At 56.2% G+C, this 57,671-nt stretch carries 48 protein-coding genes (2 of these 48 cut by a window edge); 16 read left to right on the top strand and 32 right to left on the bottom strand.

Translation table 11 applies throughout. The annotated features are described in order from the left end of the window. From hpaH to LCM21_RS06140, 6 genes are all read right to left on the bottom strand, one after another. Positions 1 to 279, bottom strand: partial view of a 2-oxo-hept-4-ene-1,7-dioate hydratase gene (gene hpaH / locus LCM21_RS06165; protein ID WP_224889808.1) — the 5' end (the start) only. The gene continues 522 nt to the left of window position 1, outside the view; only the first 279 of its 801 coding nucleotides appear in the window; its start codon is at positions 277 to 279; the stop codon falls past the left edge of the window. Then, positions 276 to 1,130, bottom strand: coding sequence for a fumarylacetoacetate hydrolase family protein (locus tag LCM21_RS06160; RefSeq protein WP_224889807.1), 855 nt, complete (start codon positions 1,128 to 1,130; stop codon positions 276 to 278). The genes hpaH and LCM21_RS06160 overlap by 4 nt, the downstream gene beginning before the upstream one ends. Further along, the gene (locus LCM21_RS06155; RefSeq protein ID WP_224889806.1) at positions 1,127 to 2,524 is read right to left on the bottom strand and encodes a pyridoxal phosphate-dependent decarboxylase family protein; all 1,398 of its coding nucleotides are present in this window, start codon (positions 2,522 to 2,524) and stop codon (positions 1,127 to 1,129) included. Before LCM21_RS06155 ends, LCM21_RS06160 begins: the two co-directional genes overlap by 4 nt. Before the next feature lie 77 nt (positions 2,525 to 2,601). Next, positions 2,602 to 3,444, bottom strand: coding sequence for a 3,4-dihydroxyphenylacetate 2,3-dioxygenase (gene hpaD / locus LCM21_RS06150; RefSeq protein ID WP_224889805.1), 843 nt, complete (start codon positions 3,442 to 3,444; stop codon positions 2,602 to 2,604). 161 nt (positions 3,445 to 3,605) lie between these two features. Next, positions 3,606 to 5,114: a 5-carboxymethyl-2-hydroxymuconate semialdehyde dehydrogenase gene (gene hpaE / locus LCM21_RS06145; protein WP_224889804.1), complete on the bottom strand. Its 1,509-nt coding sequence runs from the start codon at positions 5,112 to 5,114 to the stop codon at positions 3,606 to 3,608. Continuing rightward, positions 5,111 to 5,500, bottom strand: coding sequence for a 5-carboxymethyl-2-hydroxymuconate Delta-isomerase (locus LCM21_RS06140; RefSeq protein WP_224889803.1), 390 nt, complete (start codon positions 5,498 to 5,500; stop codon positions 5,111 to 5,113). The genes hpaE and LCM21_RS06140 overlap by 4 nt, the downstream gene beginning before the upstream one ends. A gap of 169 nt (positions 5,501 to 5,669) precedes the next feature. Between LCM21_RS06140 and LCM21_RS06135 the strand changes: the two genes are divergently transcribed. Beyond that, complete coding sequence (locus LCM21_RS06135) at positions 5,670 to 6,083, top strand: MarR family transcriptional regulator (protein ID WP_224889813.1); 414 nt, start codon at positions 5,670 to 5,672, stop codon at positions 6,081 to 6,083. A 4-nt stretch (positions 6,084 to 6,087) separates the two neighbouring features. Here LCM21_RS06135 and LCM21_RS06130 read toward each other — a convergent pair whose 3' ends face one another. Genes LCM21_RS06130 through LCM21_RS06095 form a run of 8 tightly spaced genes read right to left on the bottom strand, consistent with a single transcriptional unit; the run spans position 6,088 to position 13,449 of the window. After that, positions 6,088 to 7,440, bottom strand: a complete 1,353-nt coding sequence (locus tag LCM21_RS06130) for an aminotransferase class III-fold pyridoxal phosphate-dependent enzyme (RefSeq protein ID WP_224889802.1) — start codon at positions 7,438 to 7,440, stop codon at positions 6,088 to 6,090. Next, a complete protein-coding gene (locus LCM21_RS06125; protein ID WP_224889801.1) occupies positions 7,437 to 8,252 on the bottom strand; it encodes an IclR family transcriptional regulator in 816 nt (271 codons plus the stop codon). Before LCM21_RS06125 ends, LCM21_RS06130 begins: the two co-directional genes overlap by 4 nt. Further along, positions 8,253 to 8,804, bottom strand: a complete 552-nt coding sequence (locus tag LCM21_RS06120; protein WP_224889800.1) for a glutamine amidotransferase-related protein — start codon at positions 8,802 to 8,804, stop codon at positions 8,253 to 8,255. A gap of 1 nt (position 8,805) precedes the next feature. Next, positions 8,806 to 10,098 carry a type I glutamate--ammonia ligase gene (locus tag LCM21_RS06115; protein WP_224889799.1) on the bottom strand — a complete coding sequence of 431 codons (1,293 nt, stop codon included), beginning with the start codon at positions 10,096 to 10,098 and terminating at the stop codon, positions 8,806 to 8,808. Between the two features lie 7 nt (positions 10,099 to 10,105). Further along, entirely contained in the window at positions 10,106 to 10,333 is a 228-nt protein-coding gene (locus tag LCM21_RS20830) for a hypothetical protein (RefSeq protein ID WP_404818118.1), read from the bottom strand. Then, complete coding sequence (locus LCM21_RS06105) at positions 10,314 to 11,918, bottom strand: tripartite tricarboxylate transporter permease (protein WP_224889798.1); 1,605 nt, start codon at positions 11,916 to 11,918, stop codon at positions 10,314 to 10,316. Before LCM21_RS06105 ends, LCM21_RS20830 begins: the two co-directional genes overlap by 20 nt. After that, complete coding sequence (locus LCM21_RS06100; RefSeq protein WP_224889797.1) at positions 11,918 to 12,451, bottom strand: tripartite tricarboxylate transporter TctB family protein; 534 nt, start codon at positions 12,449 to 12,451, stop codon at positions 11,918 to 11,920. The genes LCM21_RS06105 and LCM21_RS06100 overlap by 1 nt, the downstream gene beginning before the upstream one ends. 59 nt (positions 12,452 to 12,510) lie before the next feature. Continuing rightward, positions 12,511 to 13,449, bottom strand: a complete 939-nt coding sequence (locus LCM21_RS06095; protein WP_224889796.1) for a tripartite tricarboxylate transporter substrate-binding protein — start codon at positions 13,447 to 13,449, stop codon at positions 12,511 to 12,513. 176 nt (positions 13,450 to 13,625) lie between these two features. On the opposite strand from LCM21_RS06095, the gene LCM21_RS06090 reads away from it, so the two are divergent. Both LCM21_RS06090 and LCM21_RS06085 read left to right on the top strand, forming a co-directional pair. After that, positions 13,626 to 15,110, top strand: a complete 1,485-nt coding sequence (locus LCM21_RS06090; protein ID WP_224889795.1) for an aldehyde dehydrogenase — start codon at positions 13,626 to 13,628, stop codon at positions 15,108 to 15,110. Positions 15,111 to 15,204: 94 nt separating this feature from the next. Then, the gene (locus tag LCM21_RS06085; RefSeq protein WP_224889794.1) at positions 15,205 to 16,437 is read left to right on the top strand and encodes a Tm-1-like ATP-binding domain-containing protein; all 1,233 of its coding nucleotides are present in this window, start codon (positions 15,205 to 15,207) and stop codon (positions 16,435 to 16,437) included. A gap of 60 nt (positions 16,438 to 16,497) precedes the next feature. On the opposite strand, the gene LCM21_RS06080 is transcribed toward LCM21_RS06085, so the two are convergent. The 7 genes from LCM21_RS06080 to LCM21_RS06050 all read right to left on the bottom strand — a co-directional run bounded on the left by LCM21_RS06080 (position 16,498) and on the right by LCM21_RS06050 (position 24,267). Next, positions 16,498 to 17,424, bottom strand: coding sequence for a DMT family transporter (locus LCM21_RS06080; RefSeq protein ID WP_224889793.1), 927 nt, complete (start codon positions 17,422 to 17,424; stop codon positions 16,498 to 16,500). Positions 17,425 to 17,972: 548 nt separating this feature from the next. Beyond that, entirely contained in the window at positions 17,973 to 18,833 is an 861-nt protein-coding gene (locus LCM21_RS06075) for a fumarylacetoacetate hydrolase family protein (RefSeq protein ID WP_224889792.1), read from the bottom strand. A gap of 43 nt (positions 18,834 to 18,876) precedes the next feature. Next, the gene (locus LCM21_RS06070) at positions 18,877 to 20,388 is read right to left on the bottom strand and encodes a sugar ABC transporter ATP-binding protein (RefSeq protein WP_224889791.1); all 1,512 of its coding nucleotides are present in this window, start codon (positions 20,386 to 20,388) and stop codon (positions 18,877 to 18,879) included. Then, complete coding sequence (locus LCM21_RS06065; RefSeq protein ID WP_224889790.1) at positions 20,385 to 21,386, bottom strand: ABC transporter permease; 1,002 nt, start codon at positions 21,384 to 21,386, stop codon at positions 20,385 to 20,387. Before LCM21_RS06065 ends, LCM21_RS06070 begins: the two co-directional genes overlap by 4 nt. A 13-nt stretch (positions 21,387 to 21,399) precedes the next feature. Next, a complete protein-coding gene (locus LCM21_RS06060; RefSeq protein WP_224889789.1) occupies positions 21,400 to 22,374 on the bottom strand; it encodes an ABC transporter permease in 975 nt (324 codons plus the stop codon). A 65-nt stretch (positions 22,375 to 22,439) separates the two neighbouring features. After that, positions 22,440 to 23,237, bottom strand: coding sequence for an SDR family NAD(P)-dependent oxidoreductase (locus tag LCM21_RS06055; RefSeq protein WP_224889788.1), 798 nt, complete (start codon positions 23,235 to 23,237; stop codon positions 22,440 to 22,442). 79 nt (positions 23,238 to 23,316) lie between these two features. Further along, positions 23,317 to 24,267 (bottom strand): sugar ABC transporter substrate-binding protein, encoded by a 951-nt coding sequence (locus tag LCM21_RS06050; protein ID WP_224889787.1) that lies wholly within the window; start codon positions 24,265 to 24,267, stop codon positions 23,317 to 23,319. A 305-nt stretch (positions 24,268 to 24,572) separates the two neighbouring features. Between LCM21_RS06050 and LCM21_RS06045 the strand changes: the two genes are divergently transcribed. From LCM21_RS06045 to LCM21_RS06020, 6 genes are all read left to right on the top strand, one after another. Next, on the top strand, positions 24,573 to 26,321 hold the full coding sequence (locus LCM21_RS06045; protein WP_224889786.1) for an ABC transporter substrate-binding protein: 1,749 nt from the start codon (positions 24,573 to 24,575) through the stop codon (positions 26,319 to 26,321). Positions 26,322 to 26,339: 18 nt separating this feature from the next. Then, complete coding sequence (locus LCM21_RS06040) at positions 26,340 to 27,149, top strand: SDR family NAD(P)-dependent oxidoreductase (RefSeq protein ID WP_224889785.1); 810 nt, start codon at positions 26,340 to 26,342, stop codon at positions 27,147 to 27,149. Between the two features lie 62 nt (positions 27,150 to 27,211). Then, positions 27,212 to 28,510, top strand: coding sequence for a M24 family metallopeptidase (locus LCM21_RS06035; RefSeq protein WP_224889784.1), 1,299 nt, complete (start codon positions 27,212 to 27,214; stop codon positions 28,508 to 28,510). 3 nt (positions 28,511 to 28,513) lie between these two features. Continuing rightward, a complete protein-coding gene (locus tag LCM21_RS06030) occupies positions 28,514 to 29,278 on the top strand; it encodes an SDR family oxidoreductase (protein ID WP_224889783.1) in 765 nt (254 codons plus the stop codon). 10 nt (positions 29,279 to 29,288) lie between these two features. Beyond that, a complete protein-coding gene (locus tag LCM21_RS06025; protein WP_224889782.1) occupies positions 29,289 to 30,026 on the top strand; it encodes an SDR family oxidoreductase in 738 nt (245 codons plus the stop codon). After that, positions 30,026 to 31,174: an alpha-hydroxy acid oxidase gene (locus LCM21_RS06020; protein ID WP_224889781.1), complete on the top strand. Its 1,149-nt coding sequence runs from the start codon at positions 30,026 to 30,028 to the stop codon at positions 31,172 to 31,174. The genes LCM21_RS06025 and LCM21_RS06020 overlap by 1 nt, the downstream gene beginning before the upstream one ends. Positions 31,175 to 31,321: 147 nt before the next feature. Here LCM21_RS06020 and LCM21_RS06015 read toward each other — a convergent pair whose 3' ends face one another. Beyond that, positions 31,322 to 34,156 (bottom strand): erythromycin esterase family protein, encoded by a 2,835-nt coding sequence (locus LCM21_RS06015; RefSeq protein ID WP_224889780.1) that lies wholly within the window; start codon positions 34,154 to 34,156, stop codon positions 31,322 to 31,324. A 649-nt stretch (positions 34,157 to 34,805) separates the two neighbouring features. On the opposite strand from LCM21_RS06015, the gene pdhA (LCM21_RS06010) reads away from it, so the two are divergent. The 4 genes from pdhA (LCM21_RS06010) to LCM21_RS05995 are packed head-to-tail and all read left to right on the top strand — an operon-like array spanning position 34,806 to position 39,042. Beyond that, positions 34,806 to 35,870, top strand: a complete 1,065-nt coding sequence (pdhA, locus tag LCM21_RS06010) for a pyruvate dehydrogenase (acetyl-transferring) E1 component subunit alpha (RefSeq protein ID WP_224889779.1) — start codon at positions 34,806 to 34,808, stop codon at positions 35,868 to 35,870. Further along, positions 35,863 to 36,843: an alpha-ketoacid dehydrogenase subunit beta gene (locus LCM21_RS06005; protein ID WP_224889778.1), complete on the top strand. Its 981-nt coding sequence runs from the start codon at positions 35,863 to 35,865 to the stop codon at positions 36,841 to 36,843. Before pdhA (LCM21_RS06010) ends, LCM21_RS06005 begins: the two co-directional genes overlap by 8 nt. After that, positions 36,840 to 37,925 (top strand): dihydrolipoamide acetyltransferase family protein, encoded by a 1,086-nt coding sequence (locus LCM21_RS06000; protein ID WP_224889777.1) that lies wholly within the window; start codon positions 36,840 to 36,842, stop codon positions 37,923 to 37,925. Before LCM21_RS06005 ends, LCM21_RS06000 begins: the two co-directional genes overlap by 4 nt. Before the next feature lie 4 nt (positions 37,926 to 37,929). After that, the gene (locus LCM21_RS05995; RefSeq protein WP_224889776.1) at positions 37,930 to 39,042 is read left to right on the top strand and encodes a Glu/Leu/Phe/Val family dehydrogenase; all 1,113 of its coding nucleotides are present in this window, start codon (positions 37,930 to 37,932) and stop codon (positions 39,040 to 39,042) included. Here the strand turns inward: LCM21_RS05995 and LCM21_RS05990 are convergent. After that, the gene (locus tag LCM21_RS05990; RefSeq protein ID WP_224889775.1) at positions 39,039 to 41,699 is read right to left on the bottom strand and encodes a cation-translocating P-type ATPase; all 2,661 of its coding nucleotides are present in this window, start codon (positions 41,697 to 41,699) and stop codon (positions 39,039 to 39,041) included. The two genes, LCM21_RS05995 and LCM21_RS05990, sit on opposite strands and share 4 nt — an antisense overlap. A gap of 462 nt (positions 41,700 to 42,161) precedes the next feature. Here LCM21_RS05990 and LCM21_RS05985 point away from each other — a divergent pair, with 462 nt between their 5' ends. Continuing rightward, entirely contained in the window at positions 42,162 to 43,355 is a 1,194-nt protein-coding gene (locus LCM21_RS05985) for a pyridoxal phosphate-dependent aminotransferase (protein WP_224889774.1), read from the top strand. 273 nt (positions 43,356 to 43,628) lie between these two features. Here the strand turns inward: LCM21_RS05985 and LCM21_RS05980 are convergent, their stop codons facing one another. Then, a complete protein-coding gene (locus LCM21_RS05980) occupies positions 43,629 to 44,087 on the bottom strand; it encodes a baeRF12 domain-containing protein (protein ID WP_224889773.1) in 459 nt (152 codons plus the stop codon). A 210-nt stretch (positions 44,088 to 44,297) separates the two neighbouring features. Between LCM21_RS05980 and ppsA the strand changes: the two genes are divergently transcribed. After that, the gene (gene ppsA / locus LCM21_RS05975) at positions 44,298 to 46,676 is read left to right on the top strand and encodes a phosphoenolpyruvate synthase (protein ID WP_224889772.1); all 2,379 of its coding nucleotides are present in this window, start codon (positions 44,298 to 44,300) and stop codon (positions 46,674 to 46,676) included. Between the two features lies 1 nt (position 46,677). On the opposite strand, the gene LCM21_RS05970 is transcribed toward ppsA, so the two are convergent. The 4 genes from LCM21_RS05970 to LCM21_RS05955 form a co-directional block, all read right to left on the bottom strand. Continuing rightward, on the bottom strand, positions 46,678 to 47,625 hold the full coding sequence (locus LCM21_RS05970; RefSeq protein ID WP_224889771.1) for a 1-phosphofructokinase family hexose kinase: 948 nt from the start codon (positions 47,623 to 47,625) through the stop codon (positions 46,678 to 46,680). Between the two features lie 88 nt (positions 47,626 to 47,713). Continuing rightward, positions 47,714 to 48,085, bottom strand: coding sequence for a hypothetical protein (locus LCM21_RS05965; RefSeq protein WP_068340364.1), 372 nt, complete (start codon positions 48,083 to 48,085; stop codon positions 47,714 to 47,716). Between the two features lie 396 nt (positions 48,086 to 48,481). Continuing rightward, positions 48,482 to 49,696 carry an acyl-CoA dehydrogenase family protein gene (locus LCM21_RS05960; protein WP_224889770.1) on the bottom strand — a complete coding sequence of 405 codons (1,215 nt, stop codon included), beginning with the start codon at positions 49,694 to 49,696 and terminating at the stop codon, positions 48,482 to 48,484. 184 nt (positions 49,697 to 49,880) lie between these two features. Beyond that, positions 49,881 to 50,909, bottom strand: a complete 1,029-nt coding sequence (locus LCM21_RS05955) for an AraC family transcriptional regulator (protein ID WP_224889769.1) — start codon at positions 50,907 to 50,909, stop codon at positions 49,881 to 49,883. A gap of 340 nt (positions 50,910 to 51,249) precedes the next feature. On the opposite strand from LCM21_RS05955, the gene LCM21_RS05950 reads away from it, so the two are divergent. Next, a complete protein-coding gene (locus LCM21_RS05950) occupies positions 51,250 to 52,458 on the top strand; it encodes a hypothetical protein (protein WP_224889768.1) in 1,209 nt (402 codons plus the stop codon). Between the two features lie 160 nt (positions 52,459 to 52,618). Here LCM21_RS05950 and LCM21_RS05945 read toward each other — a convergent pair whose 3' ends face one another. The 4 genes in view from LCM21_RS05945 to acsA are tightly spaced (each overlapping or abutting the next) and all read right to left on the bottom strand, a layout consistent with a single transcriptional unit that may run on beyond the window. Then, entirely contained in the window at positions 52,619 to 52,864 is a 246-nt protein-coding gene (locus LCM21_RS05945; protein ID WP_224889767.1) for an acyl carrier protein, read from the bottom strand. Continuing rightward, positions 52,861 to 54,027, bottom strand: a complete 1,167-nt coding sequence (locus LCM21_RS05940; RefSeq protein WP_224889766.1) for a dihydrolipoamide acetyltransferase family protein — start codon at positions 54,025 to 54,027, stop codon at positions 52,861 to 52,863. Before LCM21_RS05940 ends, LCM21_RS05945 begins: the two co-directional genes overlap by 4 nt. After that, positions 54,027 to 56,024 carry a pyruvate dehydrogenase (acetyl-transferring) E1 component subunit alpha gene (gene pdhA, locus LCM21_RS05935; RefSeq protein WP_224889765.1) on the bottom strand — a complete coding sequence of 666 codons (1,998 nt, stop codon included), beginning with the start codon at positions 56,022 to 56,024 and terminating at the stop codon, positions 54,027 to 54,029. The genes LCM21_RS05940 and pdhA (LCM21_RS05935) overlap by 1 nt, the downstream gene beginning before the upstream one ends. Next, on the bottom strand, positions 56,021 to 57,671 hold the 3' portion of the coding sequence (acsA, locus tag LCM21_RS05930) for an acetate--CoA ligase (protein ID WP_224889764.1). 77 nt of this gene lie beyond the right edge of the window; 1,651 of the gene's 1,728 nt are visible here — the last part of the coding sequence; its start codon lies beyond the right edge, outside the window; its stop codon occupies positions 56,021 to 56,023. Before acsA ends, pdhA (LCM21_RS05935) begins: the two co-directional genes overlap by 4 nt.

Genomic DNA, 57,671 nt, shown 5'->3' with positions numbered 1-57,671 from the left:
CCTGCCACCATTGTCGAATGCCATGTCATCAAACAGGATTCCGCTGTCGGGAATGTCGATGTTCAGCGCATGCTGCATGGCTTTTGAGGTCAGGCCGATCTTCCACCCGATTACTTTTCGCCCCTCCGCTAACTTCTGGCGATAGATGGCATTTTGTACCGCGTATGCATCATCCATCCCCATATCGGGATAGCGCAGGGTCAACAGCCCGATCTGCTTGCCTGTGCGTTCCGCCTGCAGCAAATCGGCCGCAGCGCGGGCGTGGTCATCCGGCGTCATGGCTGTTCATCCTCGACCGTGTTGCGCAAGGTGCCGATGCCTTCGACCGAAACCTCTACGACATCGCCCGGAACCAGATACTTCGGCGGATCGAACCGCGCGCCTGCCCCGGTTGGCGTACCGGTGACAATGATATCCCCCGGCTGCAACGTCATGAAGGTCGAGATATACTCGATTTCGCGGCGGATCGGGAACATCATACGGTTCAGAGTATCGTCCTGACGCAATTTACCATTCACATGGGTCTGGATGCGCGCATCATCCAGTTGCGAGGGATCGGTGAAAGGCACCAACCACGGACCCATGGCCCCCGAATTGTCCCAGTTCTTGCCCTGGGTGACGTTGAACTTGGCGTGCCGCACCCAATCGCGGATCGTACCTTCGTTACAAAGTGTCAGGGCTGCAATGTGGTCATAGGCGTCTTGCTGTGAAATCCTGCGACCGCCCTTTCCAATCACAACGGCCACCTCGCCTTCATAATCCAGCGTGTGGTTTTCCGGCGGGCGGATCAACGGGCGGTCATGCCCCGTGAACCCGCTGGCAAAGCGTGGGAACAGTGACATATATTTTGGCTGTTCGCTGCCGTCCTTGTATTCAGCATTCCGGTCCGGGAAATTCACGCCAACACAGAGGATACGTCGGGCATCCGGCATGACCATTTCATACTTAAAATCCGTATGCGTGACCGGTTTGCCTTCAACTGCACCGCTCAACTGATCAAACGCACCGGCGGCGATCACCTCGTAAAGGCTGGCGTAGTCGGGAAAGGCTTCGTTCAGCGCAATTGCACCACTATCGGTGATCACGCCAAAAAATGTGTCTCCATCCGCCGAGAAAGTTGCATACTTCATGAAAGAGACCCCCAAACATCGCGGATCACGTCAGCGGCCATTAGCACGTCTTCCCGCGTGGTATCGAATTGCCCAACCTGAAGGCGGATAATCTTTCGACCGTCGAACATACCTTGCGTAAGGTAAATCCTGCCATCATCGTTCAGCGCGTCCACCAGTCGCTGCTGCATGTCATCGTCACCCGGACAGCGAAAGGAAAACAGGCTGAGGATCGGACCAGTCGTGATCTCAAACCCCTCAATCGCGCCGATTTTTTCGGCAAGCTCATTGGCCCAGGCAACGTGATTGCGGATACGCGCCCGCAACCCGTCAAGCCCATATGAGCGCAGCAAGAACCAGATTTTCAACGCCCGGAACCGACGACCCAGCGGGATCGTCCATTCTGAATAATTCGTAACCTCTGCCCCTGAGGTCTTGAGGTACTCCGGTTCGATTTTCAGCGTGTTGAGCTGCGGTGTCGCGTCTTTCAGAAACTGGATCGCACAGTCAAATTGGGCCCCCAGCCATTTATGCGGATTGAACACGATGCTGTCATAACGCTCTGCCCCGGCCCATAGTGGATCCCGAAACTCGGGGCAGATCATGGCCGACCCAGCCCATGCAGCATCAAGATGCGTGTAAAGATCATGACTTTGGGCGATATCCGCCACGGCCACTAGATCATCACAGGCACCTACACCCGTGCCACCGGTAATAGCGATGATCCCTGCAGGCACATGCCCGGCGGCGATGTCGCGCGGGATCGCGGCCTCGAGCGCATCGGGATCAATTGCAAAGGTCGGCCCTTGCGTGGGTAGCTTGACCAGATTGTCTTGACCAATCCCGGCGACCCAGCAGGCCCGGTCGATCGACGAATGTACTTGATCAGAACAATAAACTCGCAACGCGCCCTTGGCATTCAAGCCCTCTCGGTTACCGGTAAAGCCGGTGGCGCGTTCGCGCATGGTCAGGACCGCCGAAAGTGTGGCCGAAGACGCGCTATCCTGAATGACGCCCGTCATCCCTTCGGGCAGACCAAGCGCTTGTCGCAGCCAATCTACCATCACACTTTCGACTTCGGTGCCAGCGGGCGAGGTCTGCCACAACATGCACTGCGCAGCGATCGTGGTCACCAGCATCTCAGCCAGCATGGATGGCGGCGCGGCATTAGCCGGAAAATACGCGAAAAAGCGCGGGTGCTGCCAGTGGGTTATCCCCGGCATCACGATCCGCTCAAAGTCGGCCATGATGGCTTCCATCGGCTGACCAGTTTCTGGCGGGGCCGGTTCAAGCTGGGCGGAAATGGCACCTGGCGCAGTTTGCGCCCTGACCGGGCGATCTGACAGGGTTTGATGGTAGGCGGCAGCCCATTTCGATATCTGCTGCCCCCAATGTGCAAATTCGTCCCAGTTCATCCGTTCGCTTTCTTATGCCGCAACAGCCGACCAAGATTGGCCATCACGGATTGGTAATTTTTAATTTTTTTAATACCTTAAACTGAAAAGCTAATGTTTGCCTGACCTGTTCCGGAGCTGCCAAAATAAGGTGTGTAAATGTCAATCTGACCTTTGTAACTACCCCATCCAAGCGCACCGAACAAAAGCGCCGTATCGTTCATCGCGCATTCTCCGGTGCATTTCTTGGCGTAGTCAGGAAGAAGCTCAAGGAATTCTTCAAATCGGCCCTGCTCCCAAAGCTCAATCACTCTTAGATCCATCTGGCGGTTAAACTCACCATTGACAGAGTTCAAACCGTCAACCGAGCGTTCGTTCGGCGTGAAGTCATGGCTGAGCGAACCCGAGGCCAAAATGGACACATTGCGATCCGAGCGGCGAATTCCTTCCGCAATAGCCTCGCCCCAGACCCGATTTTCCTGAATCGATGAGAACTGGTTGACCGCAACCGGCAACACCCGTGCATTAACACCCTCATTGATGAAGTGCATCGGTAATAGCGTGCCGTACTCCATGCCCATGTCGGGGTGCGAATGGCCCAGGGCCCGTTCGCCACGCTCTCGCAGCACTTCAAGAATAGTTTCGCCTAGTTCGTGATCGCCCCTGTAATCGAATTCCATATCCGCCAGCATATGCGGCAGTTCGTGGCTGATGAAACGGCCTTTGTGGTGCTCTTTAGTGTTCAAATGGAAACCCTGATTGGTAATCCAATGCGTGTCAAACACGACAAACGTATCGACCCCGCGATCAATCGCATCCTGACGCAGGCGCGCATATCCATCGATGGCAGGTTGCCGGATGCCTTTGTACTTTGGCATCGTGTGGGACATCCAGATGCTCGGCACATGCGTAATCTTCGCAGCCTGTACGATCTTTCCCATGACAGTTCCTCCTTTGTCAGTTCGTTTCTCTCAAGCTTTTCGCTCGAGGGAGACGTTTTCTGATCCCTATCGAAATTGGGAATTTCGAACCCAAATTCCGATCACGCGCCTAAACCCAAATATAAGATATCAGCCCAAGATAGGCACCGATTTCAGTCACATTACATCCCAAGTTGCGTAATCTTGTGCTGCCCGGTCGCAAAACCGATGTGCTTTTGCTCCATATAAAATTCAAAACTCCAATCCCCACCGTCACGACCGATGCCAGAGGCTTTGACACCGCCAAACGGCGTAGGAAGATGGCGCACGTTTTCCGAGTTCACCCAGATCATCCCCGCCTCCAGCCGATCGGTAAAACGTAGTGCGCGTGTCAGATCGTTCGTCCAGACATACCCGGTCAGACCATAAGGCGTGTCATTGGCGATCTGCAGCGCCTCCTCTTCTGTCGAGAACGGGATTGCGGTCAGAACCGGGCCAAAAATCTCTTCGCGCGCGATACGCATCTGGTTGTTTGCATTGGTAAATAACGTTGGTCGCACAAAGTAACCTTCGTCTCCAACCTTTGTCCCACCTGCTGCTACGGTTGCACCGTCTTCTTTTGCAATGTCAAAATAGCTGGTGACCTTGTTGTAATGCTCTTCGGTAACCAGCGGGCCGATCTCGGTGGTCGGGTCCAACGGATGACCAACCTTGATCTTGTTTACACGTTCGACGAGTTTTGCCTCGAACTCTTCCTTGATCGTGTCTTGAATCAACAGGCGCGAGGAAGAGGTGCAGCGCTCACCGTTGATCGAGTAAATCATGAAGATCACCGCATCCAATGCACGGTCCAGATCGGCGTCGTCAAACACGATGACCGGGTTCTTTCCGCCCAGCTCAAGGTGGTTGCGCTTCAGCGTATCTGCCCCCTGCTTTGTGATCAAACTGCCCGTGCGGCTTTCACCGACAAAGGCAATGGCGCGGATTTTTGGATGTTCACACAGCGCTTTGCCTGCCTCATCGCCAAAACCGTTCACTGTGTTCAACACACCTTTTGGCAGACCGGCTTCTTCAGCGATTTCCACCAGCAATCGCGCCGTAAGCGGACTTGCCTCTGCCGGCTTATGAACCACCGTACATCCGGCCGCCAGCGCAGGGGCTATTTTCCAAGTGGACAGCATAAATGGCGTGTTCCACGGAGTAATGACACCAACAGGCCCAATGGGAACGCGTGTAGTGATATTCATCAGGGTCGGTGATTTCAGATGCTGGCCATCCCGTGCCTGAACAACCTGATCAGCAAAATAGCGAAAGTTTTCGGCTCCACGCAGCGCTGCCTTGGACATGAATTTCAGGGTCTGGCCCGTATCCCAGCATTCACACAAGGCGATTTCTTCGGCACGTTCTTCGATAGCCTCGGCCACACGGATCAGAATCTTGCGCCGTTCGGTTGCGGGTATGTCGCGCCACTTGAGGAAGGCGTCGGCTGCGGCATTCGCTGCGGCGTCGATGTCATCGCGGTTGCCTTGGGCAACACTGCAAATCACGCTTTTGTCTACGGGAGACGTGTTTTGAAACGTCCCGGCCGAGCCGTCCCGATCCTCGCCCGCAATGCGGTTCTTTATCCCTTCTGCCTGAAAACGTCCCAACAACGCGTGCAGCTTTTCAAGATTCTGCTCCAAGGTACTCATTTCGGGTCCTGCAGATGGTCTCGGATTGTGCCGCATTTCGGCGAGAGCTGTGCATCAATCTCGCGCAGTTCGGACGAAAGCGCGATTGAGTGCGTTTTCATTGCAGGTGCAAGAAACGCCTGCGCGGTTTTGAAAAGTTTATTGATGACGTCTTGCTTGACGTCGTCCTGTCGCCCTTCGCGCAATCGGACCGATATATCGACAAACCCATGTTTTTGGTCGCCATCCGCGATGGAATAGTGATCGACACGGATCGCGCGGACGCGCACACCGGGCATTGGCAGCGCAGATATCCCGGCTGCTGATTGCCGGAGCGCGTCGCACAAACCGGCCATATCAACGACCCGTTCAAGGTTTCCGGAATACTCAATGTGGATATGCGGCATGAGTTCACTATTTTATTTATCATGTTAAGTAAATCCATGTGTACTGGATATTGCAACCGTGAGTCAATCAATTTAATTAACACGTGAAATAAATAGGATCAGATTATTGCAAGATACGTCAACAACTCAATTGAACTCTTTACTACCTCCGACCTCGCAGTCTTTGCCCGTGTCGCTCACCCGCGCACGCGAGGCGGTCATGGCACCTATCCGCAAAATGCTGCAAAAAGCTGGCATTACCGAGCAGCAATGGCGCGTCTTGCGCGTTTTGAGTGAAAGCGGAAAAATGGATACCGGAATGCTGGCCAATCGCGCTGCGTTGATGTCCCCCAGCCTGAGCCGGATTATTCACTCCATGGAAAACGCCGGACTCGTTTCGCGCGAGGCTGACCCCAATGATCGTCGTCGCCAGCACATCGCCATCACCGGCGCGGGGCAAGCGATCATCAACGATCATATGACCGAAGCATCGGACATCGCGGCCTACTATCGCGACATCCTTGGGGAAAAAGATCACGATACACTTGTGACTCTGCTGCAGAAACTCACCCTGCGCCTCAACAAAGACGAACAGGACGCCTGAGCGCTCAGACCGCTCCCAAACCCTTGTCCAGAGCAGTGAGTATTGTGTTCACGTCATCTTCGCTCAGGATAAGTGGCGGCGAGAGAATGATGTTGTTACCGGACACGCGCACCATGGCTCCGGCGTCGTAGGCTGTTTTCTGAACCGTGCTGATCGAGGCCTTGTCGATAGGCGCTTTGGTGTCCCGGTCTGAAACAAGCTCCAAAGCACACATCAAACCATAACCACCGCGCACATCGCCAATCAGATCGTATGTCTCACCAAGCTGTTTGAGGCCAGCATGCAGTTGCTCACCCCGCTTTGCGGCATTGTCCTTGACGTTCAAACGTTCGGTTTCCTTCAGGCACGCGATTGCAGCAGCCGCGCCAACCGGATGTCCGGAATAGGTATAGCCTGATCCGATCGTGGCTTTGCCAGAGGTATCATTTTCAAAGACCTCGGAGATGGCGTCGCTGATCATTACAGCACCGAAAGGGAAGTATCCGTTTGTGATGGCCTTAGCCGTGACCGCCATATCTGGCTGAACGCCAAAGCGGCGCGATCCGCTCCATGCGCCCGTTCGGCCGTAGGCTGTTATGACTTCGTCCGCGATCAGCAGAATTCCGTGCTTTGAACATATCTCACGCACACCCGGCATAAAGCTTTCGTGCGGGGGGATGACCCCACCTGCCCCAAGAACAGGTTCCATGATCATCGCCGCAATGGTCGAAGGGTCTTGGAACCTGATCTCATCCTCAAGGGCTGCAAGGCACAACTGCGCCAGTTTCTCCGGATCCGTTTCGCCAAACGGATTGCGATAGGTGTAGGGCGAAGGAATGTGATGGCAGCCCGGCATCAGTGGCTCGTACTGTGTTCGGAAATTCGGATTTCCGTTAACCGATGCGCCCAATGTATGCGTTCCGTGATAGCCCTTCTTGAGGCTCAGGAACTTGACGCGTCCGGCTTCGCCACGCACTTTGTGATATTGCCGCGCAAGGCGCAGGGCGATCTCTACCCCGTCCGATCCCCCTGACGTAAAGAACGCACGCGACAGACCATCGGGCGCGAAAAACTCACGCAGCATATAGCTGAGTTCAATCACCAGATCGTTCGTCGTTCCCCTGAAAATTGAGTAGTAAGGCAGTCTGTCCAATTGTTCTGAAATGGCATTCTTCACCGGTTGGCAGGAATAGCCGAGATTCACGTTCCAAAGGCCGCCCACCCCGTCCACAACTGTGCGCCCATCTACATCAGTGATGCTAACGCCTTCGCCGCCAACAATGATCTCGGGCGGGTGTGCGAGGCTATCAGCCGGGTGAGCCATCGGATGCCACAGGTGGCGTGCATTATTTTCTTTAAGGAAATTGCTGTCCTTCATGTGATCACCTGTCGTGTCGTGGTTTCATCACCCCAATGCGGCGGCAGGTCCTCAAAATTCCGGGGGACCGTGCCGCCCAAAGCGGTTGAGGCGCGTTCCGCCTCTTTTGATAGCTTCAGCGCAATATCGCGCAGTTTCTCCGGCTTGGCGCGTACGCTGGGAACGGCGACGGCTAATGAACCGAGAACGCGGCCCCCTTCACCAAATAACGGCGCACCGACCGAGCTGACGCCCTCGTCGAAGGCACCGGCGACCGAAGCGACGCCGTACCGGCGCACCATGTCAATTTCGGCCTTCAAATCAGCAGGGTCCGAAATTGTCCGATCCGTAAAGCGCGACAACGGTCTGCTCAGGATGCGGGCTTGCCATTCTTCCGGGCAGAAGGCCAAAGCTGCTATACCGGATGACGTCGCGTGTAGCGGCAACATTTCGGCAATTTCGAAATTCACCTGAATCCCATGCAAAGCCGGATCGGAATGAGCGACCGGCGACAACGCATCGCCTTGCAAAAGACTGGCATGGGCCAGCTCGCCCACGGTTTCCGACAATTCAAAAACGATGGGCTGTAACAGCTTGCGCACCGGAAACAACGTCTCGCGCAGGGCCGAAAGGCGCAGGAGTGCAGGCCCAAGGCGATAAGCGCGTGTATCAGGATGTTGTTCAAGATAGCCGTTTTCGGTCAGCTCAGTCAGATGCCTATGTATCGTCGCCTTATCTCGACCTGTCAGGCGCACGAATTCCCCCAACCCGATTTCAGCCCGGTCACGGGCGAATAACGTCAGCAAGTCCAATGCCTTAGTGATCGTTCCCATCTATCGCCCTCCATACTCGAAGAACGCTGCAATTTCAGTCGCAAATTCTGCCCGATCCGCCGGGCCTGTTTCTAGTGATTGGCACGCACCATCGGGTAAAGCGCCCACCTGCTCAATATGCGAACCGTAGCGATTCCATCGATTCTCATGGTCCGACCACGGCCGGGATGCCACGCAGTTGGTTTCGATCAGACCATGCGCCCACCCATTCGGAGTCCGCACAATGGGCGCACCAAGGGTCTTCGCGATGATCTGATGCCCGAAACACGCGCCAAAAACAGGGATTTTGCGTTCGATGATATCTTTGATCAGCACCTCAAGCTGCTGCATCCACGGTGCATTTTCGGTCACGGATGCAGGGCTTCCGGTTATCATCACGCCATCAAATGCCGAAATATCTTCGGGGAACTCTCCCCTACAGACCCAAAAGGCCGTGACCACCCAATCGGGGCGAACCTCGGCGATCAATGTCGCGAATTTTTCGTCATCCAACGGTCGCGCTTTGGCAAAAGCACTGAAGTCGGTGTTGGTGACAAGGGTCGCAAGTCGCATCTCAGATAAACCACACATAAAAGTCGAGCAGAGCATCAGGCTCCAGTTCGCGCGTCTTACGGAATTCGCGCTCTTTCATGAAGGCATGATTTTCAACCAGTTCCCGACCAACGGCATCCACCAACGCGGTGTCGGCCTGCAGGTCTTGAATTGCTTTGCGCAAGTTGGGGGCCGTTCCGGTGCGCGCGTCAACTTTGTCGAACCCGTCTCCGGTTTCAATGGGCGGCAGGTTCATGCCAGACTCATACCCAAGCCGGGCGGCCTGAAGGACCGCAGCACAGGCTGTGTAAGGGTTGGCACTGGCGTCAGCCATGCGGTGTTCCAACCGAGCTTTTGCACCCCCTTCGCCAGACACGCGCGTGGTGACGCCGCGATGATCGCCACCCCAGTTTTTCCAATAGCCTGACAGCGACGCAGGTTGAAGGCGACGGTATGACCCGGCTGTTGGGGCAATCAGGCCAGCCAGGCCTTCGTGATGGTGCACCAAACCGGCAAGGCAACCACGCGACAAATCGTTCAGGTGATCCGGGCCGCCAACCTCACCCGCGGCCAACGCATTGTTGCCTTCGGCGTCCTGAAACGAAAAGTTGATATGCATTCCAGACCCGCCAAGCTCGGACAGCGGCTTGGGAAGAAACGTCAGGATGATCCCGTGATCCAATGCGACCTCGCGGGCCATTTGGCGAAAGAGGACAATGTCATCCACTGCGAATAGTGCATGATCAAAGGTCAGAGTGTACTCAAACTGGGGGCTGTCATATTCGGCCGTGATCAGGTCAAGCCGGAATCCCATTTCCAGCGCCTTGTTCCAGATGACATCGTTGATCCGCATCGGATCGGCGAACGGCCCGGTGCCGTACACGCCACCCCCGGGCGCATCATAGGGCCGCAACCGACCGTCCTCGCCGCCCTGCAAAGCATAGGCTTCCAGTTCGATCCCAAGCATTGGCTTTAAGCCGTGCTTTTCCCAGTCGGCAACGGCACGTTTCAAGGCACCTCGCGGACACAAGGACAAAGGCGATCCATCAGCGTCGTACAGGTCACCCAAAACGATTGAGGTGTTTGGTTCCCACCCCATGCGCACGTCATCAGCGCGCCAGCGCAACTCCATGTCCGGGGCACCTTCGCGTACTTTTGCGTGTGGCGCGTCCAATAGCAGATCGCGATCGTAATGCACCCCGAATGTTGCGCGTGCAAAACGCGTCGAGGCATCACCGATCTTGCTGGCGGGCATGTATTTCCCACGCGGGATCGACAGGTGATCGATGAAAAGGGCGCGTAAACGGTTAGACATTGAAAACCTATTGCAAAGTGATGCGAACAGGCATCCGCTTGATGCCGTTTACAAAATTGGACCGGACGAACGCCTCTGGCCCGTCGGGTTCGATGGTTTTGATCCGCTTGGCCAATTCCTCGAACAGCACCCGTACGTCCAGCCGGGCAAACGAATTGTAAGGCGCACCTTTGGCGAAACTGTCATGCGAGCCCAGATCAGAATACCCGTCGCCTTCAGGAACCCACATGGTCATAGAAACGCCTCCGTCTTTGTTGTTTCTTGCGATTTTCGAAATGCCGGTGCGAGCGACCTGAAATCCGTTTGGCAAAGGTGTTTGATGCCTTTCTCTGCATCGAGCGGCGATCAACCGGGCGCCATTCCCGCCAGACCCGCCAGATGGTCGAGCCGAGGATGATCAGGATGACGCAGAACAGCAGAAAAGCGATCGGGCGATCGATAAAGTCCAACGGGGTTTTGACCCGCGCCAGGGACGCGCGCAGCTTAACTTCCATGATCCCCCCCAGGACCATGCCAAGGATGATCGGGACGATGGGCATGTTCAGGCGTTTGAGGACAAACCCCAGCAAGCCGAACACCGCCGCGATAATGCAGTCCATGGTCGAATTGCGGATCGAATAGACTCCGACGAAACTCAGCAAAAGGATGCACATACCTAAAAAGCGATTGGGAATGCGCGTCAGGTGGACCAGCCAGCCCGTTGAAACCAAAAGGAACCCGACAACGATGACATTCAGAACCAACAGCGCAATGTAGAGCGCGACAACGAAGTCCATGTCATTCTGGAAAAGACCGGGGCCAGGAACCACGTTGTGGACATAAAACACCGACAGCATCATCGCGGTCAGTGCCTCACCCGGAATGCCCAGCGCAAGCAGCGGGATCATGGCCGCTGCCGGCACGGCGTTATTGGCAGCTTCTGATGCGATCAACCCCTCTGACGAGCCATGCCCGAACGCTTTGGGATTTTTGGACAGCTTGCGCGCCGATGTGTAGGACATGAACTGCGCCGTAAATTCCCCGACCCCCGGGATCATACCCATGACAACGCCGAAACTGGCCGAGATCGCTGCAACGCGCGGGTGACGCGCAAGCTCACGAAAACCTTGGAACAAAGAACCGCGTGACCGAGGCAGCCTGATTTTCTCATCATCCATCGTCAGCAGCAAAAACGCCTGTGACAGCGCAAAAAGGCCCAGCACCACCACGATGAGATCAAGACCACCTGCCAACCAACTCTGACCAAAGGTGAAGCGGCGGGTATAGGCAGCAGGTTCCAACCCAACTGTGCCGATCAGAATACCGAACCCCGCAAGCGCAGCCGCGATAGCCATCTGACCTTTATGCGCGACAACGACGAGGACAAGGCCAAGCAGAGCCGCAAGGAAAATCTCACGCGATCCGAACATTGGTGCGATCTTTGCCAGAACGGGCGACAGGAAGATCAGGCATATGACCGAAAACAGCCCACCTAGGAAGCTTGCTGAATAGGCCAGAGACAAAGCCCGGCGGCCTTCGCCCCGCAGCGTCATTGGAAATCCGTCATAGGTGGTCAGCGCGTTCACCGCTGTACCGGGCGTGTTGATCAGGATCGCAGGAATTGACCCGCCATACATTGACGAGCCGTATATGCCCAACAGCAAGGTCAGCCCTACAATCGGATCCATTGAGAACGTCGCGGGTAAAAGGATCGCAATGGCAACAGCAGGCCCCACCCCCGGAATGGCGCCGATGGCGACCCCGCCCACCGCCCCCACCAGAAGGGCAAGCATCACGTCCCAGCGTGCCAGAACGTCAATGGCTGAAAAAATCAGATCCATCAGAGATACACCAGGAAATACGTTCGGATGGAATCTGGCAAAAACTCATAGACTTGCGCGCCCGGAATACTCACACCCAGCATTCCTTTGAACAACACGACCATAGCAATCGCGAACAGTGCGGCAATGCCAACTGCCAATCGCGTCCGGTATCCCAGGCGGTAGGTCAGCGCACAGGCGAAAATTATGCTCATGGGCATGAAACCCAGTCTGGGGACGGCCGCCACATAAACTAGAAACCATAGCAGATATTCCAACGGTTCCGCCCAACGCCGGGCTTCGACCCAATCCAACGCATTTGGCTTTCTGCGTCGCATCAACCGGTAATGGATCGCGAAACCCGCAAGCATGGTGATCAGCGCGATCGCAGGCCATAAACGGGGCTGGCTGCCTATGTTGCGCGCCTTGTCGGTCCATTCGGTCTGGTTGCCAATTTGGGACAGCAGAACCAATGTGACGATCAAACCTGCAACAACAAAAACAACCTGGCCGGACGACTTTGTTTTGACCTGTAAAAGCTCGGAGTTATCCATTCGAAGTGGTCCTTAGCAGCGGTGAGAGGGCGCGCCGGCGCCCCCTCAAAAGATCGCGGTTATTGACCCAGCGCTTCTGAGATTGTGCCCAGAGTTGCCTTGTCTTCGGCAATCACGGCGGCGCTTTCGTCGGCATTCAGCCAATAGACCAGCGCACCTGTTTCCTCTGCAAGCTGTTGAGCACGCTCACTATTCACAGTTGTCTCGGCAACGGCGGCGATCTTTTCGCGCACATCCGCCGGGGTATCCTTGGTCACGAACAGACCGTTCCACAGCGAGATATCAAGGCTCGGCTCAACCTCGCCAATTGCAGGCGTGTCAGGAACCTTGCTTATCCTCTCACCGGTGATCGAGACCAGAACCTTCACATCGTCAAGGCAAGGCAGGATAAGCTGTAGCGTGGTGTTAATCACGTCTGCATCGCCAGAGGCCAGCGTGTTACAGTCCAAGGCGTCAAATGCTGCATCCCCTGCCCATTCAAAACCCATTGTCGACGACAAAGCTTTGGTGACTTGGGTTGGTGTCAGAACGTCACCGAAATGCCCGAGGAACACCTCGTTTTCCTTGGCGTAATCGGCCAGTTCCTGCATCGACGAATAAGGTGCATTGCCCGAGGTCGCGATTACGAACGGATAGGTCAGGAAAATACCAATCGGATCGAATTTCTCAGGTGTAAGTTCTGGGATGTCGATCTCGTGCCCGATCAATGAAACCGCCGGAACAAATGAGCCAATCGTGTACCCGTCTGCCGGGGCTGTCGCCACCTCCACGGCCCCTGGAAACGGGCCACCGCCGCCGCCAGGTTTGTTCACCACTGCTGCCGGAACGCCGTATTCGGCCTGAAAATCTTCGGCGATCATCCGGGTCAGTACGTCTTCCAAATCGCCCGGAGGCCACGGAACGATAAAACTTACGGGCTTTTCGGGATATTCGGCCAAGGCCGAACCGGCCAGACCAATTGCAATTGCGGCCAATGCGGCCTTGGCTTTGTTGGACATGATATCTCCCTGCGACGAGTCGCTGATCGGTTTATTATTTGAACCTTTAGTATCATTTATTCTGAATTTGTTTCTTCACCTGTCAACTAAAAAATCATTATTGACAAATGCAGGTTTAAAGTTTGACACTTTTTTTGACACCATTGGTTCATTATTTAAACCAACTGAGGCTCGATTTGGACAAGATAAGGATAGAGGAACTCCGGTCCCGCGCGGTTCCGCCAGCGCGTCACCTGATCGATGGTACAAGCCGTGACGCGTCGGATGGCGCGACACTGGACGTCATATCGCCAATCGACGGATCGACCCTGACAACCATGCCCAAGGGAACCCGTGAGGACGCTCAATTGGCAATCCGTTCAGCGCGACGCGCTTTTGACGATGGGCGATGGTCTGACCTCGCCCCCGCTGCTCGCAAAAAAATCATGTTGAAATGGGCAGACCTTGTCGAAGCAGAGGCCGAAGAACTGGCTGTTTTGGGCGTACGCGACAACGGAACTGAAATTGGCATGGCCTACAAGGCCGAGCCCCTCAGCGCTGCCGGGACGATCCGCTATTTTGCAGAGGCGATCGACAAGATTTATGGCGAGATTGCCCCTACTGCGCCCGATGCACTGGGGTTAATTCACAAGCAACCAGTTGGAGTAGTAGGCGCAATCGTACCGTGGAATTTTCCACTGATGATCGGCAGCTGGAAGCTGGGCCCGGCGCTTGCCGCAGGATGCACCGTTGTCTTGAAACCCGCAGAAACGGCATCGTTGACCCTCATCCGGTTGGCCGAACTTGCGCTGGAGGCTGGTCTTCCATCGGGCGTCCTAAACGTAGTGACTGGCGAAGGCGCCGTTGTTGGGGCAGAAATCGCTGAGTCCCACGACGTTGATGTGCTTGTTTTCACAGGTTCCGGCGCGACGGGCCGTCGATTGCTTGAGGCCTCGGCAAAATCAAACCTCAAACGCGTTTATCTGGAACTCGGCGGCAAATCCCCGAATATCGTTTTTGCGGACGCCCCCGATCTGGCCGAAGCCGCGAAAGTGTCGGCCGCTGGCATCTTTCGCAATTCCGGCCAAGTCTGCGTTGCCGGTTCACGGCTGCTGGTCCAGCGGGAAATCCACGGCAAATTCGTCGAGATGTTGGTTGAGAACGCCGAGGCCATGCAGGTCGGCGATCCGCTGGACCCAATGACACAAGCAGGTGCCGTAAACTCGGAAAACCAGCTGGCGCAAAACCTTCAATTCGTTGAAGAGGCTCGCGCCGCTGGTCGCACCATTGCCACAGGTGGAACGCGGATTCCGCACGACACCGGGGGGACGTATATGGCACCGACAGTCATCACCGGCGTCAACCCTGACGACCGCGTTGTCTGCCAAGAGGTGTTTGGACCGGTTCTTACAGTTCAAGCCTTTGACACAGAAGAAGAAGCCGTCGCCCTTGCCAACGCGACTGAATTTGGTCTCGCCGCCGGCGTGTGGACGTCGAACCTATCCCGCGCACATCGTATGATTTCAAAAATCAAAGCGGGCGTGGTGCATGTTAACACCTATGGCGGGGCGGATATCACAGTGCCGCTTGGGGGCGTCAAGCAGTCCGGAAATGGGCATGACAAGTCCCTGCACGCATTTGACAAGTATCTGGATCTGAAGACAGCCTGGATAAAACTCTGAATCAAGGAAAACTGCGTGACACTTGGAGGATCAGGGCGGGAACCGCCCTAAAAAAATAATCGTCCGGACCAATGCGCAGGCAGGAGAGGAACCCATGACCCAAAAAACAGTTCTGCTGATCGGTACCTACGACACCAAGGAACCCGAGATGCGTTTCATTGAAGACGTGGTCAAGGCGCAAGGCGCCAATGTTCTGACTATGGATGTCTCGGTGCTAGGGGAACCAGAGAGCGCGACAGACATCAGCAAACATGATGTCGCCGCTGCTGCCGGAATGACTATTGAAGATGTCATCGCTCAAGGGGACGAAAACAAAGCCTTCCGCGTGATGTCCGCTGGCGCCGCCAATGTCGTCGCGCAGGCCTATGCCGAAGGCCGATTTCACGGAATGCTCGCAATTGGTGGAACAATGGGCACCGATCTGGCGCTGGATTGCGCACAGGCGCTGCCGATGGGAGTTCCGAAATACATCGTTTCGACAGTGAGCTTTTCGCCTTTGATCCCGCCACATCGTCTGGCCCCTGACATTCAAATGATCTTATGGGCCGGCGGTCTTTATGGAATGAACTCGATTTGCAGATCCTCTTTAAGTCAGGCCGCCGGAGCAGTTGTCGGGGCTACCAAAGCTGCAATCGAACTGGATCGCAGCAAGCCCTTGATCGGAATGACCAGCCTGGGATCATCCTGCCTGCGCTACATGAAGACCCTGAAACCAGCCCTGGAAGAGCGTGGCTTCGAAGTGGCCGTTTTCCATTCTACCGGCATGGGCGGTATGGCCTTTGAGAAACTTGCCGGTGAAGGTGCATTTGTTTGCGTGATGGACTTCTGCATGCAGGAATTCGGAAATCTGATGGCAGGTTCCGTGGTCTCCAGCGGCGAGGACCGCGTTACAAATGCCGGGCGCGTGGGTACGCCGCAAATGGTGGCACCCGGCGCGCTGGATTTGTTGGACTTTGCAGGTTGGCAGGACATTCCAGAGCAATATGCTGATCGCCCATTTCACGAACATAATCGCCTGATCAAAAGTTCTGTTTTTACTGGCGAAGAACGCCGTGCGTGGGTGCGTGAACTCGCCAATCGGCTTGCGGCTGCGATGGGACCGGTGCACTTTTTTATGCCTACTCAGGGGGTCGAAGCTTGGGACAAGGAAGGTGAAGAGGCATACGACCCGGAAGCCCTAAGCGATATGCTGGACGAAGTAAGAAAAGCGATATCTGACCGAATTCCAACAACCGAACTGGATGCACATATCAACGACAAGGCCTTCAGTGACGCCGTATTGGCGCAGTTTGATGTTTGGGTTCAGGACGGGACAATCTCGACGTAATTGAAGGTCACTCCGATTAGGGAAAGTTGAGAAGCGAACCCTTCCGCTTTGAACCCAGCGCTACCGATTGGGTGATCTTGCAAGCACGGTCGACACGGCGCGTGTCTTTCGGCTTCGTGTGATCGCGATTGCGCCCAGCACCAGCGCACATGCCAAAGCCTGAGGCACAGTGATGGCCTCACCAAAAGCCAGAAATCCCACGGCAAACATCGTAGGTAACTCGATGCTTCCTGCCACCGCAGTTTGGGACGCCCCGATAACCGGCGAGCAGATCGTGTAGATAAGCTGGGGCACAAGCGCGGTGACAAGCCCAATACCAACAATCAAAAGCCAATCAGATTTCTCCGTTGGGAAAAGCTCTGCGACGTCAGTACCAAGAATGAGCGGCGCAAGCCCCAGAACAGACCCCAAAGACACTGACGCGATACGTGCCAACGGCGCAATCCGTGACAACCTGTGCACCAGCACGCAAATTCCAAAACCAAACCCGAATGGCGCGGCAAGGGATATCAAAAGTGTTGGTAGATGCTCCGCTGGGATTGAACCGGGCGATCCAGCAATGACAGCTGCGACTACAATCAGGCCAGCGGCCAACAATGCGCGCCGCGTGGGTGCATCGGCAAACACAGCCCATGCGATGACCAGAGTGAACACCGGATAGGTCATGTAAAGTACACCCACCGTCGATGCAGGCAATGCCTCTAGCGCCGTTACATATCCGATCCAACCAAGACCCATTACGGCACCGGCTGAAAGACCCCAAATGATCGCTCGCCATTCTTTTCGGTGCAAGAAGAGAACAGGAAGCAGGAGAATGGCCGCGACAATGTAGCGATAGAATGCAACCGCATAGGGTGCCACGCCCTGTTCTGTCAGGCTGCGACTAAAGTAAGGAACCAACCCAAAACAGATTGAGGCGAACAGGACACCAACAACCGCAAGCCCGTAAGGGATGGACGGTCGATTTTGCGCGGATATGGTTGCCATAGTTCGGAGCTATCACGCATTTTCTGTTTCGTCTAAAGAGAATCGACGAAAGGCAGCTTTCCCTCGAACGCGGACATCATTCACCGAGAACTCGCTCCGGTTGTCATAAAGGAGCGCTTTTCCTGCTGTGTCGCAGCTGACAGCTTCGGTCGATCCTATACCGCATCTGCGTAGGTACTGGGTCAGGTCCGCATTGGGTTCGACCCGGTCATTTGTTCAGTCGTCCCCAATGTCTCCGGTGTAGACATACAGTCAATTGTCAAAAAAGCCGAAAACCCCTGAAGTTTACGGTCGTCGAAGAAGGATAACAGGGTTTGCGCGGCTTCCTTACACTGTGTTCTGAACAGTCATCCTTAGCGACACGGCCTCCAAAGCCCGACTGAACGACTGCTATGGGCTTACTGACCGGCGTCCTCACGTTCCCAGCAAATGATCTTGTGCGCGGCACTGCGGCGAAAGCTCCAACGATACCAATGCGGATTTGCCCCAATTTGTCGTTGAGTGCCGACAGTTTGAAATGGAGTATCGCCGATCGGACGCGTCAGGTGCTATATGATCGCAGGTCTGACCAAAGATTTCTGCTCACCAAGTCCGGCGATACCAAGCGTGACAATTTCTCCACCGTGCAGATAGCGTGGTGGCTTTTGCCCCATGCCCACGCCCGGGGGGGTACCGGTAGAAATCACGTCGCCAGGCTGCAAGCTCATGAACTGGCTACAGTATGACACCAGATGAGGTACCTTAAAAATGAGTGTGGCTGTCGAGCCTGATTGCATGCGTTCACCGTCCACATCGAGCCACATGTCGAGGTTGTTTATATCGTTGATTTCGTCTTGCGTGACCAGCCATGGGCCGGTCGGTCCAAAGGTGTCGCACCCTTTACCCTTGTCCCACGTGCCTGCACGGTTGAGTTGGAAGTCGCGTTCGGACACATCGTTGATCACGCAGAATCCGGCTACGTGGTTCATGGCGTCGGCTTCGTCGATGTAGGCACCCGGTGCGCCAATCACCACGCCCAGTTCGATTTCCCAATCGGTCTTGACCGAACCACGCGGCACTTGAATGTCGTCGTTGGGACCCACCACGGCTGAGGTCCATTTGTTGAAGATGATCGGCTCTTCTGGGATCGGCATCCCAGCCTCTTCCGCATGATCGGCGTAGTTGAGGCCGATGCAGACATATTTGCCAATATTGCCGACGCAGGCCCCCAGCCGCAGGTCCTGCTGAGGGATACCTTCGACCCGCGGCAGGCTTTCTGGATCAAGCTTGGCAAGCTTGCTCAGGCTGTCGGGGCTCAGCGCCTCTCCGGCGATGTCGGGCACGAAGCCCGACAGGTCACGGACACGGCCAGAGGCATCAAGAAGGCCGGGTTTTTCGGCACCGGGCTTGCCATAGCGGAGAAGTTTCATCTGTCTTCCTTTTCAAATTTTGCAGCGGTCGGGCGCGCCGGGTTCAGGCGGCCTGATCTCCGCCAAGGCCTGAGATCGCCTGAATTAGGTTGTCCTCTGACACCTCATCAGACGTGAAGGTTCGCATCACCCGGCCTGAATACATGGCGATGATCCTGTCGGAAACATGCAGCACCTCTGGCATTTCGGAACTGATCACCATCACTGCATAGCCCTGAGCCGCCAATTCGCGAAGAAGCTTGTGTATTTCCGACTTGGAGCCCACATCAATGCCCCGGGTAGGTTCATCCACGATCAAGACATTGGGATGCATCGACAGCCACTTTCCGATCACGATCTTCTGCTGATTGCCACCTGACAGGTTGCCCACCCGCGCCTTCCAGCCCGGTGTGCGGATGTCCAGCCGGTCGCGGTACTGGTCAAAAATTGCGATCTCGGCGCCTTCGGCAACAAAAGGCCCGGCTTTGAGGTCATCGACCTGAGGCAGGGTCATGTTGTCTCGGCAATTCATGCCAAGGACAAGGCCCTGCCCTTTTCGGTCCTCCGGCACCAGGCTGATGCCACGAGCAATGGCATCAGCTGGGGAGTGAATACGGATTTCTTCGCCGTCCAGCAGGATTTGTCCGTTGGACGGGTCCCGCAGGCCGAATAGGGTTTCGGCTATCTCAGTCCGACCAGCGCCCACAAGGCCATAGAATCCGACAACTTCGCCCCGGCGGATTTCGAAACTTACATCCTGGTATAGCTTGCCGCAACTTAGCCCGCGCACCTCAAGTGCCACAGAACCCAGATCGTGGTGCGAAAGGTTTCTGCTGAGGTCGAGCTTGCGCCCGATCATCATCTGCGTGACGGACTCTTCGGTGCTGTCCGCCGTCGCAACCGTGCCCTGATACTGGCCATCGCGCAGAACCGAGATGCGGTCTGTGATCTTGAATATCTCTTCCATTCGGTGAGAGATGTAGATGATGCCCACACCTTCGCGCTTCAGATCGGCGATGACATCGAACAGCACAACCTTCTCGGCATCAGTCAGCGATGCAGTTGGTTCGTCAAAAATAACCGCCTTGGCGTCGACGGTCAGGGCACGGGCAATTTCGACCATCTGCTGGTTGGCGATAGACAGATCGCCCACACGTGTCTTGGCATCGAAACCCACATTCAGCTTTTCCAGGATCGTGTTCGTCTGATCGGCCAGCTTGCCCCAATCGACACGGCCAAAGCTTTTGCGGGGCAGTTCGCCAAGATAGATGTTCTCGGCCACTGTCAGCTCCTCGGCCAGGCTAAGCTCTTGGTGGATAAAGACGATCCCCTTGTCCTTAGCCTCCAGCGGTCCGCTCATGATCACCTTGTCTGCGCCCATATAGATTTCGCCTTCGTCAGGCTGATAGATGCCGCCCAGAACCTTCATCAGTGTCGATTTTCCGGCGCCATTTTCGCCCATCAACGCGTGAACCTCACCGGGCATAACGGAAAAAGACACACCATCCAGCGCGCGAACGCCGGGAAAGGTTTTGACGATGTTGTCGAGGTGGAGAACGGGTTCTTTGTCGGTCATACCTTCAACTCCTCTTTGCCCTTGATATTGAGCTGACGATCCAGGAACAGCACTGCGATCAGAATGAGACCAATCACCAGATTAACGGTGGATGTGTCAGCCCCGATATGACCCAATCCCTTGCGCAGAAGCTGGATCGCGATCACACCGCCGAATGTGCCGATTACAGATCCCGCACCGCCGGTGATCTTGGTGCCGCCAAGAACGACGGCCGTGATGATCCAAAGCTCGTAAAGTTGCCCGTCATTGGGGTTTACCGACCCGGACTCAGAGTAGAAGACCACAGCCGAGAGTGCCGCCAAAAAACCGATGACCGAGAAGTTGATCATCATATGTGGGCCGACGCGGATACCTGCATTTACCGCAGCCTCACGGTTGTCGCCAATGGCATAGGCGTTGCGGCCATGTACCGTCTTGTTCATCAGGAACCATATCGCTGATGTTACCGCGATCAGGAACCACGAGGCCGTAGCCAGCCCAAGGAATCGGGCTTCGGCAAAGTCCACCAGCGTCCAATTCAGGTGGCTGGTCGGGTTTTCCCCGTTGAACATGAAGACGATGCCCCGATAGCCCAGCATCGACCCAAGCGTGACGATAAAGGCGTCCACACCGGTCTTCCAGACAATCAGGCCGTTGAGCGCACCGAGCAGAGTACCCACTGACAAGGCCAGAAGCCACGCAACGGGGATCACCCAGTCTCCCAGGCCTGCGAAGATCGGCCATGTCATGCTGTCAAGCAGGATAATTGCGGCGATGGCAAAAGTCGCACCAACCGAAAGGTCGATATTGCCGTTGACCATGACGATGGTCATGCCCATCGCAATGATCCCAATTGGCGCGGACTGCTTGAGCAGCAGCAGCATGTTCTCCCAATCCATGAAGGCTTTGTCGGAGAGCGACATGAACTCGCCCGCCACGCTGAAGAAGATCAGCTCGAGAACGATAAAACCCCAGATCGCGCCGCTTTTCAACGCTTTGGACAATGCACCCGGTTGCATGGCTTCCCCTCCCTTACGCGATCGGTGACCAAAGCTTGCCGCGCTTGGCCGCGATATCAAGCCAGACAGCAAGAATTATGATGATCCAGGTTACGACGAATTGGACATAGAACTGCAAACCCACCAGCAGCAGGCCGTTCTGGATGAAACCCAGGATCAGTACCCCGATCACGGTCTTGAAGATCGTGCCGGACCCACCCAAAAGCGAGGCGCCCCCAAGGATAACTGCGGCCAGGACTTCAAGCTCCAGCCCCTGTCCAACCGTGTTCTGGCTGCCCAGTGACCGGCTTGCTTGAATGAGCCCGGCGGTCGCTACGCAGAACGCCGAAATCAGGTAGCAGTAAAAGACCGTGCGTGCGCGCGGGATGCCGGAAAAGGTGGCTGCCGTCCCATTTCCGCCCACCGCATAGACTTTGCGCCCGAAGGGTGTTTTGGCCAGCACCATGCCCAGCACGGCCGCAAGCAGTACGAAGATCAAGATTGGCACCGGAATACCCAGCGCCTCGCCTTGGCCAAAAACACTGAACCAAGTGCCTTCCTTGTCGGCAATATCCATGTTCTGTCCACCGGAATAGGTCAGCGTCAACCCGTGGATGGCCGACAACATGCCGAGTGTCACAATGAGTGAGTTGAGCCTGAGGTATCCGACAAGAAAACCGATGAAGGCGCCCAGGCAAAGCGTCATTCCAAACATGGCGGGGATGGCCGCAAGTGGTCCGATCTTGTCATGCAGGTCCAGAACCACAATGGTTGAGAACGACATCATCGATCCGACGGATAGATCGAGGTTTCCACTTATCACCACGAAAGTCACACCCAGTGCGATCACTCCGAGGATAGCAGAAGATCGGATTACGCTCAGCACATTGTCGACTGAAAGAAATTTAGGATTGGCAATGGTAAAAGCGATCATGAACAGCACGAAGGCAAGCAGGATGCCCTGGCTTGCAATCAGGCTGCCAAGCCGGTCTTTGGTCAGTGTCGCCATCTTTCCCTCCTTCGGGTTGTCGGCACAAGATATCGACCGACAATCGTAGTATTCTTCGTTGCCGGTCAGACCAGCGTCATGCCGCCGTCGATCATGACAATCTGGCCGGTCATGTAGTCGCTGTCCTTCGAAGCAAGGTACGTGGTCGTGCCAGTAATGTCCTCGGGCCGCGCCACACGGCCCTTGAGGATCTCGGCCGAGAATTCCTCCATCGCCTGCCCGGGACGTTCGGCGGCGCCGATTTCCATCAGGTCCTTGTCGACCTGCTCCCACATCTCGGTCGCCACCACGCCGGGTGCAAAGCCTGTCACCGTGATATCATGTTTCGCCAAATCGCGCGCACCGGATTGCGTCAATGAGACCACGGCCCATTTAGACGCGCAGTACGGGGCGACATTGTCAAAACCCTGGCGGCTAGCAATGCTGGCGGTGTTGATGATTTTGCCGCCATGCCCTTGCGTGATCATCTGTCGGGCAGCCTCCTGCATGCCGATCATGCAGCCCAGCCCGTTCACTCCCATGATGAAATTCCAATTGTCCTCGGTCACATCCATGAAGTTCATCGGCTTGTTCACGCCTGCATTGTTGAACTTCACATCGAGGCGGCCAAAGGTTTCAACCGTGTGCGCGATCATGGTGCGAACCTGCTCGCGATTGGTAACATCCACCTGTGACGCGGTTACACGGCTCTGGCCGCCATTGGTGCGGCTGCGGTTCGCTTCGGCGACTTCTGCCACCTTCTCGCCGTCGATGTCGGCAAAACAGACTCTGGCGCCTTCGTCGAGCAGCGCTTCTCCAATGGCGCGTCCGATACCCTGAGCTGCACCTGTCACGATGCAGACGCGGTTGGTTACACGTCCCATGGCGTGTCCCCCCTAAAAACCCGGTGGTTTGAAAAGCAGTCAGGGGCGCGAACCTGCCGCGCCCCGGATCGGCGTTCGCTTAAAACACCGGCTTGGTGAAGTCGCCCATGTTGTCCTGGGTGATCTTCGGGGTGTCGAAGTAGTTCAGGAACGGCACGTCCTCACCACTCAACACATCAATGGCCGTCTTCAGTGCAGCCTCGGCATCATCAACCGGCGACTGGTAGATCGAGCCCCAATATTCGCCTGCACCCATTGCTTCGTAACCAACGGCAAAGTTGGTAGCACCGACAAAGATGATCCCATCGCGGCCCGCAGCCTTGGCAGCGTTCAAGGCACCCACGCCCATGTTGTCGTCACCAGCGTAGACACCATCAATGTCGTCATACTTGACAAGGAAGGCCTCCATGACCTGCTGCGACTTTTCACGGTTCCAGTCACCCGGTTGGGTGTCGACCACAGTCACGTTCGGGCAAACTTCGGGCAGACGGTCCTCAAAGCCCTTGGCACGCTCGATAGCGGTGGTATATCCCGGCTGGCCGGTGATGTGCACGACCTGAGCTTCGTTCTCGATGCCCATGTCCTTGAACTTGTCACACATAATTTCGGCCGAACGCGCGCCCTGAGTGATGTTGTCGGGCCCCGAGAATGACTTGATGAAGTCAAAGCCGGCTTCGGCGATGTTGGAGTTGGTGACGATGACCGGGATACCGGCCTGATGCGCCTTGCGGACAGCGGGGATTACCGCCTCTCCGTTAGTTGGCCAAATAATGATGGCGTCGACTTCCTGCTGGATCAGGTCTTCCATCTGGGCAATCTGGCGCGCCACGTCGCCACCAGCGTCCAGTACGACCGTTTCAACATTGGCATTTGCCTCAGCTGCGGCGATGAACGCCTTTTCATAGGTCGTCTGATAGCTGTCGACGCCAACGTTGTTCTGGGTGATGCCGATCTTCATCGACTCGGCGGATGCCATGCCCGCCAAGGCAAACGTTGCAGTGGTTGCGGCAAGCATAGTAACAATTTTCATTTCGGTCTCCTCCCGGAAATTTCATGCTTTTTTGCGTGTCTGTCGGCCACCTCTGGCAGCGGCCGCCCTATCTCCCGGCACGCCGGACGACTGCCCCGCAATCTGCCGCTTTCAAGTGATCGAGAATGCCCAAATTTTATCCAAAATGAATATTTTTATATTCATTTTGGACTTTTTCCCGATACGCTGATCTGGCCAGATTGGTCAATTTCGGAGGAACCAAAGTGGGCGACAAGATTTCATCCAAATCGAACAAATCAGCGGCCATGCTTAAAAGCCAAAGGCGAAAAAGGTCACAAAAACAAATGAATGCCATAGAAGGACATAGCTTTGCAAGCCAGGTTTCGCCACAAGCGAAGACTGATGCATTGGATATCCTGTCCTTCTTGGATGATTTCAGCGATGAAATGGAAGGTTTGTTCGATCTGGTCGCACCCAATCCGCACCTGCGGATGGTGGTGCATCTTTTAGACGGGCATTTTTCAGGAAAGACCATAACCCCGACGGCGCTGATCGGGGCCAGCCGCGTGCCCTACGCCACGGCCAACCGCAAGCTGAAAGAGATGATTGAGACAGGGCTGATCGAGCAGCGGCCACGTACCAAAAGCGGCAAGAGTTTTTCGATGCATCCCAGCAACCAGCTTCTGGATCAGTGGATGCAGGTGTCGGGGCGCATGCGCCGACTGGCCGAGGCGCAATTCGGCGGGCGTTCGCGTGGTCAGAGATCCAAGGATTACTACTTCGGCGGCAGCTATATTGCGGCGCAGTCCATACCGCCGTTGAGCGTCCTACCGGAGCCGCTGAAGGTGCCGGGGGGTATCCGGGTGCTCGTGCATGGCGATCCGACCTTCATGGTAATGGATACGCTCAAGCGTCAGTTCGAACAGGTAATCGGAACACAGATCAGCCAACGCGCCTTTTCTATCGACCGTCTGCGCGAAGAGGCGTTGCGAAACGCAGAACGCCCGACAAGCCGCTACGACATCATTGCGGTCGATCTACCCTGGATCGGGGAATTTGCGGAAAAGAACGTCCTGATGCCGCTGGATAAGGTTATGGACATCGCTCGGCTGGACCCGGCGGATTTCCATACGGCCGGATGGCAGGCGGCGCATTGGGGCGGCCGCGCCTACGGTGTGCCGGCGCAGACGACGCCGGAATTGCTGTTCTACCGCCGCGACCTTTTCGCCGAGGCAGGGCTTGAGCCGCCCGCAACAACCGACGATTTACTCAAAGCTGCGCGCACGCTTCACAATCCCCGGCGCGGGTTCCACGGGATCGCCTGGAACGCGGCACGGGGCACGGCGCTGGGGCACACGGTTCTGATGACGATGGCCGATTTCGGACAGCCGGTTCTGAACCTTCCTGAATTCGCAGGGGGGTTTGACGCTCGAAACCTTGCATTCGGTGCATATCGTCCCACGATCGATACCGAAGCCGGACTGCGCGCGGCAGAGTTCCTGCGGGAGCTTCTGGACTTCTCTCCGCCTGATATCTTGTCGATGTCCTGGTATGAGCGGGTACGCCCCTATGCTGAGGGCAAGATCGCAATGGCCTATGGCTACACACTGCTTGCTCCGTATTTCGAGCTTGATGAAAGTTCCCCCGCCTGCGGCCAGACCGGTTACCTTCCGCACCCCGCAGGACCTGCTGCGCATCCGGTCGCTCCGGTCGGTGGCTACGTGATGGGGATTCCGGCCAACCTGCCGCCCGAGCGCGTGCCGGCCGCTGTCGAAGCGCTGACTGTTTTCACCTCGCCCGAGGCGCAGAAGCTGTACGTCCAGAACGGTAGCCGTACCAACCCGCGCTATTCGGTCGCGTCTGACCCCGACGTGCGACGTGCTTCGCCGATATTCGAGGCGGTGGACGCAATGTCATGGCGCGACGAACTGCAGTTCTGGCCGCGCCCGCCGGTCCCCGAAATCGTCGATATCATCCGCATCTGCGGCGAGGAGTTTCACGACATGCTTCGCGGGATCACCCCACCGCGAGACGCTCTGCGCAAGGCTCAGGCAAGGGCCGACGCGCTGATGGGACCAAACGGGACACCATAGATTCAAGGAGGAAAAATCATGGACCCCAATCGCCTGAAAGGTAAGAACATTCTGATCACCGGTGCCGCGCGCGGCATGGGCGCGGCCAATGCCGAAGCCTTCGCCGCACAAGGTGCGAACGTTTGCCTTGGGGACCTTGATCTTGATGAGGCACAGCAAGTTGCCGACCGCATAAACGCGGCGGGTAATGGCAAGGCGATTGCCGTTAAGATGGATGTGACCAAGCGCGAAGACAACGCCGCCGCCGTTGCCGCCACAGTCAAAGCTTTCGGATCCGTCAACGTTGGCCTTTTTAACGCTGGTTTAAACAAGCCTCGATTCTTCATGGATATCGACGAAGACAACTGGGACATGATCATGAACGTCAATACCAAGGCGATGTGGTTGGGCATGCAGGAAACGGCCAAGCAGATGATCGCCCAGGGGCCGATGGAAAAACACCCCTACAAGCTGATCAATGTGGGTTCGATTGCGTCACGCAAACCCCTGGTTGACGTGACCGTCTATTGCACTTCGAAATACGGCTGCCTGGCACTAACCGAATGCGGCGCGCTCGGATTGGCCGAGCACAACATCACCGTAAACGGCTACGCCCCCGGCGTAGTTGTCACTCCGTTGTGGGAGCAGCTGGACAAGGACTTGGTCGAAATCGGCTTCAAGGAACGTGCGGGGCAGGCTTACGACGATATCGTCGACAACAACCTGGTGATCAAGCGGGTCTCCTACCCCGATGATATCACCGGGACCGCCTCGTTCCTCGCATCGGACGACAGCGACTACATGACCGGCCAGATGATCTCAATCGATGGGGGCTGGGTGACCAAGTAACGCCACCCCTCCAATTCTTTCTTACAAAACCCGGAGGACGCCCCTCCTGAAAGGAGCTTAATATGTCACGCGCATTGTTGCCGAACATGCTAACCCCGCAAGACCTTGAACCCAACTGGGAGTGGCGCGACAAGCTACCTGCCTGGGGGCATTTGTCCGTCGACTTCGAACGCCGGATCGACCATGACCGACTGCGCCGCTACCGCCTGGCCCGGACCCGGCAGGCGTTACAAAACTCGCCTGCAGGTACGCTTCTGTTGTTCGATGTGAACAACATCCGATACGTCAGCGCCACCAAGATCGGCGAATGGGAGCGGGACAAGATGTGCCGCTTTTGCCTGCTGACCGGTGACGATTCGCCTTATGTCTGGGATTTCGGCTCTGCCGCACAACATCACAAGCGATATTCCGACTGGCTTGAGCCCGATCACTGCCTTGCCGGTGTCGTTGGTATGCGCGGCACCATCCCGCCCGAGTTCGGTTTGATGAAGAAATACGCCAAACAGATCGCGGGCCTGATCCGCGACGCGGGCATGGCTGACATGCCTGTTGGCGTGGACTATGCCGAAACCGCCATGTTCCATGCCCTTCAGGAAGAGGGCCTGCATGTTGTCGACGGCCAGCAGATCATGCTGGCGGCACGCGAGATCAAGAACTGGGATGAAATCCAGCTTCTAACGCAAGCCGCGTCGATGGTCGATGGCGTCTATCACATGATCTACGAAGAGCTGAAGCCGGGTGTGCGCGAGAACGATATCGTCGCCCTATCGAACAAGATGCTCTACGAAATGGGCTCGGACGACGTCGAGGCCATCAACGCCATTTCGGGCGAACGCTGCAACCCGCATCCACACAACTTCACCGACCGGCTGTTCCGACCCGGCGATCAGGCGTTTTTTGACATCCTCCAGTCCTATCAGGGTTATCGCACCTGTTATTACCGGACCTTCAATATCGGTCGGGCGACACCTGCGCAGAATGACGCCTATGTGAAGGCGCGCGAATGGATCGACGCCTCCATCGAGGCGATCAAGCCGGGCGTATCCACCGACAAGGTCGCAGAGCTCTGGCCCAAGGCCGAGGAGTTCGGCTTCCCGAATGAGGACGCGGCCTTTGGCCTGCAATTCGGTCACGGGCTGGGTCTGGCGCTGCATGAACGCCCGATCATTTCACGTGCCGTGTCGCTGGATCATCCGATGGAAATCCAGACCGGCATGGTCTTTGCACTGGAGACCTACTGCCCGGCAGCCGACGGATACTCCGCCGCGCGGATCGAGGAAGAGGTCGTGGTGACAGAGACCGGCTGCGAGGTGATTAGCCTCTTCCCTGCCGAAGATCTGCCAATTGCGAACCGGTACTGAGCGATGGCACATCCGTTCGACCTGACAGGCCGGAAGGCACTGGTCACCGGCGGCGCGACTGGCATTGGCAAGGGTATCGCCCTTGGCCTTGCCGCCGCCGGGGCTGATATCGCCCTGACCTACCGCAGCCACCAACCCGAAGACACGATTGCCGAAATCGAAGCCCTAGGGCGAAAAGCCGCTGCCGTGAAGGCCGATTTTTTGGACATGGACGAGACCGCGGCCACCGCCATCGTGGATTTCGCGGCCAAGGCGCTGGACGGGCTCGACATCCTGATCAACAACGCGGGTATCATCCACCGCGAGGACAGCACGGATATGCCGCTGGAAGATTGGCGCCGGGTGTTGGCGGTCAACCTCGACAGCGTCTGGCTGCTAAGCCAGGCGGCAGGACGGCGGATGGTGGACCAAGGGGCGGGCAAAATCGTCATCGTGTCTTCCGTTCTCGGCTCACAGGGCGGGTTGCGTGTGCCCGCCTATGCCGCAAGCAAACATGCAGTGAACGGCCTGACCCGCGCGCTTTGCAACGAATGGGCCGCAAGGGGTGTGAACGTGAACGCCATCGCACCGGGTTACACGGCCACCGACAACACCCAGGCACTGCGGGATGATCCTGAGCGGTCCAAAGCGCTGCTGGACCGCATTCCCGCCGGGCGGTTCGCGGAGCCATCCGAAATCGCAGGGGCTGCCGTTTTCCTGGCTTCCAAAGCCGCCGCATACTGCCACGGCAGCGTGGTCACCGTGGACGGCGGCTGGATGGCTAGATGAAAGGATTGAAATGACACTTGAACTTAATGGGAAAACTGCCCTGATCACCGCTGCCGCAAACGGCATCGGGCGCGCCTCGGCTGAGGCTTTGGCGGCGCGCGGCGCGGCAGTGATAGCCACGGATATTAACGCCGAAGGGCTTGCCTCGCTGGCTTCTGACCAGATTACGACACATCAGCTGGACGTGCTGGACGCTGAGGCAGTCGAGGCTCTGATCGCGGAGATTCCGCCTGCTGACATCCTTGTGAACTGCGCAGGCTGGGTGCATGACGGAACCATTCTTGATTGTGACGATGCGGTCTGGGACCGGTCTTTTGATCTGAATGCCAAGGCTCTTTTCCGGCTGACCAAGGCGGTTCTGCCCGGCATGCTGGAAAAGAGAGCCGGTTCCATCATTAACATCGCCTCCATCGTATCCAGCGAAAAGGGCGCGCCGCGCCGGTTTGCCTATGGTGCGTCCAAGGCCGCCATCATCGGTATGACCAAGGCGATTGCCGCCGATTTCGTGAAGGACGGCATCCGCTGCAATGCGATCTGCCCCGGCACGGTGCAAAGCCCCTCGCTCGAGGACCGTCTGCACGCCACAGGGGATTTCGACAAGGCACTGGCCGCCTTCAAAAGTCGCCAGCCAATGGGCCGTCTTGGCCGTCCCGAGGAGATCGCCGAGATGGTCTGTTACCTCGCCGGTGATCTGGCGGCCTTCACCACGGGCCAGGCCTTCGCCGTCGACGGGGGCTGGTCGATCTGATGAGCTTAGACCGCGCTGCATCCATTGATGATCTGCGCGCGCGTGCCAAGCGCCGCATTCCGCGTTTCGCCTTCGATCTGGTCGATGGAGGCGCAGAGGGAGAACGCAATATGCGGCGCAACACCGAGGCCTTCGAAGAGGTCGAACTGGTCCCGCGCTACATGGTGGATGTGTCTATGATAGACACCAAGGCTGAACTTTTTGGCCAGACATTCGATCTGCCTTTCGGGCAAGCACCTATTGGTATGCTGAACGCCTTCTGGCCTGAGGCCGACCTGACGCTGGCACGCCTTTGTAAGAGCGAAAACGTGCCTTACGTTGCCAGCTCCGCCGCCTCCACCACGCTGGAGGAACTCGCCGAGGCAGCAGACGGTAATGGCTGGTTCCAGCTCTATGTTTCCGGCGACCATACCGTGACCGAGGGCCTGATCTCCCGGGCCGAGGCTGCGGGGTATGACGTGATGATGGTCACCGTCGATGTACCGGCGGCAGGCAAACGCGACCGTGACATTCGCAATCAACTGTCTGTGCCGTTTAAGTTCACGCCCGAGGTCATGCTGCAACTAGCCGCCAATCCGGTCTGGTCGCTGGCCAGCCTGCGGCACGGCAAACCCAACATCGCCAATTACGCCGACCTTCTGCAAAGTGCCACATCTTATGCTGATGTTCAAAAAACGCTGATCACCCCCGGCCTGACGTGGCACCAACTTCAGCAATTGCGTGATCGCTGGAAAGGCATATTTCTGGTCAAGGGCATTCTGCACCCGCAGGACGCGATCAAGTGCGCAGAGCTGGGCGCGGACGGCATCGTGATCTCCAACCACGGCGGGCGGCAGGTCGCCTTCGGACCACCAACCATCGAGGCTCTGCCCGCCATCGCCGAGGCAATCGACGGAAAACTGAAGATCCTCCTCGACAGCGGCGTTCGCCGTGGCGCTGACATCCTGCGTGCCAAAGCACTTGGGGCGGATTTCGTCCTTACAGGCCGGGCGCTGGCTTATGGCGTCGGGGCGGGCGGCGCCAAGGGCGCAGCGCGCGCAATGGAAATCCTTAAGCTGGAGCTAGTCCGTGCTCTGGGTCAGCTTGGTGCCACGTCTTTTAGCTCGGTAGCGGCTTCTGAGCATTCCAAAATCCATCAAACCCATTGAAAAAGCTCAACCCTGCGTCCGATCATGGAAGACCCCCATCTGGCTTTGAACGGCAACAGCCGGATTCAATTGCAAAGCTTCAGTCCAAGACTTTTAGTTTCGAGGATGTGACCCAAGTGCGATCAGCCTACTCACACCACAAAAGAGTCAGAGCCCAAACGGGTAGGTCTCATCCTCACCGGCCGACACACGCGTTGGTATTGGGGTTACCGCGCAGGTCTCATCAAACCACACGAACGCATCATACTGATCGGGTAGCGATGCGTGAGAGTAGTGGCTCCAACGTTCGGTTTCGGGGCGGTAGATCACTCCAATATATCGCTCCAGACGCGGTTCTGAAAGCGCAGTGCGAAGTGAAGAATCCAGATCGTTTCCGAGGTTGAGCAGGAAGCGAGGCACGCCCACTTGGTGGCAAATTGCCTCGTAGCTATCGGTTCGGGAATGTCGAACGGACTTTATTTCCATCGGTGCATCCCATTCCGAGGCGGCCGCAACCGTCCCTGTGTTTGTGCTAAAGCCGATGAGTACAGCGTCGTCGCCAAACTCCGCTCTACACAGCTGACCGATGTTCAATTCGCCACGCGCGGTGCCCATATCAGTAAAACGGGCATCTCCGATGTGCGAATTATGTGCCCAAACGACGGCTTTTGCATTAGGTCCGGCATGGTCCAAACTCTGCTTTAATGTCTTGAACATATGGCTGTCCCGCAAGTTCCAAGACTCATGTGACCCGTAGTACATCACGCGATAGTAGCGTTCCGAATTCGCGACAAGCCGCGCGTTTTGAACGGCATCGAAGAAGTCATCGCCATCTTGCGCAGCATATTGCAGTTCGCCCTGTAGCAAGTCGAGCAATGTGCGCATTACCGGAGCCTCACACAACGCGTAGCCACGGCTTAGCGAGGCTCGGCCGTATGATGCCAGTTCATGCGACCAGGGATCGAAACAGGCATAGCGCTGTCGGGCTTCGGCAGCTGCGGTCGGGTCTACCCGGTCAAGATAGTCCAGTACTGCCCCAATAGACGTGTGCATGCTGTAAATATCTAAACCTGTAAACTTCACCTGATTTTCAGGTGAGAGTCCCGAATTGCGTCGACGTAAGCCAGCGATAAAATCATCGACTTCACGGTTCCGCCACATCCACGTCGGAAACCTAGAAAATGGCGGGCTGCGCATCGGTCTGCCTGGTTTATTGCGAATGTAACGGTCAATTGCGGCGGCATCGGGCCAGTCGGCCTCTACGGCTATCAAATTAAAGCCGTGTTTATCGATTAGCCGGTTCGTAATCGCAGCCCTTGCACGATAGAATTCCGAAGTTCCGTGTGAGGCTTCGCCCAACAGAACCACTCTTGCCGTTCCAAACCTGTCAAATGCTTCCGCAAAGGACGGATCTTCTGGTTCCGGTAGTGAAATCACGTTCTTGCGCAGCACCTTCGCAATGTCTTCCGAGCTTTTCAAATGAAACTCTGGTTCTGGATGTACTGCAGTCTCCGGCACCGTTAGATGGTGTTGAAACCAATTGCAGGCCAATTCAGTCACCATCTCGAGCGCGCCTGCCTCTTCAAACAAGTGGCCGGCATTCGGAACGATCTTGAGGAGCTTTTCACAAGTCAGCGCGCTGAGGGCCTGCCTGTTCAAGGTAATCACATGATGGTCGTCGCCGCCAACAATGAGCAGTGTCGGTGCGGTGACGTTATTGAGTTTTTCACCAGCAAGATCAGGACGTCCGCCGCGGGAAACAACAGCGCCGATGCGGTCTTTTAATTCCGCCGCAGCAACCAGCGATGCACCTGCGCCGGTGCTGGAACCGAACAGGCCAATCGGCAAGTCAGCTATGTCCGGCTCACCGCTGGCGTAAAGAACAGTCTCTACAATCCGGTCGGCCAATAGAGGGATGTCGAAGACATTTCGTCGATCCTGCGCCTCATCCGGTGTCAGCAGGTCAAAGAGCAAAGTTGCAAAGCCGCGGGTGTTCAACGTATTGGCCACAGCCTTGTTGCGGGGACTTAACCTGCTCGACCCGCTACCATGCGCGAAAATTACCAGTCCAAGGGGATCAGGCGGAACAATGATTTCTCCGGAAAGCGCTAAAGGAAGCACCGCAACTTGCCGGGATGAAAACCCGGACGATAGCTGTTCATTATTGTTTTCCGACCACCCTTCCCGCAAGAGACCTATGGTTTCCTCATCACTAAGTTGATGAAAGTCATCGAAAAAAGCACCGACGCCAAAGAACTGCTGCGCCGGGTTCAGGCAAACAACTTCGTCGGCTAAATTTTGGAATTCTATTGCGACTTCAGCCGGGGCGACGGGAACTGCAATGCACACTTTCTTTGCGCCTTGCTGCTGCATCGCGATAAGAGCCGCTTTCATCGTCGCTCCGGTCGCTAGCCCATCATCTACAATAACAGCGGTTTTGCCTTTCGCAGATACCTGCGCACGCTCACCAAGGTATCGCGATCGACGTCTTTCTAATTCGTGCAATTCCCTTGCACGTGCTTTCTCAAGATAATCGGCACCAGCGCGTGATCGTCTCTGAATCTCTTCATTAACAACGATTTGAGGGTTTTCACCGTCAACGATCGCTCCAAGCGCGACCTCTGGCGATCCCGGCGCACCTATTTTGCGAACGAATATCAGATCTAACGGTGCTTCAAGCGCGCGCGCAACCTCAACGGCCACTGGCACGCCACCGCGCGGCAAAGCATAGACAACAGGACTATCCAATGCCATGCCTGCCAAACGAGTTCCCAATTGGCGACCAGCTTCGGCGCGATCCGAGAACCTCAGACCAAGTTGGTTCATTTCTCGTCCCTCCCCTACAGCCCTGACCGACACAGGAACTGACCATCGGGGTCGGTCAGGAGTGTTAGCTCGAATTGTAGTGTGACAAGGACCAGCCAAGTTCGCTTTGATTTCGGTCATGTTGCCCTGGTTATTCCTGACGCTCCTGCTGTGTGTCCTTTCCAGAAAGATTGGCACGCAGTCTGTTACCAACGCACTTTCGGCAGGCATTGGAAACAAGAAAACTAATTGATTTTAAGAGGAAATATAAAGATGCAATAATACGTCCCAGAATGACCGCTCATAAGCGTAGGATCAGCCTTTAGGTATCCCGGCTGCGCTGCATTGCTTTATAGAAATCTCACAAGGTGCCCTGTTGCAGGTGGAACTGTCATCAGCATTTGATTTCCATCAATCCCTGATCGCGGGTCTGGCGGTATGCTATTTCAATGCAACGCCGGGACCCAAAAAAACCGGAGTCGGCCGCCTTACGGACAGAGTGGGAGGCTCTGAATGCAAGAGGTTTACCATAACGTTCACGCGTCGAAGAGCTACGAGCACGGGGTTTCCTCTGTAATCACCCGGTCATTGATCACGTCGAAGCGATGCGTGCCCCGAACGAGAAATCCGGCGAAGAGGTTTGCGCCTGGATCAAGCCAAGCAAAGGCCATTACGACAACACCGAGGACAGCCGCGAATTCTGCAAGGGCAAATCGCGCATTTCAAATTCCCGCGTCACATCAGGTTTGCCGATAGCGTCCGAAGGACGATAGCCGGCAAGGTGCAGAAAAACGTGATGTGCGAACAAATGGCGCGGGACCTTGAAAGCGTAAAAAGGGAATAGGCCATGGTTGATAGCGTACAAATCACGGTGCCAGAACCACTACGGTTCCTTACGCCGGAAGGAGAAGTCGTGGGCGACCTGCCCGATTTTGCCCACGACCGTGATAGTTTGGTGAGTATGTATCGAGCGATGATGCTGACCAGGACCTTCGATACCAAGGCAATTGCACTGCAACGCACAGGGCGGCTGGGCACCTATGGCTCAAGTTTGGGGCAAGAGGCGATCGGCATTGGTACCGCGTTTGCGATGCGGGACGAGGACGTTTTCCTGCCCTCTTTCCGAGAGCACGGCGCGCAGATGCTGCGCGGCGTTTCCTTAGAGGAACTGTTTCTGTTCTGGGCTGGTGACGAGCGTGGCAATGCTTTTGCCGAGCAGGCGCAGGATTTTCCGGTTTGTATCCCGGTTGCCTCACATTTCCCCCATGCCGCCGGGGTCGCACTGGCAATTGCGCAGCGCAGCGAGGCACGGGTGGCGGTGGCAGTAGCTGGCGACGGCGCCACGTCCAAAGGAGATTTCTACGAGGCGCTGAATCTGGTTGGAGTCTGGCGTCTACCGGCAGTCTTCGTGATCAACAACAACCAATGGGCTATTTCCGTCAGACGCAGCGATCAGAGCGCGGCTCAGACGCTGGCGCAAAAAGCGGTAGCGGCAGGGGTACCGGGAAAAATTGTCGATGGCAACGATGTGATCGCAGTTCGAGCCGCAGTCGCTGAAGCGCTGGATAACGCGCGGGTCGGAAAAGGCGGCAGCTTGATCGAATGCCAGACCTATCGGCTGGGCGACCACACGACCGCGGACGACGCCAGCCGTTATCGCGATGACGAAGAGGTCAGCCCGCATTGGCGGGAAGAACCCATTGCAAGGCTGCGAAACCATCTTGTGGCGCATCATGGCTGGAGCAGAGAGGAAGAAAAGGCTCTCCTGCACGAATCCGATACCTGTGTGAATGCGGCGGCCGAAGCCTACCTGACCATTGAACCAGAGCCAGCTCGGGCCATGTTCGACCATCTTTTCGCAGAGCTGCCCGCCAATCTGGCTTTCCAAGCCGAGGAGGTCGCAGATGGCTGAACTTTCGATGATCGAGGCAATACGGCTGGCCCTCGACCGGGCACTGCGAGACGACCCCGAGGTGATCATATTTGGCGAGGATGTGGGCATCGATGGCGGTGTTTTTCGAGCCACCGACGGACTGATCCAGCGTCACGGTGCTTCACGGGTGCGCGACACCCCCCTGTCCGAAACTGTGATCGCTGGAGTCGCGGTAGGCGCTGCAGCGCAGGGGCTGAGGCCAGTGGCCGAAATCCAGTTTATGGGCTTTATCTATTCTGCCATAGACCAGTTAGCCAATCATGCCGCCAGACTGCGCAATCGCACCAGGGGGCGACTGAGTTGCCCGATGGTGTTGCGTGCGCCTTATGGCGGCGGCATCAAGGCACCCGAGCACCATTCTGAAAGCATGGAGGCAATGCTCGCGCATATACCAGGGCTGCGGGTCGTGATCCCTAGTTCACCCGCTCAAGCCTATGGTCTGTTGCTGGCGGCGATCCAAGACCCTGATCCTGTTGTATTTTTAGAACCGAAACGGCTCTACCGCGCGTTTTCGGAACCGGTCGAGGATGACGGAAAGGCACTGCTGCTCGACACCGCCTTTACTCTGCGCGCGGGCGGCGATGTGACCCTGATCACGTGGGGCGCATGTTGCAAGGAAGTGCTAGAAGCCGCCAATCAACTTTCCAGTGAAGGGGTCGAGGCCGAGGTGATCGACCTGGCGACCTTGAAACCTTATGACCGCGCCGCGGTACACACGTCAGTAGAAAAGACCGGGCGCTGTGTGATCGTTCACGAAGCACCGATGACTGGCGGGTTTGGCGCCGAGGTAGCCGCCGATCTGGCCAATAACCGCCTGACCAGCCTTCTGGCGCCGGTTCGACGGGTCACCGGGTATGACACTGTAACTCCCTATTCACGGCTCGAAAATCATTTCTTTCCGGACGTCGCCCGCATAATGAGCGCGACCCGGGAAACCATGGAGTTTGCATGAGCATATTTCACCTACCCGATCTTGGAGAAGGTCTGAAAGAAGCGGAAATCGTCGCCTGGCATGTGACCGCCGGCGATCATGTGATCGCTGACCAGCCGCTGGTATCGGTCGAGACCGACAAAGCGGTGGTCGAAGTGCCCTCGCCCTTTAGCGGCACCATTTCCCGGCTCATGGCGAAACCGGGTGAGATCGTGCCCGTGGGTGGAGCTTTGGTAGTATTCGACAGTGAGCGTGCTACGGACAAAGGCTCTGTCGTGGGCGAGATAAATGTTGCGGCCCCGAACCCCAAAGATTCACTGGCGGACCCCCCTGCGGAAACAGTGGCCCGGGTCAAGGCCAGCCCGGCAGTGCGCAAGTTGGCAGCCGAGCGCGGGGTTGATCTTGCGATTGTCGCCGGCACCGGTCCCGACGGTACGATCCAATCTGCAGATGTACTGACAGCCGCCGTCGGCTTGGGCGAAGCGTTGCACGGGCCGCGCCGAGTCATGGCTCGGACGATGGAGCGCTCAGGCACCAGCGTAGTGCCAGCGACCGTTATGGATCATGCCGACATATCCGCCTGGGCAGCGGATGAAAATACGACGCTGCACCTTGTTTGTGCCATTGCTGCTGCATGCGTCGCAGAACCCGCGCTGAACGCTTGGTTCGACGGTAAACGACGTCAATTGCATGCGCATGTGGACTTGGCGATAGCTATGGATACGCCTGATGGTTTATTCGCCCCGGTGCTGCGCGGCGTCAACACCCCGCGCGATCTGGCGTCCGAATTGGCAGCGCTCAAAGCTTCGGTCCGCAACCGGACCATCACCCCAGAGGCGATGCGCGATGCAACGATAACCCTTTCGAATTTTGGTATGATCGGCGGTGAACATGCGGTGCTGGTGGTCGTTCCACCACAGGTTGCCATCCTTGGCGCTGGTCGGATCGGTACTCGCATCACACTGAAGGATGGCAGGCCACAAGAACAGCGGGTGCTTCCCTTGTCACTGAGCTTCGACCACCGCGCCGTTACCGGTGGCGAGGCGGCACGCTTCCTTGCAACGGTACGCGCCCGATTGGAAACACCCTCGAAAAAGGGATGATGCAATGAGCAATATCTTCGCATTGTGCGACGAGCTAGGTCCAGAAAAGGTCATTCACCTGCATAATTCCAGAGCTGGCTTGCAGGCAATCGTGGTTGTTGACAACACTGCTGCCGGACCCTCGATCGGCGGGGTTCGGATGGCGCCTGACGTAACACTAGCGGAATGCGCCGGACTGGCCCGAGCGATGACGCTGAAGAACGCCGCCGCTGGTTTGCCACATGGCGGTGGAAAGGCGGTGATTTCTGCGGACCCAGCCATGTCGACTGCCGCAAAACAAGGGCTGATGCGCGCGTTTGCCAAAGCGATCAAACAGATTGAGGATTATATCCCTGGCCCTGACATGGGCACCAACGAAACCTGCATGGGTTGGGTCACCGACGAGATTAACCGCGCTGTCGGACTGCCACGTGTACTGGGCGGCATCCCTTTGGATGAAATCGGTGCCACAGGTTTCGGCCTGGCTGCTGCTGCCGAAGTGGCTGTGGACTATTGCGACATGGGCCTTGAAGGGGCGCGGGTGTCGATCCAGGGTTTCGGCGCGGTCGGCCAAAACGCGGCGCGCTTCCTCGCCGACAAAGGTGCAATACTGGTCGCTGTCTCTGACAGCCTGGGCAGCCTCATGGACCCGGACGGTTTGCCGCTGGCCGAATTGATAGCCTTGAAAAGCGCAGGAAAAAGCGTAACTGCGCTGACCGGCGGCAAAGCAATGCCAGATCCGACCTCGGTTATCGGAGTCGACTGTGATATTTTGGTTCCGGCCGCGCGCCCTGGTGCCATACATGTCGGCAACGTCAACAGCATAAGAGCCAAGCTCATCCTTGAAGGCGCGAACATCCCGGCAAGTCCGGAGATAGAAGCGCAGCTTCATTCACGGCGAGTGCTCGTAGTACCGGACTTCATCGCCAATGCCGGCGGGGTGATTTGCGCCTCGACTGAATATCACGGCGGGTCCGAGGCGCAAGCCATGCAAACCATCGCCAGCAAGATCCGACACAACACGAGGGCGATACTTGAGGATATGCGCAAAAGACGAGTTCCGCCACGACAAGCTGCCGTCGATCTTGCGCAAACAAGGGTGAGTGATGCGATGGCAATGCGCCGCAGCTTCGTCTAAATGCTTCGGTTGCGGGTCAGCCCAAGCCACAGCGAGCCGCCGACCAGCGGAAACACACTCGCACCTGCGGCTAAAACAAACTCTTCGGCCGAGAGTGGGGAAAGTTGCAGTACCGCTGCCACCGAAGGCAATTTATATGCAGCCACCAGCAGAGCCAGACACAAAAGCAGTGCTGCGAAGACCCACGGATTTTTCGACACGGAATTGATCAGTAGTCCCTCTCCGCGTTCCCGCATATTGAAAACGTGCCAAAGTTGCCCCAGCGCCAGTGTTAGAAAGGCGACTGTCACTGCCTCATGCACCGGCAACATCAGATGGATCAGTGCCAGCCAATACGCACCCAGAGTGGCAACCGTAATCAAAAGGCCAAATACCGCGATATCGATCCATTGCGGACGGCCAACAATTGGTTCCTGCGGATCGCGCGGCGGCCGTTTCATGACGTTGCGGTCCCCCTCGCCCAGACCCAAGGCAAATGCGGGAAAGACATCGGTGACGATATTGAGAAACAGAATTTGCAAAGGTACCAACGGCGCGGGAAGACCAGCGGCTATAGCCAGCCCAACTATCAGGATTTCACTAAAGTTGCAGGACATCAGATAGACGACAAAGCGGCGAATATTGCCAAAGATCACACGCCCCTGCCACATCGCTGCGACAATCGAAGTGAATGCGTCGTCCTTCAGCACCACATCCGCTGCATCGCGTGCCACCTGGGTTCCACGTTGACCCATGGCGATGCCGATATCGGATTTCTTAAGCGCCGGAGCATCGTTCACTCCATCACCAGTCATAGCGACCACATGGCCCTGATCCTGGTAATATTCGACAAGCCGCAGCTTGGTTTCAGGAGCCACCCTTGCGAAAACATTCGTCTCAGCCAGTTGCCTTCCCAACTCGCTGTCGATGCGGCCGGATTTCAGGTCTTGCAGCGAGGCCTCGGACATTGCGACGATGCCTCCACCCACACCCAGCCCGGCTTGGGCTGCGATCTCAGTTGCAGTGGCTATATGGTCGCCAGTCATCATGACAACTCGCACTCCGGCGCTCAGGCACTCTGCGATCGCTTCCGGCACATCCGAGCGCAGAGGGTCCAGCAGTTTAACAAGGCCAACAAGCGTCAAGCGCTCAAGCAGCGGCTCCTCTGTGCTGTCGGTATATTTGTACGCAAGGCCGATGAGGCGATAGCCTGACCCAGCCGCCGCCTCGATCCGGTCCAGCCATTGCTGCCGCTGGGCCTCGATCAAAGGCTGAGGACCGGTTGCGCCCAGCACCTCGATCGCGCTTTCAAGCACTGCTTCTGGTGCCCCCTTGACCGCGACGAAATAGCGACCTTCAGCGCTGTGCTGCGTCGCCATCATTTTAAAGGCCGGGTCGTATGGATGCTTGCCGACCTCGGGCCGGTCGTCGGGGTCAAGATCCGGGCGCACATCCAACAACGTAGCGATTTCCAACAGCGCCAGTTCCAGTGGATCTCCGATACCCTTCTCGCCGCTATGGCTAAGTTCCGCAGTGTTGCAGAGTGCACCGATCTCCAGCGCCATCCGCAAGTCTGCCGCATCGGCTGCGTTTTGCACCAAGCTCTCGCTGGTGAGATCGCGATCTTCCAGGACAAAGCCCGCTACGGTCATCCGGTTTTCGGTCAAGGTACCGGTCTTGTCTGTCAGGATCAGTGTGGTCGCGCCCAAGGTCTCGACCGCAGAAAGCCGTTCTATCAATGTGTTGCGCCGGGCCATTCGCAGCATGCCGCGCGCCAGCGCCAGAGTGGCGACAACAGGCAGACCCTCAGGCACTGCCGCAACGGCCAGCGCGATCGCGGTCTCAGCCATTTCTACTATCCCGAGGCCGCGCATGAATCCAATTATGCCAATCAGCCCTGATAGTGCGATGGTAATCAGGACCAGCGCCTGACCCAGCTTGTCCAGACGTTTCTCCAGCGGGTTGGCCGCTGCTTCTGCGGTTTGTGCAAGGGTGGCGATACGGCCAATTTCCGTCTCAGCACCGACAAGGGCGACAACCCCTATGCCGGCTCCACGGGTCACCGCCGTGCCTTTAAAGGCGATGTTCGTGCGATCTGCCACCAAAGTATCGGCGGCCAGTCGCTGCGACGTTTTGGTAACGGGCGCTGACTCTCCAGTTAAGGCGCTTTCATCGCATTGCAAACTCTCGACCTGGATCAGCCGCAAGTCGGCTGGCACCACGTCTCCAGCTTCGAGGATCACTACGTCGCCCGGGGTAATCTCGGCTACCGGCAGCAAAACCGAACTTCCGTCCCGACGCACCCGGGTGGTGACTGCGGTCAGGCGAAACAGCGCCTCCATCGACCGCAGCGCATTCCAGCTTGTGAAAAAGCCGATTGCGGTGTTGATAGCCAATACGCAGAAAATCGCGATCGCTTCAGGGTAATCGGACACCATCAGGGACAGCACCGCGGCAGCAGTCAGAAGCCAGACAATCACACTGCGGAACTGATCAAGTAGCAACGTCAGGGCCGAAGTACGTTTCGCTCGTTCCAGTTGGTTTACGCCATAGACCTTCTGGCGGCGCGCTGCCTCTTCCGCACTCAGCCCGAGCTGCACATCCACGTCCAGCAACGCCAACGCGCTCGCACTGTCTTGGGCGTGAACCTGTCCCCGTGTCCGCGAGTCTACATGCATCAGCGGCTCCTTGCTGAAAGCGGCCGTTTGGCTAGCTGGGTTCGGGCCCGATCCGGCCAGAGGAGGATGCAACGCAATTTCGCTGCACACATAAAAAGACCGGCATCTTCAGGTTCCCACTGCTGGCACTTCCACGCAACCCGAAAAGAGCGCCCACCTCAGGAGCTGGTAAAATGGTTGCGCCAGAGATCACCTGACGTCATGCTTCTCTCAAATCAGTGCCACGTAATTAGGCCTTCGGCACCCATTGGCGGGCGCTGCAGACGGATACGTTTTTCAATGCTGATCCGGCAAGCATGCCTTAGTCTTTAGAGTATGCTGAGCGGACGTTCCGGCGTTCAATAGCGGCTCACAAACGAAGTCGAACCAGGCTCGGCCATGCCATTGAACCCGAAGACTGATGCTTGAGTTCAATGGGGCAATCAAAACAGATACCTTTTCTATGATCTACGGTAGAAGTTCATGAATACACAAAACAAACAGGTTGAACTGATCTCAAGCAGATCGCGCCGCCTCGCGATGTCGGCGATCAAGGAAATGTCCATCCTGAGCGCCAAGGTCTCTGGGGCAGCATCGCTTGCTTGGGGATTGCCTTCGTTTCGCACACCTTCCTACATTCGCGAGAGCGTAGCGCGGGAACTGGAACGGGATGCCACGATCGGCATGTACAGTTTGCCTGCCGGTTTACCGGAACTGCGCACCGCCATTGCGCAAGAGCACGAGCGTCGAACTGGCATACGCGTCGATCCAGAGCGAAATGTGACGATCACCTCTGGCAATATGGAGGCGTTGAATAGCATTCTCCATGTTCTTGTCGAAGCCGGAGACGAAGTGATTGTGACAGACCCGGGTTTTGTATCTCACATAAGCCAGATTGAGTTTTGCGGCGGGACGCCTGTGTTCTGGTCTATGAATGAGGATAAAGGCTGGGAGCTGGACGTCGATGCGCTTGAAATACTGATTGGCCCCCGAACCAAAGCCATAGTACTGGTATCCCCTTCCAATCCGACAGGTCGTATCTTTAGCGAAGACACTTTGCGCCGCACTGCAAAGATTGCCGCCCAGCACAGTGTATTGATTATTCTCGACGATCCTTACAGCCTGTTCACTTACGAAAACAAAACGATTTTCTTCAACCTTGCCTCGGCGCGAGAATATGTTGACAACCTGGTGTATCTCTTCACTTTTTCCAAAGCCTATGCGATGAGCGGATGGAGAGTGGGCTACATGATCGCCCCCGAAGTGATTTGCGGTGAGGTCGCCAAGGTGCATGATCTTACGATGATTTGTACACCACGGATTTCTCAGGTTGGCGCGTTGGCGGCTTTGTCATCAGAGCCAACCCACCTGCATAACTTTGAGACGCGGCTAAATCGTCGTCGGGAACTGATCTGTGAAAGGCTGGATGCAGTGTCCCACATATTCGAATACGCGCGTCCTGAAGGGGCGTACTACGTCTTCCCTCGTCTTCGCGGGTCGCAAGTGGAAGACGCGAAGTTTGCGCATGAGCTGCTGCGTGACGCGAAGGTCACCGTGACGCCAGGCAGTGCCTTTGGCCCTTCGGGTTCAGGTCATGTTAGGATGGCGTATTGCGTCGCTGAGGATGTTATCAACCTCGCTTTTGATCGTATCGAGAAACATTATGGCCATTCTTGAATAACCTGATCGAATTGTTTTCGAATTGATCGCAGATGTTCCGGTTTATGGCTTTGCCATTTCGGAACGCACAGTTCAGATTGCCTGACAGATGTCTAAGCGCAAACTACCCTTGATGCCCATCATGATCCACCTAGCTGGATCGTAGCTAACCGAAAAACCCACCCCCTAGCCCGTTGCGGAACGGTTTAATCCAACAAAATCGCCCCAACAGACCGTCTCTTGCAGAGATTGTCAGCGGACGAGCAGTTAAAGCGCATTGTCACAGGCTATTCAGTAAGACCTTCTGAATATCTGACACTGGCATTTCCGCAAGTTCTTTGCCACTTCATCGCGGATGAGTTGCTGTAGACTGTGATCCATTTTCTGTCGCAGAATTCCAAGAAATGACGGAGGCGCAGCAATTATCAGCCCTCCCATCGGCTTTTTCTGGTGTCGCTCACCCAAAGCCGAAACGACGTCTACTGCGAATGCCTCTGCATGCTTTGCTTCGGCGTCGGTTGCTTCCATAGCACTGCGAGAGCTACCGGAGGCTGCTGCAGCACCACCATCGAACCTTCGGCCAGGACGGGCCGAGTTGCCGGCCTCATCTTCGTCTTGGGGTCGCTCAATGCTTTCTTCGATATGGAATTCCGGATGCGCGACCGCCCCAATATTTCTGAGAAGCAGTGCTTTCTTTGAATCGCAAACCAGAACAACGACGTCTTCGGGTACTCGGACAATTCTCGACAAGGCAAACCTCCATCATCGTGGGCCTTCCGACCGCATCAGACGAAGTATTGTTTAAACCATCTGCAAGACGTTTTTTGATCCACGTCAGGTCAGGTTTGTACACAAGGCCACCTTCCCGGTATCCGATTGCATTTCTCGGACGCTGACATGGATCAAAAAACGTTTGGACTGAGATGTTACAGTTACTTTCGTTTCGAGAAGGAGGAGGTCATGCCCAACCGGGAACGGCACGTTATCGGCTTTGAAGACGTGACGCACACTGACACCGATATCGTCGGGGGAAAGAATGCCTCATTAGGGGAAATGGTTCGCAGCTTGGGCCAGAAGGGTATACAAGTACCGCCCGGCTTTGCAACGACGGCAGACGCGTTCCGGGATTTCATAGAACGCAATGAACTGGAGGTCCAAATCGCAAGCGACCTGCAACGACTTGCCACCGGTAAAATCTCGCTGAGCGACGCAGGAAAATCCATTCGGGACGCGATAAGAAATGGCGACTGGCCGGACGAAATTGCACAGGAAATCCGTTCGCACTATCGGCGTCTCAGCAATTTGCTGGGGCAGAAGAACGTCGCAGTTGCCGTGCGTTCCAGCGCCACTGCGGAAGACTTGCCCGACGCAAGCTTTGCAGGTCAGCAGGAAACGTTCCTAAACGTTTGCGGAGAAAACGCTTTGCTTGAAGCCTGTCGCAATTGTTACGCTTCGCTGTATACGGACCGCGCAATCTCTTACAGGCAGGCCAAAGGTTTCGAGCATCAGAAAGTGGCCCTGTCTGTTGGTGTCCAACTTATGGTCAACGCCGGACAAGGCGGATCGGGGGTGATGTTTTCCATCGATACCGAGACGGGTTTCCCAAATGCTGTGCTGATTAATGCGGCGTGGGGTCTTGGCGAAACCGTCGTTCAGGGCGCGGTTGACCCGGATGAATACCAAGTTTTTAAGCCGTTTCTGACCGATCCGGCGCTTTGTCCAATTCTTGAAAAAAAATGCGGGCGAAAAGAAATCAAGATGATCCTCGACGCCAGCGGGGATGCGCGGACAGTAAACACATCCGCCGCAGAACGGGAACAATACGTTCTCAGCGACAGCGAAATTCTAACGCTGGCCCGCCAGGCATGCATTATCGAAGAACATTATGGCCAACCGATGGACATGGAATGGGCCCGCGACGGCGATACCGGCGAGTTGTACATCGTGCAGGCCAGACCGGAGACAGTCCAATCCCGCCGCAATTTGCCTGCACTTCGCACCTATGAGGTCCAAGCCCCCGGTAAGACGCTGACGACCGGGCTGAGCGTTGGCGATGCCGCTGTAAGCGGGCGGATCAACATCATCCAAAGCGCCAGTGACATCGCGAACTTTGTCGATGGTTCCATACTTGTGACATCCACAACAGATCCGGACTGGGTGCCGATTATGAAACGCGCGGTGGCGATCGTCACCGATCATGGGGGCAGGACGTCACATGCCGCGATTATTAGCCGCGAACTTGGACTACCCGCCGTGGTCGGATGCGGTAACGCAACCCACGTGTTGCACGATGCACAGGAAGTGACTGTTTCATGTGCAGGCGGAGAGACCGGCACAATCACAGAAGGACTGTCGAAGATCACCGTGACCGAGGAACCCTTGGACAATCTTCCGGACACGCGGACCGATGTGATGATGAACTTGGCAAACCCGTTTGCTGCATTCAGGTGGTGGCGCTTGCCCGTGCGGGGTGTTGGACTTGCGCGCATGGAGTTCGTGATAAACTCAATCGTCCATGTACACCCGATGGCGCTTGTCCATCCGGAACGGGTGGCGGACAGCGACGCGCTGGACGAGATCGAACGGCTTACACACGCATATGACAGCAAAGAGGAATTCTTTGTCGAACGGCTCTCACGCGGATTGTCTCGGATCGCCGCCTTCTGCCATCCGAAACCGGTCATAGTGCGCATGAGCGATTTCAAGACGAATGAGTACGCAGATTTGTTGGGTGGGCGTTCCTTCGAGCCCAGCGAGGCAAATCCAATGATCGGCTTTCGGGGCGCATCGCGGTACTACTCTGATCACTACAGGGAGGGGTTTGCGCTAGAATGCCGGGCAATCGACCGTCTGCGGCGCAAGATCGGGTTTCAAAACGTGATTGTCATGATCCCCTTCTGCCGAACTCCGGCCGAAGCCGACCGGGTTCTTGAGGTCATGGCTGAAAACGGACTGAAACGCGGCATTGACGGTCTGGAAATCTACGTGATGTGTGAAATCCCCTCAAACGTTGTGTGCGCAGCAGAATTCGCAGAGCGCTTCGATGGGTTTTCGATCGGGTCGAACGATCTGACGCAGCTTACCCTGGGCATCGACAGAGACTCCGAAGACTTGTCCGAGCTCTTCCGTGAAGATGACCCTGCGGTCCTCTGGATGATCGAAACCGTTATTCGCAAAGCACATGATGCAGGTGTGAAGGTAGGCTTTTGCGGGCAGGCGCCCAGCAATGACCCGGCCTACGCGCGTCTTTTGGTAAAGTTGGGAATCGACAGTATCTCAGTGACACCGGATAGTTTCACAAAGGTACTCCGCAATGTCGCAAATGCCGAGAATAGTTGAGTCAAAGGACTTCGACTTCGCACATTGGAAGAAGCGCTAGAACATCTTTTTCCCTGCAAAGGCCAGTACCCTCTGTCGCCATCGTTGCAGAAGAGGCAGAAACCCCCCACCGCAACGCATCTTGCAAACCCTCTCCTCGCTGCAATGACAGGGTGAACCCCCCGATGAAGGCGTCGCCTGCCCCTATTTTACTGACAACCGGAACCTTTGGGGTCCGGCATAAGTATCGCGCCGCTGATGTCACCAGCAGCGATCCTTCGGCACCAAGGCCCATCACCATCGTTTCCGCAACGCCCCGGGAAATCAAACTGGTCAGAAAACTGATACTTTCCTGCAATTCTGCAAGCGGCCGCCCCGCGGCGCGTTCAGCCTCTCCATGGTCGAAACGCAGAACATGGAGAGGAGCAACAGGTTCGGAAATCAACCGATGCAGTGCGCCCTTGGAGGTATCCACGACAAGCCTGTCCGTAATTCCTTCAAGGGCGGTCCGGATTTTCTCGGGAAAACGATCGCTGAGACCGGGCGCGACGCCACCGCTCAATACCACCAACCCATTGCGTGGGGCTTGAGAAACGATTCCCTCTATCAGAAACTCGCCGATCTCTTTCGTCAGCGTGTCTCCGGGAAGGCTGAACCGGTATTGATCACCGCTACTCTCGTCCGTCACGGCAAAGCTCAGTCGGGTTTCGCCGCCGACGTCCACGGCATGAACCGGAACACTCTCGGCTTCAAGCATCGCGCACAGCTTCTGACCGCTCGCGCCGCCTGTCGCGACAAGCGCCTTTGCCCGTCCGCCGAGCATGCAGATGGCTCTGGCAACATTGACGCCACCACCCCCCGGATCGACTCTGGGTGTCTTACAGTACAACTTCGGACCCGGAACAACAGCCTCAATAGAGGTCGCATAGTCCACTGCCGGGTTGAGAGTTATGGTAAGAATTTCATCCAAATGCTCACACGAAATAACGCGATATTAGCCCGTTTTTAACCCGCGCACTCATCTCCTTGCTCAAGCCCTGCCGACGCACAAAGGCGGTTCAATCTGGCTGTAGTGACATTGCAAGCCGCATGGTCGCGGCAAGTATGGCTTGGGACAAGACGGGGGAACTACCTATACCGATCACCGCGTCATTATCCCTTGCATCGCTTTCGCGCAACGAACACCTCCAATGCCCATCTTTTTCGTTGGCTCGGCCGTGGATATTCACAGACCAGTTGGGAAATGCCACATCCGCAATATGCAACGCCTGCTCTGCGCCAGAGACGTCCTGCGCGGAAAGGTCTGCAAGACTTTCTCGATCCGAAAATAAGAAGGTCAAACCGTGGGCAACGCCATCAAGGTCACCTACAGACAAATCTGATCTGGTCTCAAGCTCTTTGATCAGGATCGTAAGCTCCGGATCTTTCATATGTGTCGCTCCTTTTCTTGGGCAGTCGTTTCAAATACCTGTTAAGAAGGTTCCTCTCACTAGAAACTCAGAGGCAAAGTTTGGTTCCTTTTAGCAGGACGCGGCTAGCAGCTCTTTGATCAAACGCAAATGATACGGATCATTGGCCGATGTCTCAGAGGAGATTGTTAGAGAAATAGCTTCCGCAACAGCGCACCATTGATCTGAGCGGCAAGACGGGGCTTGTCACCGGCTTCGGCCGTGGTGTTGGTGGGGCAATCAACTGGGTACTGGCCGAATGTGGCGCACGGGACATCGGGGTCGGTACAGCCATCGAGACCGACGACTTTAGCCTTGAAACCAAGATCGCAGCGCAGGACGGAACATTCCGCGGCCGATTTGATAGATAAGGTTAACTCAGGCCATCTCGTGTGCAGTCCGGGGTTCAGATGTTGCATCTTCTTCACCAAAACCTTTTGGAACAGGCAGATCGGGTAAAGTCGCTGCACGCTTTTGCAAAGCCCGCCCAATGACAACGCGGCTGATCTCCGTTGTCCCGTCAACAATCCGAAGCATCTGCGCAAGGCGGGACAATCGGTCCAGACCATATGATTGCAACAACCCCATACCGCCCAGCACTTGGGTGCAGGTGTTCGCAGCTTTGACCGCAGCGTCAGGGACAAAGCGCTTCGCGTGCGCTGCCATCAGTGGCCCTTCGGGAGTTCCAAGCGCCTCTGCCGCTTTGCGATACAACAGTCGAGATGCTTCAAGCTCTGTCGCGACTTCGCCCAGCATCCACTGGATGCCATCCAACTCCAGATTCTTGCCGCCAAACATCTTGCGGTTCTTCGAATAGGACAGCGCGGTGTCCAGCGCGGATTGCATCAATCCGCAGCAACCAGAGGCGATGGACACACGTGCTATATCAATTGCCATGAGCGAACCTTGCAGGCCCTGACCTACTGGCAGGATGATATTGTCTTCACTGACAACTACCTGGTTCAGATACATTTCGGACATAGGTAGAAAATTATAAGAGGGTGTATCGTACAGTGGCCCAAAGCTGATCCCCGGTGCATCGGCGGGAATAGCGATCATTGCCATATCCTGATGTCCGGGTGTGTCACTGGTTTTAACCACGGTGAAATAAATATCCGCCTCAGTCGCCAGGCTGACCCAGGCCTTGGACCCGTTGATGGTCCATGTGCCATCTCCATTTATTGTAGCACGGGTGTACATCTTCATCGGATCAGAACCCGACTGTGGTTCGGTCAGTGCGAAGTTCGCCAGTTTGCGACCAGAAGTCAGGTCACGTGCCCATTTTTCCTTGAACGCCTCCGTGCCATAACCACACCCAGCAAACGTACAGATGTTGTGCATCGACAAGGCAAAGGCATAGGCACCGTCGCCGAGTCCGAGTTGTTCAAAAACCTGAATGGCATCAGATAGTGGCAAGCCTTGGCCGCCAAACTCTTCTGGTGCGTAGAGACCGGTCAGGCCTACTGCACCGGCCTTGTTTGACGCATCGCGGGGCCATCTTTTTGTGGCGTTCCATGTATCAACATTGGGCAAAATGACCTGCTCTGCATGATCGCGGGCAGCATGCAGTATTGTGGCGAGTTTATCTGTCATCTGAGAATCCTTTCACGGCAGCGCATTCTCGAATAACGCCATTCCAAGCTTAGCAACGATGGCGAACAAGATTGGACTGAGCACTGAATGCAGCTGAGAACGGCTGTATTAACGGAGAATTAGCGAAACTGCCCTCCGAGCTCTATCTCTTTGGGTGACAATGCATTGTCCGAAAGTGACAAAACTAAGGATTTTGCGAATGATGTCGTCGGTAAGTGCTAGGCGTGCTGCCGGTCCAGCGCTGGAAGGCGCGGTGAAAATTCGCAGCGGAGGAAAAACCGACATCAAGCGCGATTGCTTCGACACTCTTGCGTCCGGCATGTAGATCACGAATAGCAATGTCGCGCCTCAACGCATCCTTGATGGCCTGAAAAGAAGTCCCATCCGCCTCCAGCCTCCTTATCAGCGTACGCGGCGTCATGTGCATCGCTCGCGCTGCCTCGGTCAAATTAGCCGTTTCCCATGGCGTCTGGGTCAAATAGGTTCGCACGCGCAGCGATTGCGTATGTTCACGGGAGCTTGTGAAAATCCAATCTCGTGGTGCGTTTTGAAGAAACTCATCAAGATCAGAAGGGCTGCGCGGCTTCACTGGAGAGAGCCGCGCCTCATCGAACGAGATTGAAGTCTCCGCCATGCCAAACTGCACAGGCGCAGGGAAGATAGTTGCGTAGTCTTGATTGAATTCCGGTCGTTCAAACACGAACTCAACACCTTTGACCGGCACCTCATGACCTGCCAGCCATGACATGAGACCGTGCGCGAGTTTCAGGATCAACATGTGCCCGAATCGTTGAACCGGAACATCGCCTTGCGGCTTCAGGGTCAGCTTCAAGGTGCCTGCTGAATCATCCAGCTCAAACTGATAATCATCCAACAGTAAATTCCAGAATGTCGAAAACCGATAGAGCGCAGAGGGAAGAGACGTGGCTTCTCGTACGCACGTCAATAGGTGTTGCAAGGCCCTGGGACGGATGGGTCGGCTCCAGAGTCCCATCATCTCATCGCCGGTTTCCACGGCGGCGAGTTGATAAAGACAGACGATTTGATCCAGCGTCACCCGAGCATGAGGTTGGGCTTGATCCGCAACCAAACCGGATCTGCTGATAAGCGACGACATGTGCGCTTCCGAACAAAGAGCCTCCAGCGCACTTAACCAGTCATCGATAAACTGGCGTGAAACAGTAGAAAGGATCGTCGGTGAGGTATTGGTCATGCTGTTCTAGTGGGTAGCACTGAATTGATCTGCAAAAAAGAAGCTGAATGATGCTTTCCGGTACCGACATCCAAGGGCGCTCGATTTCATTGCATGCGCTGCGTTTCATTCGGCGATCTGTCCTTCCACAACCAGATCAATTTGCGGATCTTGGCCAAGAAAGCCCCGTGCCCGGAACAAAAAGGTTCTGTTGACAAGACCCTAACGCCAGCGGTCAAACACCCTGCCAAATCTCAGGCGGTGAACCCAACATACAATGTTTGCAAACAGCGCTTGCGCCAGATCATTGACGCCCGTTGGCCTCGCGTGCTTTTTATCTGCCGCCGCCAAGGAGCATACGGTGCAGGGTAGATTGTCAAATGTGATTGGGCCGTATTTTTGCAGATTTCTGGTGTTGCTTTGGGTCGTTCTTCTAGGGTCGCCCACAGCAGCGCAAGAGGTGACGGTTTATGTTTTCTGGCAGGAGGGTTGCCCGTACTGCAGCAAGGCAATTACCGCGATCACTGAGATGGCCGAGACGGACCCGGAACTGGTAGTGGAGCGTATCGAGCTCGGGGCGTCCACCGAAGGCAATACACTTTTTCAGACGGCTATAGATACACTTGGAGTTAAGCGCCCAGCAGTACCATTGGTCGTCGTCGGCTCAATGTATCAGCTGGGCTATGCTGCTGGGCGCAGCGAAAATGGCTATCTAAGAATGATTGAAGCCTGTCGGTCTGAGCGCTGTCCAGACATTATCGCAAAACTGCGGTTAGGCGAAGAGACCAGCGGAAAGGTCCAAATGGATGCGACGCCAGAGAATGATGCAGAAACCGTCGCTCTTCCCTTTCTTGGTGAGACAAGTCTTTCCAATCTGTCACTTCCTGTTCTGACTTTGGTGCTCGCAGCCATCGATGGCTTCAATCCCTGTGCGATGTGGGTGTTGGCACTTCTGATTGGAATGTTGTTGGGCGTCGAAGACAGCCGACGCATGTGGACACTGGGCCTCGTGTTCTTGGTGGCGACCGCGCTTATGTATTTTGCTGTGCTATCGGCCTGGCTGAACGTCGTGCTTTGGATTGGTGCAGTGGCTTGGTTGCGGCTGGCCATCGGTGTGCTGGCTATAGCGGCAGGCCTGTATTACCTGCGCGAGTATTGGACGAACCCGGAGGGGATCTGCAAAGTAACCGGTCTCGACCGAAAGCGGTCGGTGACGGCATCATTTCGTCGGGTTGTACAGGAGCCCAGCCTTCTCATAGCGTCGCTTTCCATCGGTTTACTGGCGGTCAGCGTGAATTTGATTGAGCTGGTTTGCTCGGCGGGCGTACCAGCTGTGTACACCCAGGTTTTGGCCATGCACGAACTCCCGTCACTGGCCCATTACGGATATCTGCTCGTTTATATTTCGGTCTTCCTGCTGGACGACATACTCATCTTCGTGATCGCGATGGCAACACTGCGCTCGGTTGCAGCGACATGGCGTTTTTCACGAATCTCGCACCTAATCGGTGGCGTCGTACTACTTGTTCTGGGTGCCGTTATGGTGCTCAGGCCAGACTTGCTCGGCTAGCTTATGGGCGCTAAGCCAGATTGAACGGCACTGGGTTTGCCGGAGGCTGATTTCAGTCACTTACGCGGCAGTATCCTCAGTTTCTAGAGCAGCTTAGTAATTGGCCTCTGCCTCCGCCAGCGGAATGCCCCGTATAGGCTCATGCAGTCCGCCTATTACGCTAGGTCTGCATCTCCTGCAGATATGACACGGCCAAACGCGTGGTCGCAATTTTGGGGTAATCCGGTTCGGGGATACTGACACCAAAAGCCTTGTGGAGAGCAGCCACGAGGTTCAGAATATCCATCGAATCCAGCCCAAGATCGTCCTGCAGGCGCTCATCTTCGTCAATATCTTGAGCATCGAGATCAGGTGCGATTTTTACTAACTCATTAATAAAAACCGCGCGGATATCTTCTTCAGTCATAGGCTATCTGGATCCTTAATCCGGGTCTCAAATTTGGTGATAAACCGCGTCGCCTGACGGCCATCGCTCACTCTATGGTCAACTGACAGTGTCAAAGTGACCACGAGGCGGGGTACGATCTCACCATCCACTACCCATGGCCGGATTTGCGGCGCGCCAAGACACAGGAGTGCCACCTGCGGAGGGAAGATGACACCAGCCATCGCTTCGGCGCCCGTCTCGCCCAAGCTTGAAATTGTTATCGTTCCTTCTGTCATCTCGGAATTGCGCAACCGCCCGGAACGCGCGCGGCTGACCAGGTCTCGCATTCCGTCCATCGTTTCGCTGAGGTTCAGGCGGTTTGCGTCCATCAGAGCAGGTGCAACAAGGCCCCCTCCGCGCAAGGCAACGGCAATGGCCGCGTTAACGCTTTTAGACGGCTGAAATGCACCACTCACATAGTGACCGTTCAATTCCTGCACCTTTTCTGCCGCCAGAACAGCACAGCGCACAAACAGCGCACCACTGAGAAGCCGCTCTGCTGGCGAAACCGCATTGTTGTGTTCCGCTAGCCAGTCCATCGCGGGTTGAACGTCGATCATGTGCGACAAATAGAAATGCGGAATCGTTTGTTTGGATCGCGCCATTGAGGCACCAATCGCCTTGCGCATTTCCGCCATTGGCGATGGCTTGGAGGATATCGCGGACCCACGTGCCGATACCGCCTCGACATCGGCCAGAACGATGCCGCCACCCGGAAAAGACCCGCTCAGATTTTTCAGGTCTACATTCAACTCTCGCGCGCGCAAGCGCGCCGCCGGGGAAGCCTGAACACCTTCGAAGGGCAAAGGGGCAGCTGGCGTTTGTTGCAACTTTGGCTTGACGATGGGGGGCTGTGCTGTCGTTGTATCCGAACGAAACCCGGGCTTATCATCGGGTGGGGTCTCTCCTGGAGCAAGCAGCATGGCGAGAGGTGCTCCCACCGGGAGCTCTTCGCCGGTCTCCGCCATCAGCGCATGGACGGTCCCTTCTTCGTAGCACTCAATCTCAATTGCGCCCTTTTGGGTTTCGATGACGGCGACGACGTCACCCCGGCTGACCCTGTCGCCCGGCGAGACAAGCCACTCAACGAGTTTTCCAGCCTCCATATCCGAGCCAAGCGATGGGAGCGTAAAAATGGCCATCAGCTTCGCCCCAAAACGGCTTTTGCGGCTGCAACGATTTTGTCGACCTGCGGTATTGCGGCATCTTCAAGATGTTTGGGATAGGGGATCGGCACCTCTTCCGAACATACACGACCAACTGGTGCATCCAGCGTCCAGAAGACCTGTTCCATAATGCGCGCAGAAACCTCTGCTGCAAGAGACCCACTTCGCCACCCTTCGTCAACGATTACAGCACGGCGCGTTTTGCCCACTGAAGCCATGATTGTTTCGTCATCCAAGGGTCGAAGAGACCGCAAATCTACCACTTCGGCCGATATCCCCGTTGCAGCGAGTGCATCCGCTGCATCAAGGGTTTTGTAAAGCGACCCTCCATAGGTTATCAGGCTGAGATCGGCGCCTTCGCGCCTGATGGCGGCCTTTGTGATGTCAACCGGACCTGCATTGGCATCAATCGATCCCGCCCTGTTATAGAGCATCACGTTTTCGAAAATCAGCACCGGATCCGGGTCTTCCAGAGCCGTCCACAACATGCCGCGCGCATCTTCCAACGTTGCCGGAGCCAGCACCCTCAGTCCGGGAATGTGAGCGTACCATCCTTCAAGACTGTGCGAATGCTGTGCTGCAAGCTGCTTTCCCGCACCGGTGGCCATACGGATAACCAACGGCACGCCGAACTGCCCTCCGGACATATGACGGATCGTGGCCGCCGTGTTCATGATCTGGTCAAGCGCAAGGAGCGAGAAATTTACCGTCATCAACTCGACAATTGGACGCATACCAGCGGCGGCAGCCCCGATACCCGCACCGGTAAATCCACTTTCGGACAAGGGCGTGTCACGAATGCGGGCTTCACCGAATTCTTCCATCAGTCCTTTTGATACGGCGTAGCAGCCTCCATATGCGCCAACGTCTTCGCCCATAAGGAAAACACGGTCATCCCGGATCAGTGCGTCGCGCAGAGCGTCCCGAACGGCGTCACGATAGGTTGTTTCGAGTGTCTCGCCCGATGGGTTCTGTCCCTCTGGCGGTTCTGCCTGACGGCCCAGCGTATTGACGTAAAGACGCTCCACCGGTTCCCAGGTGCCGGCTTCTGCGAAGGCCACGGCGTCGGCAATCTCTGCGTCAATCGCGGCCTCTATATCCGCGACCTCTTCTTCATGAACCAGCCCATTTTCTAAAAGCCAGCCTTGGAACTGAACGATGGGGCCGCTGTCGCGCCATTTCTCAACCTCGGCTTTGTCACGATACAACTGGGCGTCAAACATGGAATGCGCACGAAACCGGTATGTTCTACATTCAAGAAAAGCCGGTTTTCCAGTCGTCCGAATGTTGTGAATGGCCTTTCTCGCCGCAGCCTCGACGGCAACGACGTCCATACCGTCGACGCGATGGGCTTCGACCTTATACGCAGAGGCTTTGGCTGCGATATCGGTCTCGGACTCTGTGCGTGTCAAGGCACTGCCCATGGCGTAGCCGTTGTTTTCGCACACGAAAAGCACCGGGAGGTTCCAAAGTGCCGCAAGATTCATTGCCTCGTGAAACTCACCTTCTGCGACAGCCCCCTCGCCAAAAAAACAAGCCGTGACAGTGTCCTGATCGCGCATCCGGTCAGCCAAGGCGAGACCTGCGGCAAGGGGCAAGCCACCGCCCACGATTGCATTGCCACCGTAGAAATGAGTTCCGGCGTCGAACAGATGCATGGAACCGCCACGCCCTCCGGAACAACCTTCGGCCTTACCATACATTTCGGCCATCACGGTTGTCATCGGCACGCCCCGTATCAGGGCATGCCCATGTTCGCGATACGTGGCAACAATGCGGTCGCGCGCTTCCAGAACTGGGATCACACCTGCGGCAATCGCTTCTTCACCGTCATATAGATGAAGAAATCCGCGGATATTTTCCTGCGTGTAGAGTTCTGCGCACTTGTCTTCGAACTTCCGTACGCGGATCATGTCGCGAAGGAGCGACAATACATGGGCCCGGTCGAGTCGTGGCTTATCGATTGTCGTCATGTCTCATCCGTCTCCAGTGTGGAAATGTCACCCTCAGGCAGACCCAGTTCGCGCGCTTTCAATAGCCTGCGCATGATCTTGCCGGATCTTGTCTTGGGCAGCGTGTTGCGAAAGATTACTTCCCGCGGAGCGACCGCAGGACCCAGCCTCTTTCGTGTATGGCCACGGATGTCGCGCTCTAAATCCTCGTCGGGTGTAAATCCCGGGTTGAGTGTGACATAGGCCTTGACGATTTCACCAGCGGTTTCATCGGGCAGTCCGATCACACCTGCCTCCGCTACCGCTTCATGTTCGAGCAAGGCGCTTTCGACTTCAAACGGACCAACAAGGTGCCCCGATGTCTTGATCAGATCGTCCGCTCGACCAACAAACCAGAAGTATCCATCCTGGTCTCGGGTCGCGAGGTCGCCGGACAGGTACCAACCATCCTTGAAACACTTGTCATAGCGGGCCTTCTCATGGAGATAAGCGCGCATCATGGAAGGCCAGCCAGGCTTTAGGGCCAATTCGCCAATCTCTCCGTCAGCAAGTTCGCGCAGACGGTCATCTTCGTGTTCCACGATGCCTGCTTGGATGCCTGGCATCGGCTTGCCCATGGATCCAGGTTTTACTTGTCCTCCGGGGCAGTTGGCGATCATGATGCCGCCTGTCTCACTTTGCCACCAGTTGTCGTGAAACGGCTGTCCGAAGACTTCTTCGCTCCACGTAACGGCTTCGGGGTTTAGCGGTTCACCCACGCTTGCAAGAAATCTCAGCGATGAAAGATCGTAAGGCTTAGCGGCTTCCGCACCGGCGCGCATCATCATGCGGATTGCTGTCGGCGCAGAATACCAAACCTCAACCTGTTCGTTCTCGACTATGCCGTACCAGCGGTCGAGATCAAATTCAGCCTCGTCTACGATTATGGTCACGCGGTTCACCAGCGGGGCGATGATCCCGTAGGATGTACCTGTGACCCAACCCGGATCTGCAGTGCACCAGAAAATCGTTCCGGGCGTCAGATCCAGAGCCACCTTGCCTGAAAAGCCGTGGTACAAGACTGCATTGTGGACATGGACAACCCCTTTGGGTTTCCCTGTCGTGCCAGACGTAAAGTGCACGAGTGCGGGATCTTCCGGCCCCGTTCTGGCGGTCGTAAACTTCGATGACGACCCCGCCATCTGTTGATCAAGTGAAAGGCAGTCGTCGGGGGCAACGTCACCTGTGATCAAAACAAGCTTCAGCGTCGGAATTTCTGAGCGCCATTTCGCGATCTTGCGCCGGTACAGCTGCAGGGTCGTGATCAAAACCTTGGCATTGCCGATTTCCATCCGCGTACGAATGGGTTCCGGTCCGAACGCAGAAAAAAGCGGAGTAAAAACGAGCCCGGCTTTGAGTGTGCCCAAAGCGGCAATATAGACATCCGGACCTCGGCCAAGGAGGCTGAAGACCGCATCCCCCGGCTCTAGCCCATGCGAGACAAGAATATTGGCGAATTTGGCCGACGCCTCCGACAGATCGCTGTAGGTAAATACCTGTCGAGACCCATCCTTGCCGAGAAATCGCAGCGCCTGATCCGCGCCGTGACCATTTTGTACGTGACGGTCAACGGCTTCATGCGCGATGTTTATGACGCCCCCCGGGGCACCGATCATGCCGCGTGTTTCG

It is taken from the genome of Ruegeria profundi (genome assembly GCF_020171505.1).
Classification (GTDB): domain Bacteria; phylum Pseudomonadota; class Alphaproteobacteria; order Rhodobacterales; family Rhodobacteraceae; genus Ruegeria; species Ruegeria profundi.
The sequence above is the reverse complement of the archived record's forward strand: the minus strand, read 5'-3'. Positions and strand labels throughout refer to the sequence as shown.

What these genes read in the sequence shown, in the direction of transcription:
- LCM21_RS06030 (WP_224889783.1), top strand. Translation starts at nt 28,514, where the DNA reads ATGGCACATCCGTTCGACCTGACAGGCCGGAAGGCACTGGTCACCGGC.
- LCM21_RS06080 (WP_224889793.1), bottom strand. Translation starts at nt 17,424, where the DNA reads ATGGCAACCATATCCGCGCAAAATCGACCGTCCATCCCTTACGGGCTT.
- LCM21_RS06125 (WP_224889801.1), bottom strand. Translation starts at nt 8,252, where the DNA reads ATGGGAACGATCACTAAGGCATTGGACTTGCTGACGTTATTCGCCCGT.
- LCM21_RS05995 (WP_224889776.1), top strand. Translation starts at nt 37,930, where the DNA reads ATGAGCAATATCTTCGCATTGTGCGACGAGCTAGGTCCAGAAAAGGTC.
- hpaE (WP_224889804.1), bottom strand. Translation starts at nt 5,114, where the DNA reads ATGAGTACCTTGGAGCAGAATCTTGAAAAGCTGCACGCGTTGTTGGGA.
- LCM21_RS06140 (WP_224889803.1), bottom strand. Translation starts at nt 5,500, where the DNA reads ATGCCGCATATCCACATTGAGTATTCCGGAAACCTTGAACGGGTCGTT.
- LCM21_RS06000 (WP_224889777.1), top strand. Translation starts at nt 36,840, where the DNA reads ATGAGCATATTTCACCTACCCGATCTTGGAGAAGGTCTGAAAGAAGCG.
- LCM21_RS06105 (WP_224889798.1), bottom strand. Translation starts at nt 11,918, where the DNA reads ATGGATCTGATTTTTTCAGCCATTGACGTTCTGGCACGCTGGGACGTG.
- LCM21_RS06025 (WP_224889782.1), top strand. Translation starts at nt 29,289, where the DNA reads ATGACACTTGAACTTAATGGGAAAACTGCCCTGATCACCGCTGCCGCA.
- LCM21_RS06020 (WP_224889781.1), top strand. Translation starts at nt 30,026, where the DNA reads ATGAGCTTAGACCGCGCTGCATCCATTGATGATCTGCGCGCGCGTGCC.
- LCM21_RS06155 (WP_224889806.1), bottom strand. Translation starts at nt 2,524, where the DNA reads ATGAACTGGGACGAATTTGCACATTGGGGGCAGCAGATATCGAAATGG.
- LCM21_RS06075 (WP_224889792.1), bottom strand. Translation starts at nt 18,833, where the DNA reads ATGAAACTTCTCCGCTATGGCAAGCCCGGTGCCGAAAAACCCGGCCTT.
- LCM21_RS05945 (WP_224889767.1), bottom strand. Translation starts at nt 52,864, where the DNA reads ATGACTGAAGAAGATATCCGCGCGGTTTTTATTAATGAGTTAGTAAAA.
- LCM21_RS20830 (WP_404818118.1), bottom strand. Translation starts at nt 10,333, where the DNA reads ATGACCATGTGGGTTCCTGAAGGCGACGGGTATTCTGATCTGGGCTCG.
- LCM21_RS06005 (WP_224889778.1), top strand. Translation starts at nt 35,863, where the DNA reads ATGGCTGAACTTTCGATGATCGAGGCAATACGGCTGGCCCTCGACCGG.
- LCM21_RS05965 (WP_068340364.1), bottom strand. Translation starts at nt 48,085, where the DNA reads ATGAAAGATCCGGAGCTTACGATCCTGATCAAAGAGCTTGAGACCAGA.
- LCM21_RS06115 (WP_224889799.1), bottom strand. Translation starts at nt 10,098, where the DNA reads ATGTCTAACCGTTTACGCGCCCTTTTCATCGATCACCTGTCGATCCCG.
- LCM21_RS06050 (WP_224889787.1), bottom strand. Translation starts at nt 24,267, where the DNA reads ATGAAAATTGTTACTATGCTTGCCGCAACCACTGCAACGTTTGCCTTG.
- LCM21_RS06060 (WP_224889789.1), bottom strand. Translation starts at nt 22,374, where the DNA reads ATGGCGACACTGACCAAAGACCGGCTTGGCAGCCTGATTGCAAGCCAG.
- LCM21_RS06120 (WP_224889800.1), bottom strand. Translation starts at nt 8,804, where the DNA reads ATGCGACTTGCGACCCTTGTCACCAACACCGACTTCAGTGCTTTTGCC.
- LCM21_RS06045 (WP_224889786.1), top strand. Translation starts at nt 24,573, where the DNA reads ATGAATGCCATAGAAGGACATAGCTTTGCAAGCCAGGTTTCGCCACAA.
- LCM21_RS05940 (WP_224889766.1), bottom strand. Translation starts at nt 54,027, where the DNA reads ATGGCCATTTTTACGCTCCCATCGCTTGGCTCGGATATGGAGGCTGGA.
- LCM21_RS06160 (WP_224889807.1), bottom strand. Translation starts at nt 1,130, where the DNA reads ATGAAGTATGCAACTTTCTCGGCGGATGGAGACACATTTTTTGGCGTG.
- LCM21_RS06065 (WP_224889790.1), bottom strand. Translation starts at nt 21,386, where the DNA reads ATGCAACCGGGTGCATTGTCCAAAGCGTTGAAAAGCGGCGCGATCTGG.
- LCM21_RS05985 (WP_224889774.1), top strand. Translation starts at nt 42,162, where the DNA reads ATGAATACACAAAACAAACAGGTTGAACTGATCTCAAGCAGATCGCGC.
- pdhA (WP_224889779.1), top strand. Translation starts at nt 34,806, where the DNA reads ATGGTTGATAGCGTACAAATCACGGTGCCAGAACCACTACGGTTCCTT.
- LCM21_RS06130 (WP_224889802.1), bottom strand. Translation starts at nt 7,440, where the DNA reads ATGAAGGACAGCAATTTCCTTAAAGAAAATAATGCACGCCACCTGTGG.
- ppsA (WP_224889772.1), top strand. Translation starts at nt 44,298, where the DNA reads ATGCCCAACCGGGAACGGCACGTTATCGGCTTTGAAGACGTGACGCAC.
- hpaD (WP_224889805.1), bottom strand. Translation starts at nt 3,444, where the DNA reads ATGGGAAAGATCGTACAGGCTGCGAAGATTACGCATGTGCCGAGCATC.
- LCM21_RS06040 (WP_224889785.1), top strand. Translation starts at nt 26,340, where the DNA reads ATGGACCCCAATCGCCTGAAAGGTAAGAACATTCTGATCACCGGTGCC.
- LCM21_RS06055 (WP_224889788.1), bottom strand. Translation starts at nt 23,237, where the DNA reads ATGGGACGTGTAACCAACCGCGTCTGCATCGTGACAGGTGCAGCTCAG.
- LCM21_RS06095 (WP_224889796.1), bottom strand. Translation starts at nt 13,449, where the DNA reads ATGTCCAACAAAGCCAAGGCCGCATTGGCCGCAATTGCAATTGGTCTG.
- LCM21_RS06100 (WP_224889797.1), bottom strand. Translation starts at nt 12,451, where the DNA reads ATGGATAACTCCGAGCTTTTACAGGTCAAAACAAAGTCGTCCGGCCAG.
- LCM21_RS05955 (WP_224889769.1), bottom strand. Translation starts at nt 50,909, where the DNA reads ATGACCAATACCTCACCGACGATCCTTTCTACTGTTTCACGCCAGTTT.
- pdhA (WP_224889765.1), bottom strand. Translation starts at nt 56,024, where the DNA reads ATGACGACAATCGATAAGCCACGACTCGACCGGGCCCATGTATTGTCG.
- LCM21_RS06035 (WP_224889784.1), top strand. Translation starts at nt 27,212, where the DNA reads ATGTCACGCGCATTGTTGCCGAACATGCTAACCCCGCAAGACCTTGAA.
- LCM21_RS05990 (WP_224889775.1), bottom strand. Translation starts at nt 41,699, where the DNA reads ATGCATGTAGACTCGCGGACACGGGGACAGGTTCACGCCCAAGACAGT.
- LCM21_RS05960 (WP_224889770.1), bottom strand. Translation starts at nt 49,696, where the DNA reads ATGACAGATAAACTCGCCACAATACTGCATGCTGCCCGCGATCATGCA.
- LCM21_RS06085 (WP_224889794.1), top strand. Translation starts at nt 15,205, where the DNA reads ATGACCCAAAAAACAGTTCTGCTGATCGGTACCTACGACACCAAGGAA.
- LCM21_RS06070 (WP_224889791.1), bottom strand. Translation starts at nt 20,388, where the DNA reads ATGACCGACAAAGAACCCGTTCTCCACCTCGACAACATCGTCAAAACC.